51 protein-coding genes and 3 pseudogenes (2 of these 54 cut by a window edge) are annotated in these 55,895 nt (G+C 70.9%); 31 read left to right on the forward strand and 23 right to left on the reverse strand.

Annotated features, from left to right (window positions below):
• Together AC5P1C_RS30565 and AC5P1C_RS30570 are read left to right on the forward strand one after the other, a co-directional pair.
• On the forward strand, positions 1 to 136 hold the 3' end of the coding sequence (locus AC5P1C_RS30565; protein WP_493869180.1) for an MBL fold metallo-hydrolase. It extends 800 nt beyond the left edge of the window; 136 of the gene's 936 nt are visible here — the last part of the coding sequence; its start codon lies off the left edge, out of view; the stop codon is at positions 134 to 136.
• A 324-nt stretch (positions 137 to 460) separates the two neighbouring features.
• A complete protein-coding gene (locus AC5P1C_RS30570; protein WP_493869181.1) occupies positions 461 to 1,570 on the forward strand; it encodes a sugar ABC transporter substrate-binding protein in 1,110 nt (369 codons plus the stop codon).
• 21 nt (positions 1,571 to 1,591) lie between these two features.
• Here the strand turns inward: AC5P1C_RS30570 and AC5P1C_RS30575 are convergent, their stop codons facing one another.
• Both AC5P1C_RS30575 and AC5P1C_RS30580 read right to left on the reverse strand, forming a co-directional pair.
• Positions 1,592 to 2,554 (reverse strand): ankyrin repeat domain-containing protein, encoded by a 963-nt coding sequence (locus AC5P1C_RS30575; protein ID WP_493869182.1) that lies wholly within the window; start codon positions 2,552 to 2,554, stop codon positions 1,592 to 1,594.
• Positions 2,555 to 2,618: 64 nt separating this feature from the next.
• On the reverse strand, positions 2,619 to 3,554 hold the full coding sequence (locus AC5P1C_RS30580) for a LysR family transcriptional regulator (protein WP_493869183.1): 936 nt from the start codon (positions 3,552 to 3,554) through the stop codon (positions 2,619 to 2,621).
• Between the two features lie 264 nt (positions 3,555 to 3,818).
• Here AC5P1C_RS30580 and AC5P1C_RS30585 point away from each other — a divergent pair, with 264 nt between their 5' ends.
• Positions 3,819 to 4,571 (forward strand): sulfite exporter TauE/SafE family protein, encoded by a 753-nt coding sequence (locus AC5P1C_RS30585; protein WP_493869184.1) that lies wholly within the window; start codon positions 3,819 to 3,821, stop codon positions 4,569 to 4,571.
• 127 nt (positions 4,572 to 4,698) lie between these two features.
• Positions 4,699 to 5,175, forward strand: a complete 477-nt coding sequence (locus AC5P1C_RS30590) for a carboxymuconolactone decarboxylase family protein (RefSeq protein ID WP_493869185.1) — start codon at positions 4,699 to 4,701, stop codon at positions 5,173 to 5,175.
• Between the two features lie 15 nt (positions 5,176 to 5,190).
• On the opposite strand, the gene AC5P1C_RS30595 is transcribed toward AC5P1C_RS30590, so the two are convergent.
• Positions 5,191 to 6,129, reverse strand: a complete 939-nt coding sequence (locus AC5P1C_RS30595; RefSeq protein WP_493869186.1) for an AraC family transcriptional regulator — start codon at positions 6,127 to 6,129, stop codon at positions 5,191 to 5,193.
• A gap of 71 nt (positions 6,130 to 6,200) precedes the next feature.
• Positions 6,201 to 7,124: an NADP-dependent oxidoreductase gene (locus AC5P1C_RS30600; protein WP_493869187.1), complete on the reverse strand. Its 924-nt coding sequence runs from the start codon at positions 7,122 to 7,124 to the stop codon at positions 6,201 to 6,203.
• 288 nt (positions 7,125 to 7,412) lie between these two features.
• Between AC5P1C_RS30600 and AC5P1C_RS30605 the strand changes: the two genes are divergently transcribed.
• From AC5P1C_RS30605 to AC5P1C_RS30615, 3 genes are all read left to right on the forward strand, one after another.
• The gene (locus tag AC5P1C_RS30605) at positions 7,413 to 7,760 is read left to right on the forward strand and encodes a DoxX family protein (RefSeq protein ID WP_493869188.1); all 348 of its coding nucleotides are present in this window, start codon (positions 7,413 to 7,415) and stop codon (positions 7,758 to 7,760) included.
• Positions 7,761 to 7,932: 172 nt separating this feature from the next.
• Entirely contained in the window at positions 7,933 to 8,448 is a 516-nt protein-coding gene (locus AC5P1C_RS30610; RefSeq protein ID WP_493869189.1) for a lytic polysaccharide monooxygenase auxiliary activity family 9 protein, read from the forward strand.
• A gap of 174 nt (positions 8,449 to 8,622) precedes the next feature.
• Positions 8,623 to 9,798, forward strand: a complete 1,176-nt coding sequence (locus tag AC5P1C_RS30615; RefSeq protein WP_493869190.1) for a serine hydrolase domain-containing protein — start codon at positions 8,623 to 8,625, stop codon at positions 9,796 to 9,798.
• Positions 9,799 to 9,941: 143 nt separating this feature from the next.
• Here AC5P1C_RS30615 and AC5P1C_RS30620 read toward each other — a convergent pair whose 3' ends face one another.
• From AC5P1C_RS30620 to AC5P1C_RS30640, 5 genes and pseudogenes are all read right to left on the reverse strand, one after another.
• Positions 9,942 to 12,800, reverse strand: coding sequence for an NHLP bacteriocin export ABC transporter permease/ATPase subunit (locus AC5P1C_RS30620; protein ID WP_493869191.1), 2,859 nt, complete (start codon positions 12,798 to 12,800; stop codon positions 9,942 to 9,944).
• Between the two features lies 1 nt (position 12,801).
• Complete coding sequence (locus tag AC5P1C_RS30625; RefSeq protein ID WP_493869232.1) at positions 12,802 to 15,048, reverse strand: NHLP family bacteriocin export ABC transporter peptidase/permease/ATPase subunit; 2,247 nt, start codon at positions 15,046 to 15,048, stop codon at positions 12,802 to 12,804.
• A gap of 35 nt (positions 15,049 to 15,083) precedes the next feature.
• A complete protein-coding gene (locus tag AC5P1C_RS30630; protein ID WP_493869192.1) occupies positions 15,084 to 15,890 on the reverse strand; it encodes a biotin/lipoyl-containing protein in 807 nt (268 codons plus the stop codon).
• A 95-nt stretch (positions 15,891 to 15,985) separates the two neighbouring features.
• Positions 15,986 to 16,213, reverse strand: a complete 228-nt coding sequence (locus AC5P1C_RS30635) for a type A2 lantipeptide (protein ID WP_493869193.1) — start codon at positions 16,211 to 16,213, stop codon at positions 15,986 to 15,988.
• Positions 16,214 to 16,705: 492 nt separating this feature from the next.
• Positions 16,706 to 16,912: pseudogene (locus AC5P1C_RS30640) on the reverse strand (TauD/TfdA dioxygenase family protein); the annotation flags it as partial.
• A gap of 106 nt (positions 16,913 to 17,018) precedes the next feature.
• On the opposite strand from AC5P1C_RS30640, the gene AC5P1C_RS30645 reads away from it, so the two are divergent.
• Positions 17,019 to 17,477, forward strand: coding sequence for an RrF2 family transcriptional regulator (locus AC5P1C_RS30645; RefSeq protein WP_493869194.1), 459 nt, complete (start codon positions 17,019 to 17,021; stop codon positions 17,475 to 17,477).
• 59 nt (positions 17,478 to 17,536) lie between these two features.
• Here AC5P1C_RS30645 and AC5P1C_RS30650 read toward each other — a convergent pair whose 3' ends face one another.
• Complete coding sequence (locus AC5P1C_RS30650) at positions 17,537 to 17,758, reverse strand: hypothetical protein (protein WP_493869195.1); 222 nt, start codon at positions 17,756 to 17,758, stop codon at positions 17,537 to 17,539.
• A gap of 217 nt (positions 17,759 to 17,975) precedes the next feature.
• Between AC5P1C_RS30650 and AC5P1C_RS30655 the strand changes: the two genes are divergently transcribed.
• The 3 genes from AC5P1C_RS30655 (at position 17,976) to AC5P1C_RS30665 (ending at position 21,133) form a co-directional block, all read left to right on the forward strand.
• Positions 17,976 to 19,181, forward strand: coding sequence for an acyl-CoA dehydrogenase family protein (locus tag AC5P1C_RS30655; protein WP_493869196.1), 1,206 nt, complete (start codon positions 17,976 to 17,978; stop codon positions 19,179 to 19,181).
• Positions 19,182 to 19,248: 67 nt separating this feature from the next.
• Positions 19,249 to 20,031 (forward strand): thioesterase family protein, encoded by a 783-nt coding sequence (locus AC5P1C_RS30660; protein ID WP_493869197.1) that lies wholly within the window; start codon positions 19,249 to 19,251, stop codon positions 20,029 to 20,031.
• A gap of 280 nt (positions 20,032 to 20,311) precedes the next feature.
• The gene (locus tag AC5P1C_RS30665; RefSeq protein ID WP_493869198.1) at positions 20,312 to 21,133 is read left to right on the forward strand and encodes an endonuclease I family protein; all 822 of its coding nucleotides are present in this window, start codon (positions 20,312 to 20,314) and stop codon (positions 21,131 to 21,133) included.
• 119 nt (positions 21,134 to 21,252) lie between these two features.
• On the opposite strand, the gene AC5P1C_RS30670 is transcribed toward AC5P1C_RS30665, so the two are convergent.
• Genes AC5P1C_RS30670 through AC5P1C_RS30680 form a run of 3 tightly spaced genes read right to left on the reverse strand, consistent with a single transcriptional unit; the run spans position 21,253 to position 23,828 of the window.
• On the reverse strand, positions 21,253 to 21,630 hold the full coding sequence (locus AC5P1C_RS30670) for a nuclear transport factor 2 family protein (RefSeq protein WP_493869199.1): 378 nt from the start codon (positions 21,628 to 21,630) through the stop codon (positions 21,253 to 21,255).
• Positions 21,631 to 21,678: 48 nt separating this feature from the next.
• Entirely contained in the window at positions 21,679 to 22,656 is a 978-nt protein-coding gene (locus AC5P1C_RS30675; protein ID WP_493869200.1) for a 2-hydroxyacid dehydrogenase, read from the reverse strand.
• Positions 22,653 to 23,828, reverse strand: a complete 1,176-nt coding sequence (locus tag AC5P1C_RS30680) for a lactate 2-monooxygenase (RefSeq protein ID WP_493869201.1) — start codon at positions 23,826 to 23,828, stop codon at positions 22,653 to 22,655. Before AC5P1C_RS30680 ends, AC5P1C_RS30675 begins: the two co-directional genes overlap by 4 nt.
• Before the next feature lie 134 nt (positions 23,829 to 23,962).
• On the opposite strand from AC5P1C_RS30680, the gene AC5P1C_RS30685 reads away from it, so the two are divergent.
• Positions 23,963 to 25,162 (forward strand): PucR family transcriptional regulator, encoded by a 1,200-nt coding sequence (locus AC5P1C_RS30685; protein ID WP_493869202.1) that lies wholly within the window; start codon positions 23,963 to 23,965, stop codon positions 25,160 to 25,162.
• Positions 25,163 to 25,226: 64 nt separating this feature from the next.
• On the opposite strand, the pseudogene AC5P1C_RS30690 reads toward AC5P1C_RS30685, so the two are convergent.
• Positions 25,227 to 25,532, reverse strand: a pseudogene (locus tag AC5P1C_RS30690) (LLM class flavin-dependent oxidoreductase); the annotation flags it as partial.
• Between AC5P1C_RS30690 and AC5P1C_RS30695 the strand changes: the two are divergent.
• Positions 25,522 to 25,962 carry a glutathione S-transferase C-terminal domain-containing protein gene (locus AC5P1C_RS30695; RefSeq protein ID WP_493869203.1) on the forward strand — a complete coding sequence of 147 codons (441 nt, stop codon included), beginning with the start codon at positions 25,522 to 25,524 and terminating at the stop codon, positions 25,960 to 25,962. The pseudogene AC5P1C_RS30690 and the gene AC5P1C_RS30695 sit on opposite strands and share 11 nt — an antisense overlap.
• A 42-nt stretch (positions 25,963 to 26,004) precedes the next feature.
• On the opposite strand, the gene AC5P1C_RS30700 is transcribed toward AC5P1C_RS30695, so the two are convergent.
• Both AC5P1C_RS30700 and AC5P1C_RS30705 read right to left on the reverse strand, forming a co-directional pair.
• On the reverse strand, positions 26,005 to 27,966 hold the full coding sequence (locus AC5P1C_RS30700) for a M13 family metallopeptidase (protein ID WP_493869204.1): 1,962 nt from the start codon (positions 27,964 to 27,966) through the stop codon (positions 26,005 to 26,007).
• A 60-nt stretch (positions 27,967 to 28,026) separates the two neighbouring features.
• On the reverse strand, positions 28,027 to 28,167 hold the full coding sequence (locus AC5P1C_RS30705) for a hypothetical protein (protein WP_493869205.1): 141 nt from the start codon (positions 28,165 to 28,167) through the stop codon (positions 28,027 to 28,029).
• Positions 28,168 to 28,324: 157 nt separating this feature from the next.
• On the opposite strand from AC5P1C_RS30705, the gene AC5P1C_RS30710 reads away from it, so the two are divergent.
• Entirely contained in the window at positions 28,325 to 29,470 is a 1,146-nt protein-coding gene (locus AC5P1C_RS30710; protein ID WP_493869206.1) for a S1 family peptidase, read from the forward strand.
• Positions 29,471 to 29,651: 181 nt separating this feature from the next.
• A complete protein-coding gene (locus tag AC5P1C_RS30715; RefSeq protein ID WP_493869207.1) occupies positions 29,652 to 30,632 on the forward strand; it encodes a DUF3048 domain-containing protein in 981 nt (326 codons plus the stop codon).
• A gap of 84 nt (positions 30,633 to 30,716) precedes the next feature.
• Here the strand turns inward: AC5P1C_RS30715 and AC5P1C_RS30720 are convergent, their stop codons facing one another.
• Entirely contained in the window at positions 30,717 to 32,945 is a 2,229-nt protein-coding gene (locus AC5P1C_RS30720) for an MMPL family transporter (protein ID WP_493869208.1), read from the reverse strand.
• Positions 32,946 to 33,314: 369 nt separating this feature from the next.
• Between AC5P1C_RS30720 and AC5P1C_RS30725 the strand changes: the two genes are divergently transcribed.
• Together AC5P1C_RS30725 and AC5P1C_RS30730 are read left to right on the forward strand one after the other, a co-directional pair.
• Positions 33,315 to 34,454, forward strand: a complete 1,140-nt coding sequence (locus AC5P1C_RS30725; protein WP_493869209.1) for a hypothetical protein — start codon at positions 33,315 to 33,317, stop codon at positions 34,452 to 34,454.
• Positions 34,455 to 34,664: 210 nt separating this feature from the next.
• Positions 34,665 to 35,693: a tetratricopeptide repeat protein gene (locus AC5P1C_RS30730; RefSeq protein WP_493869210.1), complete on the forward strand. Its 1,029-nt coding sequence runs from the start codon at positions 34,665 to 34,667 to the stop codon at positions 35,691 to 35,693.
• 9 nt (positions 35,694 to 35,702) lie between these two features.
• On the opposite strand, the gene AC5P1C_RS30735 is transcribed toward AC5P1C_RS30730, so the two are convergent.
• From AC5P1C_RS30735 to AC5P1C_RS30745, 3 genes are all read right to left on the reverse strand, one after another.
• Positions 35,703 to 36,098, reverse strand: coding sequence for a PPOX class F420-dependent oxidoreductase (locus AC5P1C_RS30735; protein WP_493869211.1), 396 nt, complete (start codon positions 36,096 to 36,098; stop codon positions 35,703 to 35,705).
• A gap of 67 nt (positions 36,099 to 36,165) precedes the next feature.
• A complete protein-coding gene (locus AC5P1C_RS30740; protein WP_493869212.1) occupies positions 36,166 to 36,531 on the reverse strand; it encodes an iron chaperone in 366 nt (121 codons plus the stop codon).
• 55 nt (positions 36,532 to 36,586) lie between these two features.
• On the reverse strand, positions 36,587 to 37,987 hold the full coding sequence (locus tag AC5P1C_RS30745) for a helix-turn-helix domain-containing protein (protein WP_493869213.1): 1,401 nt from the start codon (positions 37,985 to 37,987) through the stop codon (positions 36,587 to 36,589).
• A gap of 220 nt (positions 37,988 to 38,207) precedes the next feature.
• On the opposite strand from AC5P1C_RS30745, the gene AC5P1C_RS30750 reads away from it, so the two are divergent.
• The 4 genes and pseudogenes from AC5P1C_RS30750 (at position 38,208) to AC5P1C_RS30765 (ending at position 42,059) form a co-directional block, all read left to right on the forward strand.
• A complete protein-coding gene (locus AC5P1C_RS30750) occupies positions 38,208 to 39,560 on the forward strand; it encodes a M64 family metallopeptidase (protein WP_493869214.1) in 1,353 nt (450 codons plus the stop codon).
• Positions 39,561 to 39,807: 247 nt separating this feature from the next.
• Positions 39,808 to 40,062 (forward strand): annotated as a pseudogene (locus tag AC5P1C_RS30755) (transcriptional repressor); the annotation flags it as partial.
• A gap of 195 nt (positions 40,063 to 40,257) precedes the next feature.
• Positions 40,258 to 40,746: a GNAT family N-acetyltransferase gene (locus tag AC5P1C_RS30760; protein WP_493869233.1), complete on the forward strand. Its 489-nt coding sequence runs from the start codon at positions 40,258 to 40,260 to the stop codon at positions 40,744 to 40,746.
• A 29-nt stretch (positions 40,747 to 40,775) separates the two neighbouring features.
• Entirely contained in the window at positions 40,776 to 42,059 is a 1,284-nt protein-coding gene (locus AC5P1C_RS30765; protein ID WP_493869215.1) for an MFS transporter, read from the forward strand.
• A gap of 49 nt (positions 42,060 to 42,108) precedes the next feature.
• Here the strand turns inward: AC5P1C_RS30765 and AC5P1C_RS30770 are convergent, their stop codons facing one another.
• Positions 42,109 to 43,092, reverse strand: coding sequence for a GlxA family transcriptional regulator (locus AC5P1C_RS30770; RefSeq protein WP_493869216.1), 984 nt, complete (start codon positions 43,090 to 43,092; stop codon positions 42,109 to 42,111).
• A 144-nt stretch (positions 43,093 to 43,236) separates the two neighbouring features.
• Here AC5P1C_RS30770 and AC5P1C_RS30775 point away from each other — a divergent pair, with 144 nt between their 5' ends.
• Positions 43,237 to 43,884, forward strand: a complete 648-nt coding sequence (locus AC5P1C_RS30775; RefSeq protein WP_493869217.1) for an HD domain-containing protein — start codon at positions 43,237 to 43,239, stop codon at positions 43,882 to 43,884.
• A gap of 56 nt (positions 43,885 to 43,940) precedes the next feature.
• A complete protein-coding gene (locus AC5P1C_RS30780) occupies positions 43,941 to 44,693 on the forward strand; it encodes a Clp protease N-terminal domain-containing protein (RefSeq protein WP_493869218.1) in 753 nt (250 codons plus the stop codon).
• Here the strand turns inward: AC5P1C_RS30780 and AC5P1C_RS30785 are convergent.
• Complete coding sequence (locus AC5P1C_RS30785; RefSeq protein ID WP_493869219.1) at positions 44,668 to 44,850, reverse strand: hypothetical protein; 183 nt, start codon at positions 44,848 to 44,850, stop codon at positions 44,668 to 44,670. The two genes, AC5P1C_RS30780 and AC5P1C_RS30785, sit on opposite strands and share 26 nt — an antisense overlap.
• Before the next feature lie 144 nt (positions 44,851 to 44,994).
• The gene (locus AC5P1C_RS30790; protein WP_493869234.1) at positions 44,995 to 45,846 is read right to left on the reverse strand and encodes a (2Fe-2S)-binding protein; all 852 of its coding nucleotides are present in this window, start codon (positions 45,844 to 45,846) and stop codon (positions 44,995 to 44,997) included.
• A 199-nt stretch (positions 45,847 to 46,045) separates the two neighbouring features.
• Between AC5P1C_RS30790 and AC5P1C_RS30795 the strand changes: the two genes are divergently transcribed.
• The 8 genes from AC5P1C_RS30795 to AC5P1C_RS30830 form a co-directional block, all read left to right on the forward strand.
• Positions 46,046 to 47,065: a FecCD family ABC transporter permease gene (locus AC5P1C_RS30795; RefSeq protein WP_493869220.1), complete on the forward strand. Its 1,020-nt coding sequence runs from the start codon at positions 46,046 to 46,048 to the stop codon at positions 47,063 to 47,065.
• Positions 47,062 to 48,120, forward strand: a complete 1,059-nt coding sequence (locus tag AC5P1C_RS30800) for a FecCD family ABC transporter permease (protein ID WP_493869221.1) — start codon at positions 47,062 to 47,064, stop codon at positions 48,118 to 48,120. Before AC5P1C_RS30795 ends, AC5P1C_RS30800 begins: the two co-directional genes overlap by 4 nt.
• Positions 48,117 to 48,983: an ABC transporter ATP-binding protein gene (locus tag AC5P1C_RS30805; RefSeq protein ID WP_493869222.1), complete on the forward strand. Its 867-nt coding sequence runs from the start codon at positions 48,117 to 48,119 to the stop codon at positions 48,981 to 48,983. The genes AC5P1C_RS30800 and AC5P1C_RS30805 overlap by 4 nt, the downstream gene beginning before the upstream one ends.
• Positions 48,984 to 49,049: 66 nt before the next feature.
• Positions 49,050 to 50,057 carry an ABC transporter substrate-binding protein gene (locus tag AC5P1C_RS30810; protein WP_493869223.1) on the forward strand — a complete coding sequence of 336 codons (1,008 nt, stop codon included), beginning with the start codon at positions 49,050 to 49,052 and terminating at the stop codon, positions 50,055 to 50,057.
• 96 nt (positions 50,058 to 50,153) lie between these two features.
• Positions 50,154 to 51,368, forward strand: coding sequence for an ATP-grasp domain-containing protein (locus tag AC5P1C_RS30815; protein WP_493869235.1), 1,215 nt, complete (start codon positions 50,154 to 50,156; stop codon positions 51,366 to 51,368).
• A 56-nt stretch (positions 51,369 to 51,424) separates the two neighbouring features.
• Entirely contained in the window at positions 51,425 to 53,425 is a 2,001-nt protein-coding gene (locus AC5P1C_RS30820; RefSeq protein ID WP_493869236.1) for an IucA/IucC family protein, read from the forward strand.
• Positions 53,425 to 54,657: an MFS transporter gene (locus AC5P1C_RS30825; protein ID WP_493869237.1), complete on the forward strand. Its 1,233-nt coding sequence runs from the start codon at positions 53,425 to 53,427 to the stop codon at positions 54,655 to 54,657. The genes AC5P1C_RS30820 and AC5P1C_RS30825 overlap by 1 nt, the downstream gene beginning before the upstream one ends.
• Positions 54,657 to 55,895 carry the 5' portion of an IucA/IucC family protein gene (locus AC5P1C_RS30830; protein WP_493869224.1) on the forward strand. It continues 582 nt past the right edge of the window, so 1,239 of the gene's 1,821 nt are visible here — the first part of the coding sequence; the start codon lies at positions 54,657 to 54,659; its stop codon lies beyond the right edge, outside the window. The genes AC5P1C_RS30825 and AC5P1C_RS30830 overlap by 1 nt, the downstream gene beginning before the upstream one ends.

Genomic DNA, 55,895 nt, shown 5'->3' on the forward strand with positions numbered 1-55,895 from the left:
CCGCCGCCTCGTCGACGAACTCCAGGAGCCCGGCACGATCGGCTTCGGCATCCACTTCGCCGATGTGGTCTTCGGGCGCGTCCGCGCGGACGGGGGCCGCGCCGTGTGGCACCCCATCGACGACGACGGCGCGTAAGGAATCGGCCCCTCCTCCTCGGAGCTACGCCCCCTGGGTCCTCCGGAAGCCCGGACACTCCAACAGGAGTTGACGGGTGGTCAGCAGGGCGGAGCCCGCGTCATGTCGGCAGGTGGCGGCCACTTCCGCAGCTCCCGCCGCCACAAGCGGACTCCACCGCTGGCACGTGTAAATACAGGACGGTTCAACACTGAAACACACATTCCATTGCAATCTCGTTATGTATTGACTCCTTGACGCCGGGAACACTCCGGGGTTGGCTTTCAGCCACCTCGGATCACAACGAAGCGGTCCGATCGAGGAAGTGGGCGAATGAGAACCCGTATGCGTGAAGCCACCGTCGCCGTATCTGTGAGCGCCCTGGCACTCTCGCTCGCCGCATGCGGCAGCCTCCTGGACTCCGGTGACGACGGAGAATCACAGGCCGAGAGGAAGGGTGACGATGTCACCGTCGGTCTGCTCCTGCCAGAGGCGGAGACGGCTCGCTACGAGAAGTTCGACCACCCCATCATCGAGAAGCAGGTCAAGAAGCTCACCAACGGCAAGGGCAAGCTCGTCTACGCCAACGCCGACGGGGACGCCGCCAAGCAGAACGGCCAGCTCGACCAGATGGTCACCGACAAGGTCGACGTGATCCTGGTCAGCTCCGTGGACGCGAAGAAGATCGCGCCGTCGGTCAAGAAGGCGAAGGAAGCGGACATTCCCGTCATCGCCTACGACCGTCTCGCGGAGGGCCCCGTCTCCGGGTACGTCGCCTTCGACAACGAGCTGGTCGGCCAGGTGCAGGGTCAGGCGATCCTCAAGGCGCTCGGCAGCAGCCGCAAGAACAGCAAGATCGTCATGATCAACGGCTCGCCCACCGACCCGAACGCCGCCGTCTTCAAGGAAGGCGCGCTCTCCCAGCTCCAGAACCAGGTGGACATCGCCAAGTCGTACGACACCGACGGCTGGAAGCCGCAGACCGCGGGCGCCCACATGACCGACGCGATCACCGCGATCGGCAAGGACGACATCGCCGCCGTCTACTCCGCCAACGACGGCATGGCGGGCGGCGCCATCAAGGCCCTCAAGGCCGCAGGACTCACCGACCTGCCGCCGGTCACCGGCCAGGACGCGGAGCTTTCGGCCGTGCAGCGCATCGTCACGGGCGAGCAGTACATGACCGTCTACAAGCCCTACCCCGAAGAGGCCGTCGGCGCCGCGCAGATGGCGGTCCGGATCGCCCAGGGCCGCATGGTCGAGTACGACGCCCTGGCCGGGGACAAGTCCGACAACGCCACCACGAAGAACATCCCCTCCCTCCTGGTCTCGGTGCGCCCCCTGACGCGGGACACGATCAAGTCCACGGTCATCGAGGACGGCATCTACAAGACCCAGGAGATCTGCACGGCCGAGTTCAAGGCGGCGTGCGCGACCGTCGGCCTCAAGGGCTAGGCACCGGGGCGTGCCCGGCGCTCAGTGCCAGTAGTCGCGCTGCGGCAGCTTCAGCCATATGTCGGGCGGGCCGGTGACGGCGCGGGCGTCGGTCAGGCGCAGGCCTACGTAGGCACAGGAGTAGGCCACGGCGCTGTGGCGGTAGAGGTACGAGGCGAGGACTTCCTGTGCTGAGTCGTCCTCGTCGGGTTCGCCTCCCGGGTGCAGGTCCGAGGCCTCCATCGTGCCGTCACGGGCGATGCTGCCCTGGTTTCCGCTCTTGGGGTTGGCATAGAGGCCGTAGCAGACGGTGCCCGTGGAGAGCAGGGTCTGCACGCCGGGCATCTGCGGTGCGTAGCCCCAGGGTTGGGTGATGACGCAGCCGCCCGGTACGTCCGTGGCGCCGATGATCTGCAGGGACTCGTCCGTGTCGTACGACCACGGGTCCTCTGCGAAAGCATCCAACTCCGGGTCTTCATAGGGCTCGGCGCCCAGTCGGCGTGCGGCCTCGGCCGCGTCGATTCCGGCCACGCACGCCAGGCCCATGCCGTCGTAGTCCAGGTCGCCCAGGGCCGCTGTCAGCCGTCTGCCCTCTGTCGCGGCGGCGGCCTCGGCCGGGGTGAGTCCGTGCTCCCCGGCCGGAACCCGGAAGAGGTCCGGCGTCGGTCCCGCCATGCTGAGCCTGCCCGGGGACCAGCCCGCGAGCACGGGCCGCCACGGGTCGGCCCCGGCGGCGACCAGCACCCGCGCGTTGTCCGCGCGATCGGACAGGACCGCGGACCAGAGGGCGGTGCAGCCCCACTCCGCCGCGTCGATGTCGTCCACACGGCGGGCCAGTTCGGCGACGACCTCCGGTGAACCGGACACCGCCGCCCGGTGCAAGGGGCTGCCACCGCCCCACACATTCGGGTCGGCCCCGCGCTCGAGACACTCACGCACCCGCGCGCGGTCCCGCCAGCCGTCCCAGCCGAGACCCGCCCAGGCGTCGACCTCTCCAACAGCCATGACACTCCCCCTCGTGGTGATCCCAGCACCTGTCATCGTGTCGTCGTCCGCCACTCACCGAACGCTACATACGCCCACTGACAATCTCCCCCGACGCCTGCTCGGGGACGCGTGCGCCCGCGCAGTTGTGGCTGACCGTGTCCGCGAAGGCCTTGGCCAGAGGAGACAGCGCGTCCCAGCGGCGTACCGCCCATCCGGTCCACAGCGTGGGCAGTTCCGGGATGGGGATCAGGCGCAGGTCGGGGTGGCCTGGTCCGCGCCAGCCCGGCAGGTCGGGGACGATGGCGTGGCCCAGGCCGAGTTCGGCGAGCAGGAGTGCGGTGTCCCAGTCGGCGACGCTGGTGTCGGAGGCCGGGCTGATGCCGCGCTCGGTGAACCACGCGTCCAGGCGCGCACGGGAGGTCGTGCTCTCCGGGAGCCCGATGAGCTGGATGCCGGCCAGGTCCGCTGTGGTGATCAACCGGCGGGTGGCGAGGGGGTCTTCGCGGTGGACGGCAAGCACCCAGGGAAGCTCGATGACGGGGCGCTGCTCGATGCCCTTCACCGGTGCGCCGAGGGAGATCCAGGCCAGGTCGAGGCCGCCCGCGATGAGGGCGTCGAAGCAGCTGCGGCTGGAGTGGGCGGTCTCGAACTCAAGGCTTACCTGGGGATGGCGGCGGCGGAAGGCCACGATCGCCTCGGACATGAAGTGCCGCACCGTGGTGGCACCGGTGGTGATCCGCACCGACCCCGCCTCACCGCGCACCAGGTCGCTCAGGCGGCGCAGCGCGTGGTCGATGTCGCCCAGGCCACCGGCCGCCGCGTTCTGCAGGAGCAGTCCGGCCGGGGTGGGGACGACCCCGCGCGGGTGGCGTTCGAGCAGGCTGAGCCCCAGCTCCCGCTCCAGGCGTCTGATGTGCTGGCTGACCGCGGGCTGCGTGCAGGAAAGGTCGCGGGCGACGGCGCTGAGGCTGCCCGTTCGGCAGACGGCGACGAAGACACGCAGGTCATCGAGAGTCATGAAGGGTGAAGCTACAGCTTGGGGGTCTGCAAGGAAATCCGAGGATTGACTTGGGTGTTGGGCCAGCGGGACGATCTTCCCGGGCCCAGGGCGGCAACCCGGCCCGGTCCGTACGTCTTCCGGAGGACATGCGGGACGGGACGGGTGCCGACCCGTCGGCTCCCGCAGCAGACGCCGCCGCAGACTCTGCGCCGACTCCGCACCAGACTTCCGTCCCGGGCTGCCCGCGCTCCGGTACGCCGACCGTCCCGGGAAGGGCGCTCCATGCACGTACTCGAGACAGTGGCCATCGCGGCCGCGGCCGTCGCGGCAGGCGGCATCAACGCGGTGGTCGGCTCCGGCACCCTGATCACCTTCCCCACGCTGCTCGCCTTCGGCTACCCGCCCGTCCTCGCCAACGTCTCCAACACCATCGGGCTCGTCCCGGGCGTGATCAGCGCGGCGTACGGATACCGCGCCGAGCTCAAGGGCCAACTGCCCCGCCTCATCAAGCTCGGCATCGCGGCGTTCGTGGGCGGCGTCGTGGGAGCGGTGCTGCTCCTGAAGCTGTCCGCCGACACGTTCCGCGCCGCGATACCGGTGCTGATCCTGCTCGCCTGTGTCCTGGTGCTGTTGCAGCCCCGCCTCCAGAAATGGCTCGCACGCAGCGACGGCCGCGGCCGGGATGACGGTGGGATCCCCCTGGTGGCGGGCGTCGTGGGCGCCGGCATCTACGGCGGCTACTTCGGCGCGGCTCTCGGCGTGCTGTTGATGGGCCTGTTCGGGTCGTTCCTCCGGGATGACCTGCAGCGCCTGAACGCTGTCAAGAACGTCCTCGCGTCGCTCGTGAACGGTGTCGCCGCGGTCATCTTCATCGCGGTGGCGACCGTCGACTGGACGGTGGTCGGCGTCATCGCCGTCGGCTCGACCCTGGGCGGCCTGATCGGCGCGCGGGTGGGCCGCCGTCTCTCACCGGCCGTACTGCGCGGGCTCATTGTCGCCGTCGGTGTGACGGCAGCCGTCGCCGTGGTGGTGTGAGCACGCCCGACCGACAGGTGTGAGCACGCCGACCAAGAGGAGACGCACGTCACACTCGTCCCTGTCGAATCAGGCCGGGCCGCTCCGTGTAGGAGGTGTAACCGCCACCGACACCAAGGAGTGCGTCATGGAAGCCCGCTTGAACCTCTTCGGCAGCCCGCTCGCGGCCAAGGCCCTGAAGCACATCGCCTCGGCGAGCAGGGTGATCATCTCGGAGTCGACGCTGCCGTCCACGACCCAGGACCTGGTGATGCTCCGGGCGAGTCAGATCAACGGCTGTGGTTTCTGCACCGACATGCACACCAAGGACGCCGTGCACGCCGGGGAGAGCCCGGTGCGCCTCCATCTGGTCGCCGCCTGGCGGGAGGCCAAGGTCTTCACCGAAGCCGAGCGCGCCGCACTGGAGTTGACGGAACAGGGCACCCGTATCGCCGACTCGGCGGGCGGTGTCGCCGACGACGTCTGGGCGAACGCGGCCAAGCACTACGACGAGGAGCAGCTCGCCGCACTGGTGTCGCTCATCGCCCTGATCAACACCGCCAACCGCCTCAATGTGATCGTCCAGCAGCCCGCGGGCGACTACCGTCCCGGCCAGTTCGGGTGACCCGAAAGCGAAGGGCTAGGCCGCTCTGTTCTGGCGCCGGTAGCCGCCCGGCGCCAGGCCGTACTCCCGTTTGAAGGCCTTGGCGAAGGCGAACTCCGAGCCGTATCCGGTGCGGGCGGCGACCGTGGTCAGCGGTGCGTCGGACTCGCGCAGCATGCGGGCGGCGGTCGTCATGCGCCAGCGGGTCAGATAGGACATCGGCGGTTCGCCGACCAGCGCGGCGAACCGCCGGGCGAACGCGGCGCGGGAAAGGCCGACCCGCTCCGCCAGGGACTCCACCGTCCACGGGGCCGCGGGGTTGTCGTGCATGGCCGTCAGGGCGGGCGCGACCGCCGCGTCGCCCAGGGCCGCCGCCCAGCCCTGCGTGGCGGCCGGAGGCTGGTCGTCGAGCCAGGCCCGCAGGATGTAGAGCAGCAGCGAGTCGATCAGCGTGGGCACGATGCCGTCCGAGCCGATGCGCGGGTTCTCCAGCTCGGACCCGAGGAGTTGGACCGCCGCGCTCAGTTCCGGGTGGCGTCCGTGCCGCGTCGGCAGATGGATCACCTCGGGCAACTGGCGCACCAGGGGGTGCGCGCGCCCTTGGTCCAGGTGGTAGCTGCCGCACAGCAGCCTCGTCTCGGCACCCTCGCCGCCGAGTGTGATCGAGCCGATCGGTGAACTCTCCTGGAACTGCGCGCTCTTGCACTCCTCTGCCGGGGTGGAGGGGTGGTCGGCGAGGATGTGTCCCCGTCCGCCGCGCAGGAAGATCACATCTCCGGGGTTCAGCGGAATCGGCTCCACGTGCGGCGGCGCGTCGGGCAGAGGTACCAGCCAGCAGGTGCCGTACAGGACCACGTGGAACCCGGCGCCCTCGACCGACGGCAGGCGCAGGCCCCAGGGGGCGCGGCCGTTGGTCCGTACGGACGCCGGGTGCCCGGTGCGCATCGAGGCCAGCGCCTCGGTGAGGATGTCCATCCGGCCTCGCCCTTCCTGGTGCCGCGTGCGGCTCGTCGTGAGCCGCCTGCCACGCATCGCGGTCGGCCCGTTCAGACCGTCAGGACAATCTTGCCCTGTACGTGTCCCGCGGCGACCAGTTCGTGTGCCTTGCCGGCCTCGGCCAGCGGGAACGTCTCCTGGACGTGGGGACGGATCCGGCCCGCGTCGATCAGCTCGGCGACCGCGTCGAGCCCGGCGGAGTCCGGTTCGACCATGACTCCGGCGAAGCGCCGTCCGGTAGCCTCGACACGGGTGGCGAGCTCCCGGTCGCCGTGTTCCAGGATGCTGATGAGTACGCCGCCGGGGCGCACCACACCGAGCGAGAGATCGCCCTGGGCCGTGGAGTCGAGGAACACGTCGACGTCCTTGACGACCTCGGTGAAGTCGGTGGTCCGGTAGTCGATGATCTCGTCGGCGCCGAGGCCGCGCAGGAAGTCGTGGCGGCTCGCTCCGGCGATGGCGATCACATGGGCACCGCGTGCCTTCGCGATCTGCACCGCGAAGTGGCCGACCCCACCGGCCGCCCGCTGGATCAGCACCCGGTCGCCCTCCTTGACCTCCGCGGCCCGCACCAACCCCTGCCAGGCGGTGAGCGCAGCGAGAGGGACGGCGGCGGCGTGCACGTGGTCGAGCGAGGCGGGCTTGCGGGCCAGGTGGCGGGACGGCACGGTGACGTACTCGGCGTACCCGGTGGCGGCGCGGGGGAAGAGCGGCATCCCGTACACCTCGTCGCCCACCGCGAACACGGCGCCGGGAGCCGCCTCTTCGACCACTCCGGAGATGTCCCAGCCCACACCGAACGGCGGCTCGCCGATGAGCGGGAAAGCGCCCGACCTGACGGCCACGTCCGCCGGGTTGACGGCACTGGCGTGGACCTTGACGACGACTTCGCCGACCAGCGGCTTCGGCCGATCGGTCGTCACGACCTCGAGGACCTCGGGGCCGCCGAAGGACTTCTGGATCACTGCGCGCACGGTAACGCTCCCTGGGTTTCATGACCTGCTCGGCGGCCGGGATGGGCTGCTTCGCTTGATGTCCTCAACCGTAGGGAGATCGAATGAGTCGAAGAATGGCCTTCTGTCTCCTCCACATGTCCCATCGTCTTGCCGACCGGCACCCTCGGCCATAAGTGCCCCAGGTCACACCGGGAGCGGCGTTCGCCGGTCACATTCCCGCGTCGCGGCCCGTCAGAGCAGTGACGCACTCAAGACGCCCGGCCGGAGCAGATCCGCCGAGGCATCCACCCGATGGGAGCACTTCTGATGTCCACCGCCCATGTTGTCGTCACTGTCCTGGCCGCCGTCATGGTGGGCTTCTCGGCTGTCTCCGTCTTTCTGCGCGCCAAGTGGGTCGTGGAGCCCATGGCCGACTACGGCGTCCCCTTCGCGTGGCTGCCCTGGCTCGGCGCGGCCAAGGCGGCGGGGGCGGCGGGCCTGCTGGTCGGCCTGGCCGTGCTGGCCGTCGGTGTCGCGGCCGGGATCTGCCTGACGCTGTACTTCACCGGCGCCGTCGTCACCGTGATCCGAGCCAGCTGGTACGCGCACATCCCGTTCCCGCTGCTGTACGCGGCCCCGGTGGTCGGGGCCCTGGCCCTGGGCCTTGCCGCCTAGCTCCGGGCGCGACTTCCGCACCATGAGTACCAGCTCAGGGGCAACTTCCGTACCACGGGGAGTACTTGAAGGCTTGACTGAGCCCTGACAACCAGTATGGTCTAGGCCAATGAGTCGACCGAGGCGCCCGGTTGTCTCTCGCCCCTCATCCCCCCACCCAGAGGGAACAGAGATGAACAAGAAGCAGAAGCTGGCAGCCGCCCTTGGCGCGGGATTCGCACCCGTGCTCGTCCTGGCCTCCGTCACCCCGGCCAGTGCGCACGGGTATGTCTCCTCACCCCCGAGCCGTCAGGCACAGTGCGCGGCCGGCACCGTGACCTGCGGCGAGATCACCCACGAACCGCAGAGCGTCGAAGGCCCCAAGGGGCAGACGACGTGCAGCGGCGGCAACTCGCGGTTCTCCGAGCTGGACGACGACGGCAAGGGCTGGAAGGTCACGAATGTCGGCAAGTCACAGGAGTTCAGCTGGAAGCTGACGGCACGTCACAGCACCAGTACGTGGCAGTACTTCGTCGGCGGCAACAAGATCGCCGAAGTCGACGACGGGGGCGCCCAGCCGGGTGAGACCGTCACCCACAAGGTCGACTTCGGCGGGCTCAGCGGCAAGCAGAAGGTGCTCGCGGTGTGGAACATCGCCGACACCGCCAACGCCTTCTACGCCTGTATCGATGTGAACATCGGGGGCTGAGCCCCCGCGCGGGTGGCTCCCCCACACCACCCCACCCGGTCTGCGGAACCGCGGCGCACTCGCGCCGACGGCCCCGCAGGCCGGGCCTCTTTCTGCGCGCGCTTTGCGCGCGTTTCTGCGCGCGCCATGGCGAAATGACGCCCAGCACCGGGGCCGCGCTGGGATCGTGTGCACATGGCCGATTTGCGCAACACACTTGAGTTCCACGTCGACAACGGCTCAGTGGCGGGAGCGGTGGGCCTCGTGGCCCGCGGTGACCGGGTCCAGGAGGTCGCGGCCGTCGGGTCCGTCGACGTCGAGGGCACCTCACCGATGACCAGGGACACCATCTTCCGCATCGCGTCGATCACCAAACCCCTCGTCGCGGCGGCCGTCATGATGCTGGTCGAGGAGGGCCGCATCGCACTGGACGACCCGGTCGGACCGTGGCTCCCGGAACTCGCGTCGCCGAGCGTCGTCCGTACTCCGGACGCACCGGTGGACGACGTGGTCCCGGCAGTCCGGCCCATCACCGTGCACCACCTCCTCGCCTCGCGTGCCGGACACGGATTCCCGTCCGACTTCTCACTGCCCGCGCTCGCGCCGCTGTTCAGCGAACTGAAGCAGGGGCCGCCGCAGCCGCTGGCCGTCCCGCCCCCGGATGCCTGGATGGCCGCGCTGTCCCGGATCCCGCTGCTGCACCAGCCCGGTGACGGCTGGCTCTACAACCTCAGCTCAGACCTCCAGGGCATGCTGATCTCCCGGGTGACGGGAGCGCCGCTGCCCGAGTTCCTCGCCGAGCGGATCTTCGAGCCGCTCGGGATGACCGACACCGCCTTCTCGGTGCCGCCCGGCAAGATCGACCGGTTCACCAGCTACTACGCGGCCGGGGCCGAGGCCGGACCCGAACGTGATCCCGAGAGCGGTCTCGAACTTCTCGACGCCGCCGACGGACAGTGGAGCACCCCGCCGCCGTTCCCGTCCGGCGCCGGCGGTCTCGTGTCGACGGTCGACGACTGGCTCGCCTTCGGGCGCATGCTGCTCGCCGAGGGCACGGCGGGCGGGCACCGGCTGCTCACGCCCGATTCGGTGCGGCGGATGACCACCAATCACCTCACCGAATCCGAGCGGAAGTCCGCCGGGCTGTTCCTCGAAGGAATGGGCTGGGGCTTCGGCGGGGCGGTGGACATCGAGACCGTCGAACCGTGGAGCGTGCCGGGACGCTACGGCTGGGTCGGCGGCACGGGCACGACGGCACACATCACGCCGTCCACCGGCGCGGTCACCCTCATGTTCAGCCAGCTGCAGATGGGCGGGTCCGGCTTCCCGGAACTGATGCGGGACTTCTGGCGGTACGCGGCCCGGATCTGAGGCGCCAGGGGGCAGGGGCAGGCCCGGACGAGGCGCCTGCCCCAACGGCTGAGCGGGGCTACGCCGGGTTCAGCTCCAGCCGGGGGTTGATTCCCGCGTTCTTCCCGGAGGGAGAGAGCCGCACAGCAGCGGCCCGAGCCGCCTCACTGCATCTGCCGCCGCACCAACTCATGCAGATGCCCGCCGGTGTCCGCCAACAGCTGTGCGGGCGGCCCCTGTTGGACGATCCGGCCCTCCGACATGACGATGACGCGGTCGGCGTCCATCACCGTCGAGAGGCGGTGGGCGATGACGACGCGGGTGGCGTTCAGGGCGCGGGTGCTGTCGATGACCGTGCGTTGCGTCTCGTTGTCCAGGGCGCTCGTCGCCTCGTCGAAGAAGAGGACGCGGGGGCGGCGGATCAACGCCTGGGCGATCATCAGGCGTTGGCGCTGGCCGCCGGAGACCGCGCCGCCGCCGGAGATGATCGTGTGCAGGCCCATCGGCATGCGCTTGATGTCCTCGGCGAGGCCCGCCATCGCCGCCGCCTCCCACGCCTCCTCCTGCGTGAACGTCTCGGCGCCGCAGATGCAGTCCAGGATCGAGCCCGTGAGCGGCTGCGCGTTCTGCAGGACGACACCGCACTGGCGGCGGACGGCCGTCTGGTCCAGGGCGGAGAGGTCCTGGCCGTCGTACAGGACGCTGCCGGAGACCGGCTTGTCGAAGCCGATCAGGAGACGAAGGAGCGTCGACTTGCCGCAGCCGCTCGGGCCGACGACCGCCACGAACTCCCCCGGGCGGATGGCCAGGGAGACGTCGTCCAGGACCAGGGGGCCGTCGTCCGCGTAGCGGAAGGACAGCGCGCGGGCCTCGATCTCGCCCTGTAGTTCGCCCGGTTGCGTACTCTCTCCCCGCACCTCCGGTGCCTCGTCGAGCACCGGTTTGATCTGCTCGAACATCGGAAGCACCGAGGCCGCCGAGAGCAGCGCCCCGGTCAGCTGCGTGACGGCTGTCAGGAGCATCGTCACCGCCGTGCTGAAGGTGAGGAACTCGCCCGCCGTGAGACTCCCGCGGGCCGGGCCCGCGAGGAGGATGAACATGATGAGCGTGCAGAGCGGGAGGTAGACCGAGTTGAGGACCGTCGTCACGTTCTTGATGCGGCCCGCGCGCTGCTGCAGCTCCCGGCTGCGTGCGAACTCCCCCGCCCACGCCGCGTACGCGAAGCTCTCCGCGCCGGCGACGCGCAGTTTGGGCAGGCCGCGCAGCGTCTGGAACGCCTGGTTGTTCAGTTTGTTGCTGAGCTCCACCAGGCGGCGCTGCCAGCGCAGTTCCCACAGGCCGAGCGTCAGGAAGATCGCCGCGATCAGCACCAGCATCCCCAGCGCGGCCAGGGCCAGCGGGACGCTGTAGAGCAGCAGCAGGACCAGGTTCATCGCGCCGACCGTGCCCGACTGCAGCGCGACGGGGCCGATGCCCGAGAGGACCCGGCGGATCGCGCTGACGCCCATCGCCGCGCTCGCGAGTTCCCCCGTCGAGCGGGAGGCGAAGAACCGCGTGGGCAGGCGCAACAGCCGGTCCCAGACCGCTGGTTGGAGCGTGCTCTCCATGCGGCCCTCCATCCGCAGGATGGTGAGGTTCTGGAGCAGCATGAAGGCCGCCGAGACGATGCTCGTGATCATCACCGCCAGGGACACCTGGACGATGAGACTCTTCTCGCCGTTCGGGACGAACACGCCGAGGACTTGCCCTGTCGCGATCGGCACAAGCGCCCCGAAAGCGACCGTCACCAGGCCGGCGATCGCCAGGTTGCGTACGTCGCCGCCGGTGCCCCGCAGGCTGAAGCGGAAGAGACGCCACGGCGTCAACGCCCGGTCCGGCAGCGGGCGGTAGAACATGACGCCCTGCGGTTCGAACTCCTCCGCGTTGGTCTTGTCGACGCGGGTGCGCCGCCCGGACGTGGGGTGCACGGACTCGTAGCCGCCGCGCCGCCACAGCAGCGCGACCGGTGCGCCGCTGGCCGCGCGGTGGCCCACCAGCGGGCCGGCGTTCTCGCGCCACCAGCTTCCGTCGAGCCGGACGGCGCGGGTGCGGATCCGCGAGGCCACCGCGACCTGCTCCACCGGGTCGATCCGGTCGCTGACCGCGCCGCCCTCCGCCGCGCCGGACAGCGTGATGCCCGCCGCCTCGGCGACCAGGCGGCAGGCCGCGTACGTCGCGTCGTCACCGCCCCGTGCTTCGCTGCGGCGCGCTCCGCCCCTGCCTGAGCGGCCGATGGAGGCGATCAGGGTGCGGTCGGCCTGCTCACGGACCGTCTCGCCCGCCTTGATGCCGGCGGCCGTGCGGTCCTCGTGGGCCCGCTCCAGGCGTTCGATCCAGCGGTCGAGGGTCGAGAGCAGCCGGTACTGCTGGTTGACCATGCGCTGCCACATCGCAGCGTCGACGAGCAGATCACCCATGGCCTCCGCGCTGTAGGCGGAGCCGTACTGCACACTGCCCGGCGCGACCGGCATCCAGAGGATGTCGTCGTCGGTCACCATGTCGTCGCCCATGGTGCGGCCGTCGAGCGGTGCCTCGAAGAGCACCCGGTGGCTGCGTCCGATGCCGAGCGCGAAGGCGTGCTCCAGCAGGCTGAGGGACTGGTCCTGGGTGTCGTACTGACTGGGGTACTGCTGCTCGTAGGCCCAGGTGTCGCCGTAGTCGGGGCGGTACAGCTCCCGCAGCGGGATCCGGCGCAGCTCGCAGCCCTGGAGGGGGCGTCCGACGAGGGTGTGCTGGGGGCCTTCGACGGGGCCGAGCAGCAGGGTGCCCGGTTCGAGGCGGCCCAGGAAGTGCCAGTGGCCCTGCTGCACGGCGTCGACCGCGAACAGGTCGAGCGCGCCGGCCAGGACGAGCCACAGCACCTGCGGGCCCTCGAGGTGCACGCTGCGCAGGCCCGTGCAGTCGGCCGGTGTGCCGAGCGCGCCGAACGCGGCGGCGACTGCGTCTTGTGCATACGGGGTGTACTGCTCCGGTACCGAGGTCACCTCAGTGCTCCTTGACCAGGTCGGCGTAGGGTCCGCCGGCGGCGACGAGGTGTTCGTGGCGTCCGCGTTCCACGACCTGGCCGTGGTCGAGGACGACGATCTCGTCGCTGTCGCGCACGGTGCTCAGGCGGTGCGCGATGACGACGCAGGCGCAGCCGCGGCGGCGCAGGTTGTCGATGATGACCTGCTCGGTCTGGGCGTCCAGGGCGCTGGTCACCTCGTCGAGCACGAGGATGCTGGGGCGGCGGACCAGGGCCCGCGCGATCTCCAGACGCTGGCGCTGCCCGCCGGAGAAGTTCCGGCCGTCCTGCTCGACGCGGCCGTGGATGCCGCCGGGCCTGCGGGCCACGATGTCGAACAGGCAGGCGTCCTTGAGCGCGGTGACGACGGCGTCGTCCGGGATGGAGGGATCCCACAGCGCGACGTTGTCACGAATGGTGCCCTCGAAGAGGAAGACGTCCTGGTCGACGAAGGACACGGACGCGGCGAGCGCACCGCGCGGGATGTCCTCCAGGCGCTGCCCGTCGATGCGGATCGTGCCCTCCCAGGGGCTGTAGAGCCCTGATATCAGCCGGGAGACGGTCGACTTGCCGCTGCCGGAGCCACCGACGAGCGCGACCTGCTGGCCGGGGCCGACCGAGAGGGAGAAACCCGTCAGGAGCGGCTTGTCCAGAGGGCTGTAGCCGAAGGTGATGTCGTCGAGCGTGACGTGACCCTTGAGCCGGCGGGTACTCGCGGCCGGTTCGGGGCGCGAGTAGAGGGTGTCGACGGGGAAGTTCTCGACGTCCTTGAGACGGGCGACGTCGGCGCCGAAGTCCTGGATGCGGCCCGCGACGCCGTTCAGACGGGTGATCGGCGCGGTGAAGCGGGTGACCAGGGCCTGGAACGCGACGAGCAGACCGATCGACAGGTGCCCCTCCACCGCGCGTAGGCCGCCGATCCACAGGATCAGTGCGCTGTTGAGGGTCGCGAGGGTCGGTGCGACGACTCCCAGCCAGGCGCTGGGCACACCGAGGCGCTGCTGCTCCTCCAGAGTGGTGGCGTGCTGCCCGGCCCACCGCCGGAAGTAGCCGTTCTCGCCGCCGGTCGCCTTCATCGTCTCGATCAACTGCAGGCCGGTGTACGAGGTGTTGGTGAGCTTGGCGCTGTCGGCGCGCAGCTTCTGGGTGCCGGTGGCCCGCAGCCGGATGACGATGCGCATCGCGACGATGTTCAGGAGCGCGATACCGACACCGACGAGGGTGAGTTGGGGATCGTACGTCCACAGCAGGGCCGCGTAGAGGAGCACGACGATGCCGTCGACGCCTGCGGCCGTGAGGTCGCGGGCCAGCGTCTCGGCGACGGCGTCGTTCGACGCGAGCCGCTGGACGAGGTCGGCGGGGCTGCGCTGCGCGTAGAACGTGACGGGCAGACGCAGCAGATGGCGCAGGAAGCGCGCGCTGCTGAGGGTGGAGGAGATGATGCGGCCGCGCAGCAGGTTGGCCTGTTGCAGCCAGGTGAGGACCACCGTGAGCGCCACCATCGCGCCCATGGAGGCGAACAGGGCGCCCAGCAGGGAGGTCTGATCACCTATCAGGAACAGGTCGATGTACGTGCGGCTGAGCGCGGGAAGCGCCGCGCCGACCGCGACGAGCAGCAGGCTGGCGAAGAGCGCGGCGAGCATGGTGCCCGTGGTGCCGCGCAGCCGGGCGGGCATCGCTCGCATGATGCCGGGCTTGCGGCCTCCGGGCCGGAAGTTCTCGCCCGGTTCGAGCACGAGGACGACGCCGGTGAAGCTGGTGTCGAAGTCTTCCGAGGGGACGAAGCGACGGCCCTTGTCCGGGTCGTTGATGTAGATGCCGCGGCGGCCGAAGCGTCGCCCCATGCCGTCGTAGACGACGTAGTGGTTGAACTCCCAGAAGAGGATCGCGGGCGCCTTCACCTCGGCGAGCGCGGCCGGCTCCATCTGCATGCCCTTGGCGGTGAGGCCGTAACTGCGCGCCGCCTTCAGGAGGTTGCTGGCCCGGGAGCCGTCGCGCGAGACGCCGCAGGCGATGCGCAGCTCCTCCAGCGGGACGTGCCGTCCGTAGTGGGCGAGGACCATGGCGAGGGCGGCGGCACCGCACTCCACGGCTTCCATCTGCAGGACGGTGGGTGTACGGACGGTCTTCTGCCGCTTGCCCTTGGACGCGGGGCGCGGCGCTGATCGGCGGCGGCTGCGCTGCGGGGGCTCGGGGCGGTGCCTGCGTCGGCCGCCGGGGGGCGGCAGTTGCTGCTGGTGTTCCGGGGAGGGGTGCGGTGCGGTCACGGAAGCAGCCAATCGATCGGGCGCTGCTCGGCGAGGTGGAAGGCGCCGGTGGCCAAGGTCATGGAGTGGAGCGCGAAGGGCGGTCCGCCCGCGGTCGACCACTTGTAGCCGGACTTGGTGCTCGGCGAGGCTTCCAGGCGCACGAGGACGGCCACGGGCGGCCCGTCCTTGGTGAACTGCCCGGCCAGTTCCTTGTCGCCGAGGAACCCGCTGATCTTCTGTTCGCTCTGGGCGGCTCGCCCGATCGCCTTCACACGGCCCCGCAGCATCCCGTACTCCTGCGTGGGAACGGACTGGACGGTGAGGTCGACCGAGGAGCCGACGGGAACGGTGGCCGCGCTGTCCGCGGGTACGTAGAGCATGGCGAGGAGGGGGTCGTCGGCGCCCGAGACGCGCTCGACGGTCGCGACGTCGGCGCCGGTGGTGACGACGGTGCCGATCCTGGCGACCAGCGTGGTCACCCGGCCCGCGGCGATGGAGCGTACGACCCGGTCGCCTTTGTCCGTACGGACTTTGAGCACGGGAGCGCCGGCGGCGAGCTGCTTGCCCTCTTCGGCCACGACGCTGGTCACCTGTCCGGTGACGGGGCTCTGCAGGACGTAACTGCCCTGGCCGTGGGTGAGGATGCCGGGTGCCTTGAGTGTGGAGGCGATCGAGCCGGTCACGGCCCAGACGCTCGCTGCGGCCATGACCACGACGGTGACGGCGAGTACGAGCAGGCCCTGGGGTCGGGCGTAGCGCACCGGCAGGTCGAGTTCCTCGGGCGACTGCAGCTTGGACAGGGCCTGTTGGCGGAACTGCACGGGGCTCTTCCCTTACCTTGCCTACGGCGTCCGTGAGCCCCGGAACTGGATGTTCCGGGGCTCACGGATCAATGGTGTCTCAGTGAGTTCGAGACTCAGAGACCGGCGACCGTGCTGGTGGCCAGGCCCGCGATGGGGGCCGTGTTCAGGCCGGTGGTGCCCTCGACGATGCCGACGGCCGTGCCGACGGTGGAGGAGACGGGGGCGATCGAGTCGACGGCGCCGGTCACGGTGCCGACGGCGTTGGCGGAGAGGCCACCCGAGACGTTGTCGAGGTCGGCGTCGGAAATCTCGAGGGTCTCGACCTGGGGGGTGTAGTTCATGGTGTGAGCTGCCCTTCTCATGAATGTTGCAAAGGTGTTTCCAACACTGCGGAACTTGATGTGCGAATTCCGCGGTGGCCAGGATCAAAGCACGTTCGCACGTCGTACATCCAATCGACGAGGCGCCGACCGGCGACGCTTGTGGCATCGAATCACCGCTGCGTGCAGGCATGTTCACCGCGCAGGGGCAGCTCCTTCACAAGATTCACAGAAGGGAATCCGGCGAGCGGAAGGACTCCCTCCAACAAAGCGGACACACGCGCACGAAAACGCAAGTTCTGTGGTCAATACACAGGAGCTTTCCGTGCGCCGGGCACCGAATGGCGTGACTGGACTGCGCATTCGATGTGCAGGTTCATTGAAGGCGTGCCGAATCGTCGCCGAAGGGGACACCGGGACGTTCCGCGACCGCGCCGTCGGTGGACGCACCGGAAGCGATCCCGTGGCCGGGCTCCAGCACCGACTCCGGGGCGAGCAGCACGGATCCGTGACCGCGGTGAACACTTTGCGGCGCTGTTCGAGCGCCGCGGAGGGGGCGGCGGGTGGCCGCTTACTCGTAGCCGTTGGTGTGCACGCCGCGCACGCCGCCGGCGAGAATCCGCAGCGGCTCGGGCAACTCCTGGTACGCACGGCGGTGTTGGACCACAGGGTGTTGCCGCCGTACGGCGGGATGACCTCGGCGCGGAGGATGGAGAACGCCGCCCGCTTCACGACCCTGCGATGAGCCCGGCGCCCGGCTGTTGATGCCGACGCCCGTGACCAGGGGCGATACGTTCCGTTCCGGGCGGTGCAGCATAATGCGGCCATGCGGATCTCAGCCAGGGCGGACTACGCGGTACGTGCCGCGCTGCAACTCGCCGCGCGCCAGGACGACGGGCCGCTGAAGGCCGAGGCCATCGCGGACGCCCAGGAGATCCCGCACAAGTTCCTCGAAGGCATCCTCAACGACATGCGGCGCGGCGGGCTCGTCCTCAGTCAGCGCGGCGGCAACGGCGGCTACCGCCTGGCCAGGCCCGCCGACAGCATCAGCATCGCCGACGTCATCCGCGTGGTGGAGGGGCCCCTGGTGTCGGTGCGCGGCGTACGCCCTCCGGAGCTGGCCTACAGCGGGCCCGCCGAATCGCTGCTGCCGCTGTGGATCGCCCTGCGGGCGAATGTCCGCCAGATCCTCGAAGGTGTGTCCCTGGCCGATGTCGCGGGCGCCGAACTGCCCGCCACTGTCACGGCACTCGCGGCGGATCCCGCGGCGTGGACGAATCCTTAGTGTGCGCATCCGCCCCAAGAGTCCGCCCCAAGTGCCCGCCCCAAGTGCGCGAATCCGCCCTAGCGCCGGTTGCGCGGGTGATTGCGCGCCACGCGCTCGTTGCCGTGCTTGTACGCACCCGTCCAGCGGGCCATCACCAGTTGGGCGTCGCCCGACTCGACCTCGGCGATGAACTTCTCGGCGCGCCCACCCCGCAGCGTGCCGGCCGCGCGGCCGTGGTGGGTGATCGTCACGGTGCCGTCGGGATGCCGCTCGTAGGTGAATCCTGAAGGTCTTGGCATGTTCGGATGCTAGGCAGCCGGACTGTCGTTCCGTAATTGAATTTCGGTGCGTCCTGGGGGTCATCGGCCGGAAGGACCCATGGTGGAGCAGCCTCTGCCATTCCACTGTGCGAGATGCTGCGGTCCACTCCTTGAACACGCCCTTGCTGCTACAGGAGTTCACACCCAGTATTCCTATGAATCAGGTAGGGAAACTAGGAATCTGTGAGGCGTCCCCGTGACAACGCTGATCTCATCCGCCTCGCCGCGCGTCGTCCGGGAACTCGCCGACGACCTCGCCGTCGACGCGGACCTGCGCGACCGGGCGGGCAAGCCTCCGCTCGACGAAGTCTCACGGCTGCGTGAGGCGGGACTGCCCGCGCTGCTGACGCCGACCGGCCAGGACGGCTCGGGCGGGCGGGGCAGCGACTGGCGTACGGCGTGTACGGCGGTACGAGACATCGCGGCGGCGGACAGCTCCATCGCCGAACTCCTCGCGCACCACCACGCCCTGTCATGGAGTCCGCGCCTCTTCGGGACGCCCGACGAAGCCGCCGCGCTCGAACTGCGCGCCGTACACGAGCAGTGGCTCTGGGGCGGTGACATCGATCTGCCCGACGCGCAGACCGGCACGAGCCTCACGCTCACCCCGGCCGCCGACGGCTACGTCCTGCACGGCAGGCGGCCCCTGACCGCGGGCGTCACCGTCGCGGACCGGCTCGTCCACACGGCGCGGCGCACGGACAACGGCGAGTGGGTGGTCGTGCACGTGGACCCGGCCCACCCCGGCGTCGGTGCCGAACCCGCGCACGACCTGCTCGGCCAGCGCCTCAGCGGCGCGGGCGCCGTCAGTTACGACGACGTACCGGTGGCCGCGCACCAGGTGCTCGGCGCTGTCCCCGTCGATGAGCACGAGATCTCCCCCTTCACCGCACTCGCACCGCTGACCCGCCGCCTTCTCCTGGTCCAGGTCGGCCTGGGCAACGCGGAAGGCGCCCTGGCCGAGGCGCGGGACATCAGCCGCGCCCTGCCGCGCCCCGGCCCGTTGACCGCTCTCGACACCGGCGGGGACTGCGGGCCGCCGCCCACCGACCCCTATCTGCTGCTCGCCTACGGCGAGTTGGCGACGGCCGCGCACAGCGCCTCGGCGGTGGTGGAACGCGCGACGCAGGCCCTGGCCCTGGGCCTGGAGGCGGGACGCGCCCTGGGCGCCGACGAGCGTGCCGACATCGCGTTCCTCGTGGGTGCGGCCGAAGCGGTCACCGCGCAGTCCGCGCTGCACATCACCACCCGCGTCCTCGAACTCACCGCCGACGCGCCCTCCCCGTCGACCGATCCGGGCCTCGACCGCTTCTGGCGCAACGCCCGCGCCCTGACGGCCCACAGCTCCGCCGCGCACCGCCTGCGCGACATCGGGGAGCACTACCTGAACGGGCTTCACTGACCACAAGTACGATCATTGCTTACCGGCGAGCCGTACCGCGCCCGCAAGGCCGAGAGGTAAGCACCCGTTGAAGACCGGCAGCTACTACGAACCCATCGACGAGTTCCGCTACAAGCCCACGCCCCACGTCGGCGGTGCCTGGGCCACGGACGAGCAGCACTTCAGCCCGCTCGGCGGACTCATCATCCACGCCATCGACCGGTATCTGGCCGCCCAGCCGGACAACGGCCTGGTCCTTTCCCGGATCAGCTTCGACATCCTCGGGCGCCTCGCCCTCGACGAGTGCGAGATCCGGGTGGAGACCGTCCGGCCCGGCCGCACCATCGAACTGGTCGAAGCCGTCGTGCTCATGGCCGGTCGTCCGGTGGTACGAGCCCGGGGCTGGCTCCTCGGCTCCTTCGACACCAGCGCCGTCGCCGGCGGCGGCGCGGACCCACTCACCCCTCCCGAGGCGCTCTCGCCCTGGCCGATGGCCTCCGTGTGGCCCGGCGGGTACATCGCGTCCCTGGACGTCCGCCCGCTCGCACCCCCGCAGCCGGGCCGCACGACGGCGTGGATCTCCACGGACCTCGACCTCGTCGCGGGGCAGATCGCGAGCCCGCTGGCGTCCTACGTCGCGCTCGTCGACACCGCGAACGGCATCGCCGTACGCCAGTCGCCGACCGCCTGGATGTTCCCGAACGTCGACCTCACCGTCCACCTGCACCGTCAGCCCGAGGGGAACTGGACGGGACTCGACACCACGGTGACATTCGGACCCACCGGCCAGGGCATCACCAGCACTGTCCTGCACGACGTCTCCGGTCCCGTCGGACACGCACAGCAGATGCTCACGGTCCGCCCCCTGTAGACGACCGCCTGGGCAGTTGGGGCAGGGGTACGGCCGGGTCGACGTCGGTGAGCACGCGGCGGCCACCCGCCGTGCTCGACGGCGTACGCACGTCCTGATTCAGCACGTTCGCGCCGCATGTCGCGTCCATGACATCGTCACACAGTCGACCCACAACGTTCATACAGTGATGCGCCCACCCGTGCCACTCTCCCGTTGGCCCACTTGTCAACTCGCGTAGAACGCAGGACCTGTTGAAGGGTTTTGCGGTGCGCGAGACTCCGGGAGAGGACACCCCCACATGCCCGTCCCTCACATACGTCGCTGGAAACCGCTGGCCATGACGGCCGCCGCGCTTCTCGTCGGGATCACCGTCCCGGCCGCCGCCGACGCCACGACCACGGCCCCCACGCCGACCGCGGCATCCGTCGGCGCCTATGACGACACGTACTACAAGGACGCGCTCGGCAAGACCGGTCCGGAACTGAAGAGCGCCCTGCACACGATCATCAGCGACCAGACCAAGCTGTCGTACGACCAGGTCTGGGACGCCCTGAAGGTCACCGACGAGGACCCGGCCAACGGCAGCAACGTGATCCTCCTCTACACCGGCCGCTCGCAGAGCAAGGACAGCAACGGCGGCGACCCCGACCAGTGGAACCGTGAGCACGTGTGGGCCAAGTCGCACGGCGACTTCGGCACCGCGACCGGTCCCGGAACCGACATCCACCACCTGCGCCCGACCGACGTCTCGGTCAACAGCACCCGCGGCAACAAGGACTTCGACAACGGCGGCAGCGAGGTCGGTGAGGCGCCGGGCAACTACACCGACTCCGACTCCTTCGAGCCGCGTGACGCCGTCAAGGGCGACGTGGCCCGGATGATCCTCTACATGGCCGTGCGCTACGACGGCGAGGACGGCTTCGCCGACCTCGAGCCCAACGACAAGGTCTCCAACGGCAGCGCCCCCGCCATCGGGCGGCTCTCCGTCCTGAAGCAGTGGAGCGACGAGGACCCGCCGGACACGTTCGAGAAGAACCGCAACCAGGCGATCTACGACGAGTTCCAGCACAACCGCAACCCGTTCGTCGACCACCCCGAGTGGGTCGGAGCGATCTGGTAGAGCGTTCACTCGCCACGGCACCACGGCGACGGCCTGTGGTGGCAGCGGCCCGACTCGGGCCGCTGCCACCACGCGTGGCTGACGGGCCGACCGCGGTCACGCCCGCGCGGACCGCCCGGTCACACCCGCCGCACGTACGCGGCGCGCCACTCGGGGGACGGGTCCGATCCCGGCTCGGTCCAGTACTCGCGACCATCGACGATCTTCCCGGCCCGAACCGTCCAGAACGACACCACGCGGTGGATGCCCGTGGCGTCGTGCGGGACTTCCACCTCGGACACCACCACTTCGCCGTCCGCCACGATCCGCAGCACCCGGATCGACCAGCCTTCCGGATACTCCGCGTTGACCGCCACGAAGTTCGCCGGGCCCTCGATCCGCTCGCCGCTGACCGGCCACTCGACCACCAGGTCCTCGGCGAGCAACTCGCCGAGCCCCTCCCAGTCCCGCGCCTCCATGCGCGCCCACAGCCCCTCGACAACCTTCGCTGATTCCATGGGCGCGCATTCTGGCAGGCACCACTGACAACACCCGTGACCCTTGGGTCAGTTGACGACGTCCCCCAGCGGCTTGCCCTCCAGGTGGCCCGCTACGTTCTGGATCGCCGCGAGGCCGATGCGGACCAGGGTCTCGCGGGTGACGCCCGCTACGTGCGGGGACAGGACGACGTTCGGTGCCTTCAGGAGGCGCAGTGCCGCCGTGGGCGGTTCGGGGTCGAAGACGTCAATGCCCGCACCGGCCAGCGCGCCCGCCGTGAGCGCGTCGGCGAGGGCGTCCTGGTCGATGAGCGCGCCCCGCGCCGTGTTGATGACGAACGCCGTCGGCTTCAGGAGGGCGAGGCGCTCGGCGTCCAGGAGGTTGCGGGTCCGGTCGGTGAGCGGGGCGTGCAGGGTGACGTAGTCGGATGTGCGGAGCAGCTCGTCGAGTTCGACGTGGCGGGCGCCGCCGAGGCGGGCCTCCGTCTCCGCTCCCAGCGAACGCGGTCCCGCGTAGACGATGCTCATGTCGAACACCACCGCGCGGCGCGCGACTTCCTCGCCGATGTGGCCGAGGCCCACGATGCCCAGCGTCTTGCCGGAGAGCTCCGTGATGGACTGCTGGAGGCGCGGCAGCGCCCAGTCGGCCTCGGTGAGGGCGGTGTGCGCGGGGATCAGCTGCTTGGCGAGGGCGAGCATGAGGGCGAAGGTCTGCTCGGCCACGTTCTGCTTCTCGGCGCCGCTCGAACCGATCGAGCAGACGGAGACGGAGCGAGCGCGGGCCGCGTCCACGTCGACGTAGTCGAAGCCGTGGCTGGCGCACTGGACGACTTCCAGATCCGGGGCCACCGCGAGGTGTTCGGCGGTGACGGGCGCGAGGCCGGTGATGATGACGTGCGCCTCGCGGAGGGCGGCCGGGTCCTCGTCGGCCGATTCCACGACGGTCACGTGCGCCGTCCCCGGAAGCAGCCCGGCGAGGGCGCCTCCCGCCGCGCGGCCGCCCACGTGGGGCGAGACAATGGCGAGGACGTTCTTCACGGCGGTCATGCGGTCTCCTCGATCAGGTCGTCGGGGGTAAGGGTGGCTGGCCCCGCGTGCCCGGACAAGGCCAGGGTGAGGTCGAGTTCGGCCAGCAGACAGCGGATGACGTGGTCGACGCCCGCCTGTCCGTCGAGGCCGAGCCCATAGGCGTACGGCCGTCCCACGAGCACGGCATCGGCGCCGAGCGCGAGCGCCTTGAAGATGTCGTCGCCGGTGCGGATGCCGCTGTCGAACAGGACGGAGAGCCGGTCACCGACCGCCTCCACGACGCGGGGCAGGGCATCGGCCGCCGCGACGGACCCTGCGACCTGGCGGCCGCCGTGGTTGGAGACCACGACCCCGTCCATGCCCGCGTCGGCGGCGCGGCGCGCGTCGTCCGGGTGCAGGATGCCCTTGAGCACGATCGGGCCGTCCCAGTTCTCACGCAGGAACGCCAGGTCGGGCCAGGTCTTCGCGGGGTCGGCGAACATGCCGACGAAGTGCATCACCGCCGCGTTCGGGTCCTCGTGCACCGGCTTGGCAAGTCCCGCCTGGAACGCGGGGTCACTGAAGTAGTTGGCGGTGCCCACGCCGTGCAGGAAGGGCAAGTACGCCTGGTCGAGGTCGCGCGGACGCCAGGCGAGGAGCGGTGTGTCGAGCGTGACGACCAGCGCCGTGAAGCCCGAGGCCTTCGCCCGGTCCAGGAAACTCTTCGTGACGTCACGGTCCTTGGCCCAGTACAGCTGGAACCACCGCTGCGCGTCCCCCATCTCCTTGGCGACCTGCTCCATGGGGGTGCTGGACGCCGAGGACAGGATGTACGGGACCCCGCGGGCCGCGGCGGCGCGCGCCGCGGCGGATTCGCCCTCCGGGTGCATGATCGACAGGACGCCGACGGGTGCCAGGGCGAGCGGCGCGGGCAGCCGGTGCCCGAGCACCTCCACGGAAAGGTCCCGTTCGTGGACGTCACGCAGCATGCGCGGCACGATCCGGCGCCGTTCCAGTGCCTCGCGGTTGGCGCGGGCCGTGCTCCCCTTGCCCGCGCTGCCGGAGACGTACCCGACGGGGCCTGGACCGAGCCGCTGCTCGGTCAGCTCCTCGAGGCGGGTCAGGTCGGTGGGCAGGCGGGGTACGGCGCCCGTCATGCCGTTGAGATAGATCTCGTACTGGAAGTCCGCCCAGTTCGGCGTCGTCGTCATGTGGTGGGTCCCGTCCGGTGGCCGTGAGACTGCGTGAGACAAGCACACAGGCACTGTCTACCCGACGATCCTTGCCACTGTGACAAGCCCCGTCCATGGCCGTACGCACCCTTTTCCGATGGCACTATCACCCTGTGACAAACAAGCGGGATCGCGTCCGGCAGGAACTCCTGGCCGATCCCCGCCTCGTCGAGGCGGTCGTCGACGCGGTGCACGAGCAGGTTCCGGCGTACAAGGCACTCGACGGCAACAGGTTTCCCGAGGTTCGGGCCATCGCGGCCTGGGCGACGGACCGCCTTCTCGCACACTGGGTCACGGACGGCACGATCGCCGACGCCGATCTGCGGCGCTTCCGGGGGATCGCGGCGGCGCGCGCGGCGGACGGCCGCCCCCTGCAGGCCGTGCTGCGCGCCTACCGCGTCGCGGCGGCGGTGCTCGCGGACGAGGTCGCCGCCCGCGCGCCGCTCCTGTCCGCGAAGGACGCCTTCGCCCTCGCACAGCTGCTCCTCACGGCCATGGACACCATCTCCGAGGAGATGACGACCGCGTACGCGGCCACCAGTGAGCGCCTCACGGGCGACCGCGACAGGTCACTCCAGCTGCTGCTCGACGATCTGATCGCGGGCCGCCACGCCTCGTTGGGCGCACTCAGCGCGAGGGCGTCGCGCCTGGGCGTGCAACTCCCTGAACGGTACTGCCTGTTGGTCGCGGAGCCGGTGGACTCCAGCGCCCTGGACGGCGGTTCCTCCGACATCTCCCTCACCACGTCGACCGGCCTGCTCGCGGCCCTCGGTGGCGGCGGGGGCGCCCGGGGAACGTCCCTGGCGACGACACACGGTTCACGCGCCGTGCTGCTCCTTCCGGCCGCGTCCGCCGACGCCGTCCCGGAAGTCCTGCACCGGCACATCTGGCGCGGCTGCGTGATCGCGGGTGAGAGCCTGGACCGCGTGGCGGTCGCCCACCGGCTCGCCGCGGGCGCCCTGGACACCGCTCCCCCGCACGCGCATCGCACCGACCGGGTACTCACCGACGCCGACGCGCACGTCCTCGCGCTGCTCGCGGGCCACCCCGTGGTGAGCCCCGACCAGGTCGGCCGCATCGTCCTCGGCCCGCTCGTGGACCGCGCCCAGCGCCACCTCCTGGAAGCCCTCACCGCGTACATCGACACCGGCTCCGCCAATGCCGCGGCCCGCGAACTGCACCTCCACCCCCAGTCCGTGCGCTACCGCCTGCGCCGCGTCCGTGAGCTCACATCGCGCGACCCCCAGGACCCCTGGCAGCGCCTCACGCTGGACATCGCCCGCACGATCGTGCTCGGCGGGCGGAACGGGTAGCCGTCCGCCGGGCGCGTGGAGACGCCCGGCGGACCGCGGGGGTCATCTGCGCCGCCACTCCTCCGTGGTAGTTCGCGGCGAACGGCAGGCCGCGCCGGCCCCCGACGTCCGCGCTCTCGCCCCCGCTGCTGCCCAGGACCCACACCTGGATGTCGGCGCCCTCACCGGGGGCGACGTGCGCTTCGATGCCGTCCGCCGAGCGTGTACCGGCCACGCCCGGGTTGAGGTGATGCTCGGCGAACCAGTAGCGGGCGTACCCGAATCGCTCGGTCTGCCGGGCCAGGTCGATGGAGTTGTGCAGCGCCCCGGCCGCGGTGGAGCCCGACGAGATCGGGACCAGGTCGAGGACACCGAGAGGGATGGCTGACATGTTCGGGGTCCTCCTCAGTGGTCGGCGGAGAGAACGGGCTCAGGGAAGCGGGCCTCGGGGGACTTGGGCGCCCCGGCGTCACACCCCCGACATCCTGCGCGACCTCACCGGCCGACTCGCCGCGCACGGCGGCGGCCCGCTCCCCCTCCTGCGCCCACCGGCCCTGGCGGCACGGATCGACGCCTGGCACGCACTGCTCGCAGGACCGCTCACCTCCGCCACGCTGACTCGGCTCGACCAGCGCCTCGCCTCTCACCCGTACCTCGTGGGCGACGAACTCACCGCGGCGGACGTGGACTTGTGGGCTCGGCTCGTCCACCTCACCCCGGACACGACCGCGGGCACTGCCACTGACGCCTACCCCGGTGTGCACGCCTACGCACCCCGCCTGCGCGACGACCACCCGGCCTTCGGCACCAACCACCCATAACCGCAGGTGGCCGCGGCGAGGACGCCGCGGCCACCCCTGACATCACCAGATCCTGACGCGCTCCGCACGGTCCAGCCAGAGCCCGTCGCCGGCCACCGTCCCGAACGCCTCGTGGAACTCGTCGAGGTTGCGCACGATGTTCGCCCGGAACTCGGGCGGCGAGTGCGGGTCGATGGTGAGGTACTGCTGCTCCTGCTCCTTGCGGCGCTTGGTGCGCCAGCAGTAGGCCCAGTTCATGAAGAGCCGCTGGGAACCGGTCGGCCCTTCATCCTCCGGCACCGGTTCGCCGTCGAGCGCGATCTTGTACGCCGTGTGCCCGATGGTCAGGCCGCCCAGGTCGCCGATGTTCTCGCCCACCGTGAGCGAGCCGTTGACGGACTCGCCGGGGAGGTTGCGGGGCGAGAAGGCGTCGTACTGCTTGACCAGCGCCTTCGACTTCGCCTCGAACGCGGTCTTGTCGGCCGCGGTCCACCAGTCGTTGAGGTTGCCCGCTCCGTCGTACTGCGCGCCCTGGTCGTCGAAGCCGTGGCCGATCTCGTGGCCGATGACCGAGCCGATGCCGCCGTAGTTCTCGGCGGGGTCGGCGTCGGGCGAGAAGAACGGCTTCTGCAGGATGCCCGCGGGGAAGCAGATCTCGTTCGTGCCCGGGTTGTAGTACGCGTTGACCGTCTGCGGCAGCATGAACCACTCGTCGCGGTCGACCGGGGAGCCGATCTTGGCGAGCTGCCGGTCGGACTCGAAGGCGTCGGCCGCCTGCGCGTTGCCCAGGAGATCGTCGGTGGAGACTTCGAGCGCCGAGTAGTCGCGGAAGGTGTCCGGGTAGCCGATCTTGGGACGGAACGTGGCGAGCTTCTCGTACGCCCGCTCCTTCGTCTCGTCCGTCATCCAGTCCAGGCGGGCGATCGACTGACGGTAGGCCTCAAGAAGGTTCGCGACGAGGTCGTCCATCATCGCCTTGGAGCTCGGCGGGAAGTGCCGCGCCACGTACTCCTTGCCGACGGCCTCGCCGATGGAACCCTCGACGAAGGCGACCGCACGCTTCCAGCGGGCGCGCAGTTCGGGAGTGCCGTTCAGGGTGCGGCCGTAGAACTCGAAATTGTTCCGGACGAACGCGTCCGTGAGGTAGGGCGCGCACGTGCGAAGGACCCGGACCATCGCCCAGTCACGCCACTGCTCGATCGGCACCTCGTCAAGGACCGCGGACAGGTGACGGAAGTAGGACGGCTGGCGGACGCACGTCTCGGCGATGGTGGCGTCCGAGCCGCCGAGCCCCTCGGCATAGCCGCGCCAGTCGAAGTGCGGCGCCAGGGTGAGCAGTTCGTGCAGCGTGAGGAGGTTGTAGGTCTTCTGTACGTCACGGGTCTCGGCCCGCTCCCAGTGGCCCGCGGCGAGGCGGGTCTCCAGGGCGAGCACCGCCTGCGCGGCATCGGCGGGCGATGCGTGCTGCCCGAGCGTGAGGAGCTCGGTGAGGTAGCCGACGTACTTCTCGCGGATCTCGGCGAACTTCTCTTCGCGGTAGTACGACTCGTCGGGCAGGCCGATGCCGCCCTGGAGGACGTTGAAGAGGTAGCGGTCGGAGTTGCGGTCGTCCGAGTCGATGTAACTGCCGAAGAGACCGGAGCCGCCGATCCGCTCGAAGCGGCCGAGGAACGCCGCGAGCGCCCGGGTGTCCCGCAGCCCCGCGACCTCGTCGATCAAGGGCTGTGCCGGGGCGAGCCCTCGGGCGGCGATCGTCTCCTCGTTCATGAAGGAGGCGTACAGCGTGGCGATCTTGCGCGCGTCATCCGGGACGGCGCCGGACGAAGCGGCCGACGCCAGGTCCTGGATGATCACCTTCACTTGTTCCTCGGCCGTGTCGACCAACTGCACAAAGGGGCCCCAGCTCGAACGATCCTCGGGGATTCGCTCGGTCTCCAGCCAGTGACCGTTGACGTGGCCGAACAGGTCGTCCTGCGGCCGGATCTCAGGGTTCATGCCCGCGCGGGCGTCATCCAGCATGCTCATTCACGCACCCTACGCGGACACCGCGCCCGAGCACGATCCGCTGCGACCGCCGACCTCGCCTCAGCCCGCGCCGGACTCCCGCAGATGCCGCGCCGTCACCGTCCCACCCTCGGCCACCAGGGACGCGGGCGTGCTCGTGAACACCACTTGACCGCTGTCGTGACCGTCTCCGAGGCCGATGAGCCAGTCGGCGTGCGCCACCACCGCCAGGTTCCGGCATCAATTGCCGCCCGGGAGCGCCCGGTTGGTATGGACATGACCGCCAGGGCACTTCTATGCTCCGCCTGAACTCATCGTGAGAGCGCTCTCATCACCCTGTTCCTCCCCACCCCGATGGAACGACAGAAAGGGCACTGCCATGAGACGCAGAACCGGAGTGCGCATCGCCTTCTCCTCCTTACTCCTGGCCGGCACCTGGGCCAGCGCCTCGCTCGCCCCCACCGCGAGCGCCGCCCCCGCCCCCACCGCTCCCCCGGCCTCCACCGGCATGCTCACCGCAATGCAGGACGACCTCGGGCTCACCGCGAGCCAGGCGCGCGCCCGCCTCGCCGCCGAGAAGACCGCGATCCGCGTCGACCGCGCCGCGCAGCGCACGGCCGGGGCCACCTACGCCGGCTCCTGGTACGACGCCGACACCGGCAAGCTGACCGTCGCCACCACCAGCGCGCGCAAGACCGACGCCCTGCGCGAGACCGGCGCCACCGTCCGCGTGGTCCGCCACAGCGCGAAGGAACTGGATGCCGCCAAGGAACGCATCGACTCCCTGCCCGCGCCCAAGGGCATCAGCAGCTGGCACGTGGCACCGCGCAGCAACAAGGTCGTCGTGAACGTCGTCGCCGCTCAGAAGGACGACAACGATGTCCGGCGCTTCGTCGACCGCGCCCGGAAGGCGGGCCCCGTCGAGGTCGACACGGTCGGCGAGGCGCCGAGCACCTTCGCCGCCGGGACCGTCGGCGGCGACCCCTACTACACCGGCAACGTCCGCTGTTCCATCGGCTTCTCGGTGCACGGCGGGTTCGTCACCGCGGGCCACTGCGGGCAGGCGGGAGCCGGGGTGCGCGGCTGGGACGGTTCGAACATCGGCAGCTTCCAGGGCTCCTCGTTCCCCGGCGACGACTACGCGTACGTCAGCGTGGGCAACGGCTGGTGGACCGTCCCGGTGGTGCTCGGCTGGGGCACCGTCCCCGACCAGCTCGTCCGCGGTTCGGCCGAGGCCCCGGTGGGCGCGTCGGTCTGCCGCTCCGGCTCCACCACGCACTGGCACTGCGGCACCGTGCTCGCCAAGAACGAGACCGTCAACTACAGCCAGGGCGCCGTCCATCAGATGACCAAGACCAGCGTCTGCGCCGAACCGGGTGACTCCGGCGGCTCGTTCATCAGCGGCGACCAGGCCCAGGGCGTCACGTCGGGCGGCTGGGGCAACTGCAGCGGCGGTGGCGAGACCTGGCACCAGCCGGTCAACGAGATCCTCGGGCGCTACGGCCTGACCCTGCACACCGCCTGACGGCGGCGGACCGCGCCGGGCCCGCGGGAGGGCCCGGCGCGTACGCCGCCGTGGTGAGTCCTGGCGGCTGGATGGCCCTAACCGGGTTCGGCGCGGGCGCCCCTGAGGAAGGACTGCCGCTGCCACTGCCAGGAACGACTGGTCCCGGAACCGCGTGTTCGGGGACGAACGGAGAACCGCGATGACAGCATCCGCCGGGGCCCGGCGCCGCACCCGCATCGGCACGAGGCTCATCGCCACGGTCGCCGTCGGCGCGCTCACCATGGGAGCCGCGTACGAGGGCGCACCGGCGGACGCCGCCGCACCGCCGCGCGACCGGTCGCCCTTCACCGGCAAGGCGGCGGATCAAGGCCCGGTCCTCGCGGTGAAGTTCGACAACGCGCGCCTGGCACGCCCGCACACCGGTCTCGCTCAGGCGGACATCGTCTACGTGGAGAAGGTCGAGGGCGGCATGAGCCGCCTGATGGGGGTGTACTCAAGCCGCCTGCCGAAGCACATCGGCCCGGTGCGCAGCGCCCGCGAGTCCGACGTCGAACTGCTGCGGCAGTTCGGCCGTCCGGCCCTCGCCTACTCGGGGGTGCGCAGCTCGCTCAGCAAGATGCTCAGGGAGTCACCGCTCTACGCCCGCTCGCACGACCGCGTCCCGAGCGCCTACTTCCGCAACGGCGACCGTCCCGCCCCGCACAACCTCTTCGTCCGCCCCAAGTCCCTGCTCCGCTCGGCCCCGAAGGCCGATCACGCCACCGACATCGGCTTCCGGTTCGGCCCTGCCCCGGCGGGCGGCTCCCCCGCCACGGCACGGACCGTGCGTTACACGTCGGCCAGCCACACCTTCCGCTGGTCGCCGCGGCAGCGCCGCTGGCTCGCGTCCTTCGACGGGGCCCCGGCCCGCAGCACGTCGGGGGCGCGCCTCGGCGCCAAGACGATCGTGATCCAGCACGTGGACATGCCGCCGTCGCGCTACAAGGACGTCAACGGCGCCGCGACCCCGTACATCGAGACGATCGGCAGCGGCAGGGCGACCGTCCTGCGCGGCGGCAAGGCGTACAAGACCCACTGGAAGAGGTCGAGCGCCACGGGCGGCACGACCTTCACCCGCCCCAACGGAGAGCGGATGCCGTTCGCGCCCGGCCAGGTGTGGATGGTCTTCGCCGACCGCTGAGCGGGCGGGCCGGGACAGGCGTCAGCCCGGTGACCGAGATCGGTCACCGGGCTGACGGCGCGGCTCCTCACGGAGCCTCGGTGCTCAACCGCGTACGGACTCGAGCTCCCGCTCCTGGTCGTCGTGGCGCGCCGTCGGGACGTCGCCGAGCTGCTTGTGCAGCTTCTCGCCCTCCACGTCGACGTTCGGCAGCAGCCAGTCGAGCCACTTCGGGAGCCACCAGGCCGACTTGCCGAGGAGGGCGAGTACGGCGGGGACTATCGCCATGCGAACGACGAAGGCGTCGAAGAGGACGGCGATGGCCAGGCCGAAGCCCATCATCTTGATCATGTCGTCGTTCTCCATGATGAAGCCGGAGAAGACGCTGATCATGATGACCGCCGCAGCCGCGACGACCCGCCCGCCGTGTGTGAAGCCGGTGACGACGGCCTCGCCGGGGCGCGCCCCGTGGACGTACGCCTCACGCATGCGCGTCACGAGGAACACTTCGTAGTCCATCGCGAGGCCGAAGACCACGCCGATCATGAAGATCGGCATCATGCTCATGATCGGGCCCGGCTGGTCCACGCCGACGATGTCGGCGAGCCACCCCCACTGGAAGACCGCGACGACGGCGCCGAGCGCGGCGGCCACCGAGAGCAGGAAGCCGAGCGCCGCCTTGAGCGGCACGAGGACCGAGCGGAAGACCAGCATCAGGAGCAGGAAGGCCAGGCCGACGACGAGCCCGAGGTAGGGCAGCAGCGCGTCGTCCAGGGTCTGCGAGAAGTCGATGGTCATGGCGGTCGCGCCGGTGACCAGGACCTCGGAGTTCGTCTTGTCCCCGAGACCGTCGACGGTCGAGCGGATCTCCTTGACGACGCCCTCGGTCTTGTGGTCGCTCGGACCGGTCTTCGGTACGACATTGAAGATCGCGGTGTCATCGGCCTTGTTGCCGTTCGCCGGCGCGACGGCGGCGACACCGTCGATCTTGGCGATCTCCTTGCCGACGGTGTCGGCAGCGGCGGCTGCGCCCTTGTCCTTGTCGGTGTCGACCGTGACCATCAGCGGGCCGTTGAACCCGGCGCCGAAGGACTCGGACAGCATGTCGTACGCCTTGCGCTGCGTGGTGTCCGGCGCCGACGTGCCCTCGTCCGGCAGTCCGAGCTCCAGGCTGGTGGCCGGTACGGCGACCACACCGAGGCCCACCACGGCGAGCAGCAGGACCGGGACCGGGCGGCGCAGCACGAAGCGTGCCCAGCGCGTGCCCAGCTTGGGCTTGGCGTTCGGATCCTGCAGCTCGCTCACGGGCTTCTTGCGGTCCTTGCGGCGCAGCACCTTCTTGCCCGCGAAGCCGAGCAGCGCGGGAATCATGGTGAGCGCGATGAGGACGGCGATCGCGACCGTGCCGGCCGCGGCAAGGCCCATCTTGGTGAGGATCGGGATGTTGACGATCGCCAGGCCGGAGAGCGCGACGATGACGGTGAGTCCGGCGAACACCACGGCGGAACCCGCGGTGCCGGTGGCTCGGCCCGCCGCCTCCTCCGGTTCACGGCCGTCGGCGATCTCCGCTCGATAGCGGGAGACGATGAACAGCGCGTAGTCGATGCCGACGGCGAGGCCGATCATCATCGCGAGCGTCGAGGTCGTGGCGGAGAGCTCGAGGACACTGCCGAGCGCCGCGATGCCCGAGATGCCGATGCCCACGCCGATGATGGCGGTCAGGAGCGGCATGCCCGCGGCGACCATCGAGCCGAAGGTGATGATCAGGACGACCGCGGAGACCGCGATACCGATGAGTTCAGCGGTGCCGCCCATCTCCTGCTCGGCCATGACGGCGTCACCGCCGGTCTCGACGGTGAAGCCCGTCTTGCGGCTGTCGTCGGTGGCCTTGGTCAGCGCGTCGCGCGACTTGTCGGTCAGCTCGGTGGCGGGCACCTTGTACGTGACGGACGCGTACGCGGTGGTGCCGTCCTTGCTGACGGCGTTGGCCTTGTAGGGGTCGGCTACCTCGGCGACCTGCGGGCCTGTGCCCAGGGTCTTGACCAGCTTCTCGACGTCGGCCTTGGGCGTGGAGTCGGTCAGCTTCTCGCCCTCGGGGGCGCGGATGACGACTCGGGCGGTGGCTCCCTCGGCGCTGGCCGCGGGGAACTTCTCGTCGAGGAGGTCGAAGGCCTTCTGGGACTCCGTCCCCGGCATGGAGAAGGAGTCTTCGGGCGGTGCGGGTGCGGCGGACGCGGAGAAGCCGACACCGACGAGCAGCACCACCCACATCAGTGCTACATAGCGGCGTCGCCGAAAGGCGAGGCGGCCCAGTTTGTAAAGGAACGTAGCCACGGCGAAAGGGACTCCCGTCGGGAAAGGCAGGCAGGGACGACTCCCCCGGCGTCGCATCGGTGCACGTCAGGGCGGTCAGCAGGTTTCCCCTCAATAGTCCAGGCCCTCGACGGCCCGGAAGTCAGACTCAGAGCCGGACTCTGCGCCCACGGGCGCTGTAGTGCCGTGCACGCCAGGTCATCCTCGGGGAGGAGATGTGGTCAGGATGTGTAGACCCCACATCACGGACCCGAGCACCGGAGGCTTCACCTCCGTACCTTTGGACACCTGTTCACCCGAGAACAACTCGCCCTCATACCACCGCAATAGGAGGGATAAGGTGTCGAGTCAGCTCTCAGATACTTGTCATCACCATCCAGGAGAACCTTCGTGACCCTTGCCATCGCGCCGTCTGAAGCCGCCGACCCGTCCGACGACACCTCGGCCGACGTGCCCATGGTCGACACCTCGGCCGACGTGCCCACGGTCGACGACCCCTCGGCGGTCCCGTCGGCCGATGTGCCCGAGCCGGTGGCCCGGGACGCCCGCGACTTCGGTGCCTACGCGCGCACCGGCGGCTGGGCCTTCGCCCTGAAGGTGGCGCGCAGTGTGCGCCCCGGCGGCCAGGGCGCCGACGAGACACCGAAGGTCTCGGCGAAGGAGTTCAGCGAGCTCGCCGGCTGCTCGGCCGAGCGCGTCATGCGCTACTACAAAGCCTGGGACAAGGCCGCTGACGATGGCCTCGTACCCCACTTCGAGGCGCTCACGCCCGGCGAGGACATCGAACTTCCGGATTCCGACGTCTGGTTGACGTACTACGCGTCCCGCTCCAGCGCCCTCACCCCGCGCGGCAACGCGATCACGGAGGCCGCCGAGGCCGAGGGCATCCGTCCCACCAAGGCCCTGGAGGTCGCCGAGAACCCCACCGCACTGCGGGCCGCGATCCTCGCCGACCCCGGGACCGCCGAGGCGGCGCGGCGCGCGCTGATGGACCGGCTCGACGAGGACCCGGCGCTGCGCACCGAGCTGGTGCGCGACATCGTGCGGACGGACGACCTCAAGAAGGCGGTCGCGGCCGAGGCCAAGGCGGGCGACCGCGTCGACTACGTCCGCCAGATCGTCGACAAGGGCCAGGTGAAGACGCCCGCGGGCCAGCTGATCGACGCGCCCGCCGAGTTGAAGGAGGAGGCCGAGCGGCACCTGTCCCTCATCGACGAGCTCGACGAGGGCGAGGACTCCGGCGAGTGGGCCCGCGAGGCGTACGACACCGTCAAGGACCTGGTCGCCCAGACCGTCCAGAGCGACCCGCAGCTGCGGGTGCAGGAGCGTCGCGCGAAGTTCTACAGCAGCCTGCAGAAGGCGACGAAGGTCTTCGAGGAGCTGACGTTCGACGACGCCGAGGTCGACGACATCTACGAGGACGACATGCTGCTGCGCCTGGAGGAGCTGCAGCAGTCGATCGCCGCGTGCATCACGGCGCTGCAGACGGCGACCGCGGGCGCGGCAGAACCCGCAGGGGACGGCGGCTGACAGCAGGTGCCGTCGGCTGCCCGGCGGCTGCCGACGGCGGAGCCCCACCCTCCGCGTACATCCCGATGATGACCATGGCTCCTCCCGTAGCCCTGGAGTCGTACGGAACGACCCATACGCGGAGGGATTCGCCGCACCCCGCCCTGCTCGTAGCTTCTTGATCAACGTACGGAGACCGACGTACGGAATTGATCGAGAGGTCATGGATCTATGCACGGCAAGGCATTTGCGCCTGAATACCAAGGCGAGTTGGGCTCGGCACTCGGGGTGAACTCCTCCTACGAGGACGTGCTGACGGCGGCGGACCGCGCTTTCTCCCAGGCGGGCACCTCCCTGGAGAGGGCGCGCGCCGCGCTCGCCCTGGCCGAGGCCAACCGGCGGCTCGGCCAGGTGGACGACGCGGGAGCCGCCTGGCGGCAGAGCTACCGCAGCGCACGCGTCGCGGGGGACGCGGGAGCCATGGCCTGGGCCCTGTGGAGCGGCGGCACGCTCGCCCGCCAGTGCGGCCAACTGCGGCTCGCCCGGCGGCTTCTGACCTGGGGGGTCGCGCTGGCCGCCGACAGCGGTGAGCGCCTCGCGCACGGCTACGCGCTCGCCGGGCTCGCCGAGACCGGCCGCATCCAGGGGGACTACGCGGCGGTGGCCGCTCTGCACGAGCAGCTGCTCGAACAGGGCCGGAAGCACGGCGAGGCGCGGCACATGGTCTGGGCGATGTCCGGCATCGCCCAGATGCGGCGGAACACCGGCGACTACGCACAGGCCCTCGAACTCTTCGAGGAGTGCGTCAGGATCGCGGCCGACGCCCAGGACGCACGGGGGCGCGCCTGGTCGCTGCGCGGGGTCGCCGATGTCCTCTCACTGCGGGGCGAGACCGAGCGGGCCCTCGCGCTGCTCTCGGAGGCGGAGGTCATCTGCCGCTCCATGGATCTGGCGAGCGCGCTCGCGTACAACCACAAGATGCGCGGCAACGTCCTTTATCGGCAAGGGAGTTACGACGCGGCGCGCGAGATGTACGCCATAGCCCTGGAGGAGTTCCGCGCCATGCGGGAGCCGCGTGGCGTGGCCCTGTCCCGGCTCGGCCTGGTCAAGTCGCGCGCCCGTCTCGGCCGTGACCGGAGCCGGACGCTGGCCGAACTCACCGAGCTGGAAGAGGACTTCGCGCGCATCGGCCTGCGGCACGCGCGGGAGACGGCCGTCGCCTTCCGGGAGGAGATGAGCGCGGAGCTGAGGGCGGCGTGACGCGGGGCGTCACACGGCGGGCGGGGTGGGCGTGATGCGGATGCCCACCGTCCCGCTCGTGCCGCGCCGGAGCTTGCTGCCGAGCAGGGTGAGGCGGCCGACCACGCCGTACTTGCGGGCGAGGAGCTTGCGGTAGCGCGCGGTCGTCTCCGGGTCGCAGATCTCGGCGGTGGCGGGGATCTGCTCGCCGGTCGGATTGCCCCGCAGGTCGCAGGGGCCGATCAGGACGTCGGCGCGGTTGCGGATCCGCTTGACCTTCCAGGAGTCCGTGGGCGTCCAGACACCGAGCGCGTCGCCGTCCTCGACGACCCAGACGGGGCTCGGCACTGGAGTGCCGCTCTTGCGGTAGCTGGTGACCAGCACGTACTTGCCGGCACCCAGCGCCGCCTGCGCCGCATCGTCCACTTGACCGCTCCAGACCTCTTGTTGACTCAGATTCGAACAACCCGTGGTGCGGATGTTACTCGCGGCCTCAGCAGACCGTGCCCCGCCGAGCTGCGGTGGCCCTCAGCAGATCGCGTACGAGGTCGAAGTCGATGTGCTCCGGCTTGCGGAAGCGCAGGCAGCCCTTGCCCATGTCGTGCGCGGCAAGGCGGTCCGCGAAGGCATCTCGGACGTCGCCGCGCATCAGGTAGAACGAGATGTACTGCTTCTGGGCGGCGAAGGCGATCTCTGCGGTGCCGTCGCGTTCGTACGCGGGCATGCCGTACGCCATGACCTCGTCGAAGCCCTTCAGCTCCGCGCGGCACAGCTCCCGCAGCCTGGTCAGGGCGTCCCTGCGTTCCCCGGTCGCCTCGGCCAGATACCCGGCCACGTCTTTCGCCTCGCTCCGCGCCATCCCCCGAGGCTACCGAGGGTCGAGGGCTTCCGGCGGGCCGGCCGGCCCCGCGGCCTCACATCGGCGGTGGCGCGGGCGCGGGACCCAGTGTCGTCGTGCCCGGCGTGGCCCGGTGGGCGAGGCCGGTGCGGTAGGCGTCCAGGGCGGCCTCCGTGCGTCCCGTGCGCCGGAGCAGATCGCCGAGGAGGCAGCACAGGCCGGCCACGTCCCCGGCCGCGCCCGCGCGTTCGAGCAGCGGCAGGGCGGCACGGTAGTGCTCCTCGGCGGCGTCCGCGTCACCGCACTCCTCCGCGATGAGGCCGAGCAGCCGGTGTGCGGCTCCCCCGTGCACCGCGCCACGCCCGGCCCGGAGTGCCGGGATGTCCGTGGCATCGGAGGACTCCGTTCCGGTGACCAGGAGCGGCCTCAGCAGCGCCTCGGCCTCCCGGATCTTGCCGCGCCGGCGCAGCACGTCCGCGAGTTCCACCTCGACCTGTTCGGCGTAGAGCGCGGCCCTCTTGGCGGTGAGCATGTCGTGTGCGGTGCGCAGTTCGCTCTCGGCGCGTTCCAGGTCGCCGTCCTGGGCGTGCACATAGCCGCGCATCCAGTGACAGTGGGCGAGCTCGGTGCGGATGTGCAGCTGCTGATAGAGGTCCTGGGCCTTGGCCAGCGAGGCGTCGGCCTCGGCGATGCGGCCCTGGGCGATGAGCGTACGGGCCACTCCGCGGTGCATCCCGGCGAGCAGCGCCGGATCGTCCACGCGCGGCGCGAGGGCGAGAGCCAGCTCGGCGGCGTGCGCGGCACGCTCGTGCGCGCCCATGTCCATGTACGGCGCGATGGAGGCCGAATAGAGGAGGAGCAGCGCGTCGGGGTCGTGCAGCCCGGAGGCGTTGAGCTGATCGAGGGCGGTCTCCAACAGGTGGCAGGCATAGCGGAGTTCGCCCGTGAGGCGGTGGGCGTTGGCGCGCCCGCGGACGGCGGGGACGCGGCGGGGCAGCGGCTCGTCGGCGAGCAGCCGCTCCACCGAGGCGAAGCACGCGTGCGCGTCGTCGAGGTCGCCGGACTCCAGGAGACAGTCACCGAGCCCGAGAAGCGCGGCGGCCTGTTCCTCCGGCAGCTCGTGCTCGACGGCTTCGGCGCACAGGGCGCGGAAGAGGGCGGCGGCGCCCTCGGGTGAGCCGGTGGCCAAGGCGCGCCGGGCGTCGGTCAGGCGCAGGCGCAGCTCCGCGGCGAGGCGGGCCGGGCGCCCGGTCGCGAGCTCCTCGGGAGTGACACCTAGGCGCTCGGCCAGGTGCCGCAGGGCCGCCTCGGAGGGCTTCACCTTGCCCGACTCCAGAGTGGAGACGTAGGCGGGCGTGTAGGCGGGTTCGGCCAACTGCCGCTGAGTGAGCCCGAGTTCCGTACGAAGGCGCAGGACGCGACGTCCGATCACCGCGGGCCCGTCGAGCCGCACGCCCCCAGATCCACTCTCCGCCATCTCTCCTCCTCCAGGTCCGAGCAGAGTCCATCAAGGCCTGATGCGGCGGGACTTGGCAGTGAGCGGCGTGAACTCACCTCTACCACCGTCCCCTTGCGTCCCGGGCATTGCCTGACGTCACCGCAGCCCCTACATTGAGCCGCGCCTTAAGCTCCCTTAACCCCCCACTTATATCGCGGACTTGCCCATCCCGAGCCCGCGCAGACCCGGGAGATCTCCCATGCGTAGACACTCATCCCGCATATCCCGCATATCCCGCATATCCCGCATATCCCGCAAGCGTCTCGCCGCGGCCACCGCCGTCGCCCTGGCCGCGGCTCTCGCCGTCACCGCGCCGGTCGCCGCGGACCAGAGCCCGGACGACAGCCCGGCCGCCGCCCGCGACACCGACCCCGTCGAGGTCGAGTACTTCACCGGCCCCGACGGCCACCCCCTCCACACAGAGGTCCCCGCCTCCGCCCCGCTCACCAAGAAGGAGAAGTCCGCGGTCCAGGACGACGGCGACGTCGTGCCGATCGTGGAGGCCGGAGCCAGCGACGCCAAGGTCGACGTGGTCTTCATCGGCGACGGCTACACCGCGGCCCAGCAGGAGGACTTCCACACCGACGTGCGCACGAAGTGGAAGGAGATGGCCGCCGTCGAGCCGTACGCCGAGTACGAGGATCTCTTCAACGTCTGGGCCGTCGACGCGCACTCGCAGGACTCCGGCATCTCGGGCGACCCGACGAGCGACGTCCGCAAGAACACCGCCCTGGACTCGGCGTTCTTCTGCGACGGCATCGAGCGACTGCTGTGCGTCGACACCAACAAGGTCGAGGCGTACGCCGGCAAGGCCGCCGACCCCGACCTCGTCATCGTGCTCGGCAACTCCACCAAGTACGGCGGCGCGGGCTACAACGCCATCACCTCACCGTCCGGGTACGACGGCATCGGCACCGCCTCGTCCGATCACCCCGACTCCGACCAGGTCGCCGTCCACGAGACCGGGCACTCGTTCGGCAAGCTCGCCGACGAGTACTGGTACGACGAGAGCACCTACACCGGCCCCGAGCCCGGCGAGTCCAACCTCAGCAAGCTCAGCGCCGACGAGATGGCCGCACAGAAGGTGAAGTGGCACAGCTGGCTCGGCCAGGAGTCACCCGACGGCGGCACCGTCGGCGCGTACGAGGGCGGCGGCTACCACGGCCACGGCCTGAACCGCCCCACCGCGGACTCGATCATGCGCACGCTGGGCCGCGAGTTCAATCTGCCCGGACGCGAGGCGATGATCGCGGGCTTCCACCAGCACGCGCCCACCCTCACCTCCGCCACTCCCACCGACCAACAGGTGCGCGGCACCGAGCGGATGCGCGTCAAGGCGTCCTCCCACGCGAAGGTGCGCTGGTACGTCGACGGCCGCGAGGCCCGTCAGGCCCGCGGCGCGAGCAGCGTGACCCCCGGCGCGCTCGGGGTGCCCGCCGATGGCCGCCCGCACACCGTCACGGCACGCGCCACCGACCCCACCAAGGCGGTCCGCACCCCGGAGCTGCGCAAGCTCCTGACCGGCGCGCACAGCTGGCAGGTCACACGCTGACGCGTGTCGCCGCGGCCTCTGTGCGCTCGGCGGCCGCGGCGTGTCGGCAGCTTCGTCGACTTGAAAACCGTGTTCATTTACTATGGGATCCCTACGCCGCGATCCGTACGGCACGATCCGTACGGCACCGCTCGACCGAGGAGTCCCCATGGGCGACCCGCAGACGGCGGCCCCTCCGGTCCCACCGGAGCGCCGGGCCGCCGAGCGCGGGCTGCGCAGGACGCGGCAGCGCACCGCCGTGCTCGACATGCTGGGCCGCTGCCCGGACTTCGTCTCCGCACAGGAGCTGCACGCGCTGATGGCCGCCTCCGGCAGCACGGTCGGGCTGACCACCGTCTACCGCACCCTGCGTGAGCTGGGGCGCGCCGGTCTGGTCGACGTCGTACGCGACGAAGGCGGCGAGCGGCTGTACTTGCAGCGGCCCACCGACGAGCACAGCCACTATCTGATCTGCCGCTGCTGCGGACGCAGCCAGGCGGTCGACGCGGACGTCGTCGAACGCTGGGCCGATCGCCTCGGCAGGACCACCGGTTTCGCCGCGCTCCAGCACACCCTCGAACTGAGCGGCGTCTGCGGCCGATGCCAGGCCGCCGAAGGACCCACCCCGTGCCGCCAGGCGGTGACCAGGGACAATTCCGCGGTGACCACACATGCGGAACAGCGACGGGCTACGGCGGCTCCCGGCCCGGAGTGGGTGCTGCGGGCAGCCGAGCCCACCGACGTCGAGCCCATCGCCGAGCTGCGCGCGACGGTGATGCGCCCGGACTTGGAGCGGCTCGGCCGCTTCGACGAGCATCGGGTGCGCCAGAGACTGCGGGACGCCCTCTCTCCCCACACCTCCGTCATCGTCGCCGACGGGGCCTTCGCGGGCTGCGTCACCCTGCGACCGGCCGAGGACGGGCAGTGGCTCGAGCACTTCTACCTGGACCCGGCCCTCCAGGGGCGTGGCCTCGGCTCGGCCGTGCTGCGACGGCTGCTCCACCGGACCGACGCCGACGGCGACCTCGTCCGCCTGAACGTCCTGCAGGGCAGCGCGGCCCGACGGCTCTACGAGCGCCACGGCTTCACCGTCGAGAACGAGGACCCGATCGACGTCTACATGGTGCGACGGCCGGATGGGGCCAGAAAATTGGCCCATGCCCAGGACCCGGAAATGGTCCACAGACGGAACCATTCGGCTGACTAGCCTCCTCCCATCAGCGAAGAAGCGGCCCGATGGCCGCCTACTCAGGGGGCGTTGTGCCGATCCAGATCCTGCCGCCGGCCGGAGCGCCACGCGTGCTCGCCGCCGCCCAGCTCAGCAACTCGCTCGGCGACGGCGCCTATTACGTGACGTCGGCCCTCTACTTCACTCGCGTCGTCGGCCTCTCCCCCACGCAGATCGGGCTCGCGCTCACGGTCGCCTGGGCCATCGGTTCCGTCACGGGCGTGCCGCTCGGCGCGCTCGCCGACCGGCAGGGGCCGCGTGGCACCGCCGTGCTGCTGGCCCTGGCCACCAGCGCGTCGGTCGCCTCCTTCCTCTTCATCCGCTCCTTCGTCCCCTTCCTCCTCGCGGCCTGCCTGTACGCCGTCGCCCAGTGCGGGCTCGCCGCCGCACGGCAGGCCCTGCTCGCCGGGCTCGTGACGCCCGGGGCGCGCACGGGCGTCCTCGCCCATCTGCAGTCCACGCTCAACGCCGGTCTCGCGGTCGGCGCCGCGCTCGGCGGCCTCGCCCTGCACCACGACACACGCGGGGCCTACCTGGCGGTCTTCGCGCTGGACGCGGTCAGTTTCCTGCTCTGCGCGCTGGTGCTGCTGCGGGTGCCCGCGGTACCGCGCGCGGCGGCACGCGAGAAGGGGGAGCCGCGCCTGGCCGTGCTCCGCGACCGGCCGTACGCCGTCATCACCGCGCTCAACGCCATCCTGCTGCTGCGCATGCCGCTGCTGAGCCTCGCGATTCCGCTGTGGGTGGTGGACCGGACGAACGCGCCGAGCTGGCTGGTCTCGGCGCTCTTCGTCCTCAACACCCTTGCGGTGATGGCCTTCCAGGTCCGCATGGCCCGTGACGTCGACGGACCGCGCACGGCAACCCGTGCGGTGCGGCACTCCGGCCTCACCATGCTCGCCTCGTGCGCGGTCTTCGCCTTGTCGGCCGCCGGACTTCCGGTGTGGGTGACGGCGGGAGTCCTGGTGGCGGGGGCGGTCCTCCAGGTCATCGCGGAGATGCAGCAGTCCGCAGGCTCCTGGCAGATCGGCTTCGACCTGGCACCTGCCCATCAAGTGGGCCAGTACCAGGGCTTCTTCGGCACCGGGGTCCCCGTCGCCCGCACCCTCGGCCCGCTCCTGCTCACCTCACTCCTCGTGGTCTGGGGCGTACCGGGCTGGCTGCTCCTCGGCGGGATCTTCCTCGTGGCGGGCCTCGCGATGGACCCCGCGGTGCGGTGGGCGGAGTCCGCGCGGGGCGGGACGGAGGGAACGGGGGTCAGGATCGAGTCACCCGGGCCGCTGGGCACCGCTTGATCGCGTGCCGGGGGAGGCGGCTGACACCTCGCCCACGAGGCCGCCGTACTCACTCGACCCTTGTCGTGCGGAAGCGCGCGGCGTAAGCGGACGGAGTCGTCCCGAGGTGTCGGGCGAAGGCCCTGCGCAGCGTTTCGTCACTGCCCAGGCCGCTGCGCTCGGCGGCGTCGGTGACGCTCGCGCCGCGTTCGAGGAGCATGCGGGCGGCTTCGAGCCTGAGGGACTCCACGTACGCGGCCGGTGTGGTGCCGACCTGTCGCGTGAAGAGACGGGTCAGATGCCGGGGGCTCACGGCGGCCCGCCCGGCCAGGGCCGCGAGGCGGTGGTCGGCCGCCGGGTCGGCGGCGATGGCGTCAAGGACCGGGCGCAGCACCGGATGGCTGGTCGCCGGGGTGCGTGAGGCCGCGGAGAACTGGGACTGTCCGCCGGGCCGCTGCAGGAAGACCACGAGGTCACGGGCGACCCGCCGGGCCATGTCCGGGCCGTGGTCGTGCTCCACGAGGGCCAGGCAGACGTCGATGCCCGCGGTGACCCCGGCCGAGGTGAGGACGTGTCCGTCCTGGACGTAAATGGCGTCCGCGGTGACGGTGACGTCGGGGTGCAGCCTGGCCAGCTTCGCCGCGTGCTCCCAGTGCGTGGTCGCCCTGCGTCCGCGCAGGAGACCCGCCGCGGCGAGGGCGAAGGCCCCGGTACAGACGGCGGCCACCCGCCTTGCCCCGCCCGCCAGTTGAGCCACGAACTCGACGAGGTCGGGCCGCTCGGCGAAGGTGACGAGCTCCGCGTGGCCCGGAACGACGAGGGTGTCCGCGTCCTCCACGTCGGCCGCCGGCAGATCGGCCGCGATCCGCAGCCCGGTGGAGGTCCTGACGTCCTGCCCGTCGGGGGTGCAGACCCGCACGGTGTAACCGCCCCCGGTATAGCGGGCCGCGGTGGCGAAGACCTCCAGGGGGGCCGCGACGTCGAGGAGGCGCACGCCGTCGAAGGCGAGGACGTAGACGTGGTGGGGGCGGGGTCCGTCCGGTTGTTCTGGCACGGGACCACGGTAGCTCCAGAGCGTGTCCAGATGTGTGGGACACCTGTCCATCGGGACATGGCCGTGGGACACGTACGTCGAGCAGGCTGACGCCAAGAAGCCGAAGGGGCCCGACAGACCCTCCTTCACGACAGGAGTCACGCCATGACCGACCACACGTCATCCGCCGCCGGAGTGTCCGTGCCGGACACCACGTTGGCCGCCGCGGCCACCGAACTGGTGCGGGACACGGCAAGCGAACTGATCTACCACCACTCCCGCCGCGTCTACTGGTTCGGCAGCCTCCAGGGCCGCGGGCGCGGGCTGAGCTTCGATCCCGAACTGCTCTACATCGGGGCGATGTTCCACGACCTGGGCCTGGGCGAGCGGTTCCGGGACAGCGGCCGCCGCTTCGAGGTGGACAGTGCGGAGGAGGCGCGCACGTTCCTGCACGCGCACGGCGTACCGGAGGACAGCGTGCGCCGGGTGTGGACCGCCATCGCCCTGCACACGACCCCGGGCATCCCCGAGTTCATGGAGCCGGAGGTCGCACTGGTCACGGCCGGAGTGGAGTACGACGTCCTGGGCATCGGCTACGACGACCTGACCGCCGACGACCGCGCCGAGATCACCGCGCTGCACCCTCGCCCCGACTTCAAGCGGCGGATCCTGGAGGCGTTCACCGAAGGGATCGCCCCCAAGCCGGAGACCACCTTCGGCAACGTCAAGGCCGACGTCCTGGAGCACTTCGTCCCCGGCTATACCCGCGGAGACTTCGTCGAGGTCATCCAGACGTCCCCCTGGACGGAGTAGAACCAGGCGTCAACTCAGGGTTGACACCCTCTTCACTGTCAACCTAACGTTGACGCATGACGCAACCCACACAGCCGACCCAGCCCATCCGTCTCGACGACCTGATCCAGGCCATCAAGAAGGCCCACCCCGAAGCCCTCCACCAGCTCTCCGACGCCGTGATCGCCGCCGATCACCTCGGCGACGTCGCCGACCACCTGATCGGCCACTTCGTGGACCAGGCGCGCCGCTCGGGCGCCTCCTGGACGGACATCGGCAAGAGCATGGGGGTCACCCGGCAGGCGGCCCAGAAGCGGTTCGTACCCAAGGACCCCGGCGAGATGTCGGATCTCGACCCCCGGCAGGGCTTCAGCCGGTTCACACCCCGCGCGAAGAACGTGGTCATGGCCTCGCAGGAGGAGGCACGCGCGGCGGGCAACGACGAGATCGGCCCCGGCCATCTCACGCTCGCCCTCCTGACGGATCCGGACGCCCTCGCCGCGAAGGCCCTTGTCGCGCAGGGGAGTTCACTCGACGCGATCCGCGAGCGCGTCACCGAAGCGCTGCCGCCCGCCGTCGGCGATGTGCCCGACCTCATTCCGTACGACGCCGGGGCGAAGAAGGTTCTGGAGCTGACCTATCGGGAAGCGCTCCGGCTCGGTCACAACTACATCGGGACGGAGCACATCCTGCTCTCGCTCCTGGAGGCGGAGGGCGGCGCGGGCACGCTCGCCGGGCTCGGCATCGACAAGGCGGCGGCCGAAGCGAACATCACCGAGGCCCTCGAAGCGATCCGCGCCTCCATCACGTCAGGTCACGGTCGAGGATGACGGTCCCTTCCGGCAGGGCGAAGTTGTTCATGCGCAGTACGTCGATGGAGTGATCGGTCAGCGACTCGAAGAAGTCGGACGGCTCCCCCAGGGCGTCCGCGAAGACGCGGGTCAGGGTGCGTGCCACCCGGCCGGCCCGCGCGAAGTAGCCGAGCACGGCCGGTTCGAAGCCGTCGACCCGCGCGGGCCAGACGTTGTGCCCGTAGTCGTCCTCGGACAGGCCGAGTCCGGGGAACGAGCGGGCCTCCGTGCCGATATGGGCTTCTCCTGGCGGGAGCGAGGGGCTGTGCCCGATTCCCTATCACGCCTCCAGCCGCCGCAGCCTCTCCGCGTCACAGACGCGCGGGCAGGTGCCGCACGCCTCGGCGGCACGGATCGTGTAGTAGAGGCAGCAGCCGAGGCGGGTGCGGGTCGGGTGCCGTTCGCCGTCGCGGGTCGTCAGGTGGCGGAAGGCGGCGCCACCGGGGAAGGGTTCGACGGGGCCCGGGAGCAGGGCGTCCACAGCTCGCAGTGCGTCGCCCTCCTGACCGAGCATGCGCCCCAGGTACCAGATCCCGGAGATGAGGTCATCCCCCGCCATGCCCCACAACGCCCTCTTCCCTCGCTTCAGTTGGGGCGCGATCGCCGTGAGCAGCGGTCGCATGTGCGCGACGACCGCGGCGCGCAGTTCGGTGCGGAGCGACTCCTCGTCGGGAAGGACCAGCGTTCCGGGGAGCCCGGCCGCCGGGTCGTCGGGGAAGCAGGCGAAGGAGCCGGGGACGATCTCGAAGGCGCCGGTCTCCAGGTGGACGCGTACGTCTTCCGGGCGGATCCGCGGCACGCGCCGCTCCAGGTACCAGGCGCCGCTCATCAGGAGGGAGACCGACCAGAGGTAGCCGTGCAGTGCGCGCGACGCGGCGACGTCCGGGCGCGGGGCGTGGTCGTGACCGGAGCGGATACGTGCGGCCTCCGCGGCGACGAAGGCCTCCAAGGCGCCTTGATGTGACGTCAGTTCGGCGCCGGTGAGCCACCCTTGACCCGCGGTCGAGCCGGGTTGCGCCACCACGACGGCGAGGCTCTCGCAGTGCGCGGTGAGCCGCTGATAGGTCGTGGCGAGCAGGGCGGCGGGGCTCAGGGCGGTGGCGGCATTCGCCAGGTCCGGGGCCACGGTCAGCGGCACGCGTAACTCCTTGAAAAGGCAGGTCCATCGATCGTCCAGCGACGAACTCCGCCGCTAACCAGGTAAGGCTTACCTTATTTCGCTTCAACTTGCCTCATCGTGCGCGGCGCGCCGCGCACTTCGCCATGGTGAGTGATCCGACCCTCACGGTGAGTTGACATCCTTAGGTATACCTAACCTAAACTCTCACCCTGTGTCCAAGATCGCTCGGGCCGTCCCGCCAGGCAGCCACCTCACGCGGCGGATCCCTCTACTCCTCGCCGGATTCGGCGCGTTGGTGCTGTGTGCCGCCCTGAGCCTGGCCCTGGGGTCGCGCCCCGTGCCGCTCTCCACCGTCGCCGAAGCGCTCTTCGGCGACGCCCACGGGCGGGACGCGCTCGTCGTCACCGGACTGCGTCTGCCGCGCACCTTCGTCGCGCTCGCCGTGGGTGCCGCCCTCGGCGTGGCCGGGGCCGTCGCCCAGGGCATCACCCGTAACCCGCTCGCATCGCCGACCACCCTCGGCATCAACGCGGGCGCCGGATTCGCGGTCGTCGTCGCCATCTACGCCCTGCATCTCACGCGGCCCGTCGAGTACTTGTGGTTCGCCTTCTTCGGAGCCGCCGCGGCCGGGATGCTCGCCCAGATGCTGGCCCGGCGCGCGGGTGACCTCGATCCGGTGCGGCTCGCGCTCGGCGGGGTCGTGCTCCAGATGGTGCTGCTCTCCTGGACCCAGGCGGTGATGCTGGCCAGCGAACGCACCCTGGACGAGGCCCGCTTCTGGCTGGCCGGTTCGCTGTCCGGGCGCACGCTCGACGTGCTCTGGCCGGTCCTGCCCACCCTCGTCATCGGCCTGGTCCTCGCGCTCGCGATCTCGCCCGCGCTCAACGCCCTGGCGCTGGGCGACGATTCGGCGCAGGCGCTCGGCGTGCCGGTGGCCAGGATCCGGCTCGCCGGAGGCGTCGCGGTCGTCTTGCTGGCGGGCTCGGCGGTGGCGGTCGCCGGGCCCGTCGCGTTCATCGGGCTCGCCGCCCCGCACCTGGTGCGGCTCGCGGTCGGCTCCGACCACCGCCTGCTCGTGCCGGGCTGTCTGATCGCAGGACCGCTGCTGCTCCTGGCCGCCGACGTACTCGGCCGCGTCGTCGTGCGCCCCTCCGAGCTGGAGGTCGGCATCGTCAGCGCGTTCCTCGGGGCACCGCTGCTCGCGGTCCTGGCCCGGAAGGTGGCGCGATGACCGTCTTCGCCGTACGTGAGGTCAAGAAGGCCGCGCACACCGGGGCATCGGTCCACCGGCGGCGTCGAATCGCGCTGCTCGCCTGCGTGGGCCTCGCCGCCCTCCTCGTGCTTGTCACGCTCGCCCTGACGACAGGACAGATGCCGCTGTCCGCATCCGTCGCGCTGCGTGGCCTCGTCGGGCTCGGCGACCCGGCGGACGTCCTTGTGGTGCAGGACTTCCGGGCGCCACGGGTGATCGCGGCCCTCGTCGCCGGGGTCGGGCTCGGGGTCGCGGGGTCGCTGTTGCAGCGAGTGTTCCGCAATCCCCTCGCCTCACCGGATGTGATGGGCGTGACGGGCGGCGCCTCCTTCGGAGCCGTCGTGCTGCTCGCCACGGGGGCGTCCCAGACACTCATTCCGCCGGCCGCGCTGGGCGGCGGTCTCCTGGCCGCGCTGCTGCTCGGGGTGTTCGGCTGGCGCTCGGGGATCACGGTCACGCGGCTCGTGCTCGTCGGGCTCGCCGTCCAGGCGGGGCTCGCCGCCGCCGTGAACCTCATGGTCGTACGCTTCCCCGCCGAACTCGCGGGCTCCGCGCTGCAGTGGACCACCGGATCGCTCTACGGGCGGACATGGACCGAGGTATGGGCCGCCGGAGGCGCGGTGGCGCTCGCGCTCGTGGCCGCGTTCGCGCTCCAGCGGCGCCTTGCCGTACTGGACCTGGGCGACGAGTCGGCGGGCGGGCTCGGCCTGAACCCGTCCGCGGCGCGGCTCCAACTCCTCGTCACCGCGATCGTGTTGGCATCACTCGCCGCCGCGCTCACCGGCCCTGTCGCGTTCGTGGCGCTCGCCGTGCCACACCTGGTGCGGTTCGTCGCGGGCCCGCCGACACCGGGGACGCTGGCGCTGACCGGCCTGGCCGGGGCGGTCCTGCTGCTCGCGTCCGACCTGGTGGTGCAGCACCTGCTTCCGGTGGAGGGCCTGCCCGTCGGCGTGGTCACCGCGACACTCGGCGCCCCCTGGCTCCTCGTACTGATGATCCGTCAGAGCAGGCCCGTCAACCGGAGTGCCGCATGAGCCCCACACAGACGTCGACGCAGACGCCCACGCCGAAGTCCCCCGCCAACCAACTCTCCACACACGGGCTCGACTTGCGGTACGGCGACAACGTCGTGGTCGGCGGCCTCGACGTGACGCTGCCCGGCGGCGCCGTCACCGCCATCGTCGGCCCGAACGCCTGCGGCAAGTCCACACTGCTGCGCGGCCTGACCCGGCTGCTCGCGCCCGCCGGCGGCAGTGTCGCCCTGGACGGCGCGGACATCCACCGCATGACGGCGCGGGCCCTGGCCCGGCGGATGGGCCTCCTGCCGCAACAGCCGGTGACGCCCGAGTCCATCACCGTCGAAGCCCTCGTACGGCTGGGCCGCTACCCCCACCAGACCTTCCTGAGCCCCTGGTCCACGTCCGACCAAGTTGCTGTGGACGAGGCCCTTGAGCGCACCGGCACCACGGAGCTGCGCGAGCGGAGCGTGGACCAGCTGTCCGGCGGCCAGCGCCAGCGTGCCTGGATCGCCCTCGCGCTCGCCCAGGACACCGAACTGCTGCTCCTCGACGAGCCGACCACCTTCCTCGACCTGCGGCACCAGCTCGACGTACTCGACCTGGTCGCCGATCTGCACGCCGAGGCGGACCGCACCGTCGTGATGGTGCTGCACGACCTCGGGCAGGCCGCCCGGTACGCGGACCACCTGGTCGTCCTCAAGGACGGGCGGCTCGCCGCGGCCGGAGCGCCCGCCGACGTACTCGACGCGGAACTCGTCAAAGACGTGTTCGACGTCGACTGCCGGGTCATCCCCGACCCGGAGACCGGCACACCACTGGTCGTGCCGAAGGGCAGAGCCGCCCGCCGCGCCACTGACGATCCGGCCGTCCCCGCCTGATCGCCCGGCTGCTCGTCCCGCCCGCATTTCCCCAACCTCCGCTCACAGCAAGGGAATCCAACCCTCATGACCATCAGAAGCCTGCCACGCAGGGTCAGTGCCGTCCTGCTCACCGTCGTCCTCGGCACCGGCGCGCTCGCCGCGTGCGGCGACTCCGACGGCGACGACAAGAGCACGGCCGACTCCGCCGCCGACACCGGTTTCCCGCGCACCATCAAGCACGCCATGGGCAGCACCGAGATCCCCGCACAGCCGCAGAAGGTCGTCGTCCTCGACACCGGCGAGCTTGACGACGTCACACTGCTCGGCGTCAAGCCGGTCGGCGCGGTCTCCCCGCACTTCAAGACCGCGGGCGGCTTCCCCTCGTACCTCAAGGACAAGATCGGCGGGGTGAAGGACGTCGGCCCGATGGAGGAGCCGAACCTGGAGCTGATCGCCTCCCTCAAGCCCGATCTGATCCTGTCGTCCAAGGTCCGGCACGAGAAGGTCTACGACAAGCTCAAGGGCATCGCGCCGACCGTCTTCACCGAGACCACGGGTTCCCCCTGGAAGGAGAACCTGAAGGTCCACGCCAAGGCCCTCGGTATGGAGAGCCAGGCCGACACGGCACTCAAGGACTACGAGACGCGCGCCAAGGCCCTCGGCGACTCCATCAAGGCGAAGTACGACGGGAAGATGCCGTCGGCCTCGGTCGTCCGCTTCATCGCGGGCCCGACCCGGCTCTACCAGAAGTCCGCCTACAGCGGCATCGTCCTGGACGACATCGGCCTCACACGCCCGGCCTCGCAGAACTCCTCCGACCCCGAGAAGTCGATGCTGGACGTCAGCCCCGAGCAGATCGACAAGGCCGACGCCGACCTGATCTTCGTGACGGTGGCCGACGCACCCGACAAGACCCAGCAGAAGGACGTCACGTCCAACCCGGTCTGGAAGGACCTGACGGCCGTCAAGAAGGACAAGGTCTTCACGGTCCCGGACGAGACATGGATGTCGGGCATCGGTGTCCAGGCCGCGGAGCACGTCCTTGAGGACGTGGCCAAGGCGACGGACGTCGAACTGCCGTCGGCGAAGTAGGCCTCTCGCCCTCGGGGCGGGCCGTCCGCCGGCCCGCCCCCTCCTCTCTCCCTCCCCCACATGCACCTCCGCTCGCACCCGGAAGTGGACTCGCCCATGCGGCTGTACGTCCTTGCCCGCAACCCCACCGATTCGGTCACCGAAGGCTTTCTGCCCGCCGCGCGCAGGCTCGGCCTCGACGTCACCCTGCTCACCGATCAGCCGGACGCCCACCGGCACGGACGCGTCCAGGAGGTGCTGCAGACACTGGAGACCGCGGAGGTCCTTGAATGCGACGTACGCGATTTCCGCGCCGTCATCAGCCGGATCTCCGCACACCACTCCCCCGGCGCGATCTTCACCAACAGCGACCACCTGCAGACCCAAGCCGCCCTGGCCGCCGAGTACTTCGAGCTGCCCGGCAAGGACTGGAGGGCGGCGCTGCGCACCAAGGACAAGGCGCAGATGCGCCGGCATCTCGCGGCTGGGGGCGGCGAAGGGGTCTGGTCGGCGGAGCTCGCGGCGGGCCGGGATCCGGCCGAACTCGCCTCCCTCGACGTGCCGTTCCCGTGCGTGGTGAAGCCGAGGGAAGGCGTGGCCAGCGAGGACGTGGTCCTTGTCGACGGGCCGGGGGACCTGGTGCGGCGGTGCGCGGAGATACAGGAGCGGCGTCCGAGGGCGGCCCTGATCGTCGAGGAGTACCTAGCCGGGGAACTGCGCACCCTGGAGACGCTCGGCGACGGCCGCGTCCGGCACGTCCTGGGCGGCTTCCGTACGGAGGTGTCGCCGCCGCCGTACTTCATCGAGGAGCGGATGGCCTTCGTCCCGGCACATCCGGAACCGGTCACGGCTCAGGTACTCGCCCAACTGGACGTGCTGGGCGTGGGGTTCGGTGCCTGCCACACGGAGTTCGTGGTGTCGCGGGGGCGGGCGCGGCTCATCGAGGTCAACTACCGCGCCATCGGCGACCAGTGCGACCTGCTCCTGGCCCAGCTCCTGGACATACCGCTGTTCGAGCACATCCTCCGTACGCACATGGGCGAGCCACTCCCCTCGGACCTGGGCGCGCGCATGGACGGCCGGGCGCGGCTCGACTACCCGTGCGCGCAGAGCGCGGGAACGCTGACTGCCGCGCCGCGCGCGACCGATGTGACGGTGGGCGGTGTGCGGCTCACGTACCGCCCGCTGCGCGAGATCGGCGAACGGCACGAACTCCACGGCACCAACCGCGACTTCCTGGGAGTGGTCCGCGCCACGGGCACCGAGCAGACGGCGGTGGACCGGGCCGTGGCGGACTTCCTCGCCGAGCACCGCTGGGAGATCACGCCGTGACGCGGTTGAAGGGCGGAACGGGGGCCGGGGCCGGGGTGCCGTCGGCCGCCGAGGGTGTGGGCGTCGAAGGCGTGGGCGTCGGGGGCGTCAAGGGGGAGCTCCTGTTACGCCTGCTGAGCGCGCTCCTGCGCGAGGACGTGACGGGGTGGCGCACCCGAAGCCGGGCGGTGGTGCGCCGTCCGGACGGCCTGTGGCTGAGGCTGCCGGTGTGGGTGCCGGTGTCGGTACGGGACGACTCCACGGGGCCGGAAGCCGCCCCAGGGGTTCCCGCGCCGAGGCCGGGCCACGACGCGGGCCGGGGCCCACGCCCGGCGGCAGGATCGCCGGACGAAGCACGACACGACCCCGCGAAGGCCCGACCCCCGAAGGGCGCCCATGCGGCGCGGGCCGGGGCGCGCCGGGTCGAGGTCGACGCCCTGCTGATGGCCGTTCGCGTGGACGGCTATCAAGGGGCGTACGCCGCCCGGCTCCCCCTGCTCCGGTGGGAGTCCGACGGGGCCGAGCTCACCGACGCGGGCAGCATCCTCTCCGCTCTGCGCGACCTCGCCGAGCCCGTCGACCGTGGTGGGTTCGATGCCCTCGCCGTGGAGTGCGGGCAGGCGCTCGACGCCATGCGGCTGCACGCCGAGACGCGAGGCGAGGTCGACGCCCTGCTCGCCGCACGGTTCGGCGGGGATCCGAGCGGTTGGACCGGGCTCTCGGGCGGGCTCGGCCACGACACCCTCGCCGCACGGACTGATCACCCTGTGTATCCGACCTCGCGCGGCCGATCCGGGCTCTCCGTCACCCAACTTCGCGCTTATGCACCTGAGTTCCTCCCCACCTTCGGCCTACGCCGGCTCGCCCTGCCCCGCGATGCCGTCACCGTCGGCGGCGGCACCGGCGGTGGCTCCGACGCCTGGCTGTCGCCCCGCGAGGCAGGTGCGCCCGAGCTCGAAGGGAGCCATCTCGTGCTCCCCGTCCACCCCTTGACCGCGGACGGCACCCTGCTCGACGCGCTGCGGGAGGCGGGGCTCGGCGGTCGGGCCCAGTTGCTCGACGGGCCCGGACCCGACGTCGTGCCGACCCTGTCGATGCGTACCGTCGCTCGCGCCGCCCACCCCACCCTGCACCTCAAACTGCCCCTCGCCACCGCCACCTTGGGCCTGCGCAACCGCCGCACCATCAAGCCGGGGACCCTCGTCGACGGAGCGGCGGGCCAGCGTCTCGTCGAAGCGGTCGTCGCCCGTGAGCCCCGGTTCCAGGGTGTCGTCCTGCACGCGGACGAGACCCGCTTCGCCCACGCCGGGCACGAACTCCTCGCCGTGCTCCAGCGCCGCTACCCCACCGGTCTCGACGGCGCCGCCGTCGTACCGATGGCCGCGCTCCTGAGCCCGGCGCCCGGTGGCGACCGGCTGGTCATCGACCACCTCGCCGAACGCTTCTACGGCGGCGACCCCCTCGCCCTCCTCGACGCCACGCTCACCCTCCTCTTCGACTGGCAGACGACTCTCTTCGCCTACGGAATCGCCCTGGAGTCGCACCAGCAGAACATCTCGCTGGTGATGGACGCCGAGCCCGCGGAGGACGATCCCGCGGAGGGCGCCGGCCGCCGGACCCGCCTGCGGCTCCTCTTCAAGGACAACGACGGGCCCCGCATCAACCTCGCCCGACTGCGGGACGCCATGGGTCAACAAGCTCCGGATCACAGCACGTTCGATGACGCGAGGATCTTCGTCGACGGAGATGGGCCCGTGCTCGACGTGTTCACCACCATCACCGTCCACCTCTGCGCGGGCTCCTACGCCTTCGGGCTCGCCCGGCACTGCCGCGCCCCGCTGGAGCGACTGCTCCGGCTCGTGCGCGACCGGCTCACCGAGGCCGTCGAGCGGCTCGACGCGGGGCCCGGGGAGCCGGGTTCGCTCCTGCGCGCGCACGTCCTGGACGCGGCGGAACTGCCCGTCAAGGCCATGGTCACCGCGGGCACCCTGCTCTCCAAAGAGCGCTCCGGAGCGGCCGACATCAACAAGCACTACACGACGGGACCCAACTACCTGCGGCAGACGGGGACTTCATGATGGCCACCGCATCGTCGGCGCACACGCTTACGGAGGGCCCGACCGTGGGCGCGGGATTCGGACGACGCCAGGTGCACGCCGTCGCCGCCTGCTACTTCGTCGCGTCTTTCGCCGCGCTCGGTCTGCCCCCGTACCTCACCCAGATCCTCCCCGAGTTGGGCGACGGGGCCGCCCGCTGGGCAGGGCTCCTGTACGTCGTCCCGACCGTCTTCGGCGCCCTCGGCGCGCCCCTGTGGGGTCGCGCCGCCGACCGCTTCGGCCGAAAACGGCTGCTGTTGCGGGCCCAACTCGGCCTCGCTGTCTCCTTCTTGCTGGCCGGTTGGGCCGATTCCCTGGGTGCGTTCGTCACGGCGCTCGTGCTGCAGGGCATCCTCGGCGGCACGTTCGCCGCGTCCAACGGCTATCTCGCCGCCGCGCTCACCGGTTCGGGGCTCTCCAAGGCGCTCACCCTCATGCAGGGTGCCGCGCGGGCGGCGCTCGTCCTCGCGCCGATCGTCGTCGGCACACTCACCCCGTGGGTCTCGCCGCACCGGCAGTACGCCCTGCTCGCCGTCCTCCCGCTGGCCGCGGCAGTGATGCTCGCCGCGCTGCCGGAACCCACGGCGCGGCAGCCTGCCGATGCCGCATCGACCGAGGTCCCGGACGGCGCCGCCGTACCGCTCGCACCGCTCCGGGCGCTCTACGCCTTCGAGTTCGCCTTCGTCTTCTCCACCGTCGTCTCCTTCCCCTATCTGATCGCGCTGATCGAGGACCGAATACCCGGGGTGTCCCCGGTCGTGTCCGGCGCGCTGTTCGCCCTGCCGCACCTGTGCTATCTCCTCTTCGCGCTGCGGGTGCACCAGGCCGTCGAGCGCCGCCCCTTGCAGGGGATCGCCGCCGGGTTCGGTCTGGTCGCGCTCGGTCTCGCCGGGCACGGCGCCGCCGACTCGCTCGCCGCGTTCACCGGCGTACGGTTGCTGCTCGGCGCCGGCCTCACGCTCGGCCTCGTCAGCCTGTCCGTGCTGGCCGCCGCGTGCGCCGACGGCAGACCGCCCGGCGGGATGTTCGGCACGCTGGAGCTCGTCTCCAAAGGAGGCGCGGTCGCCGCCGGTCTCGCCGCAGCCGCCGGCAACAGCCTCCTCGGCCTGCCCGCGCCCTTCCTGACCGGCACCGCGACCGCCCTCGCGGCCCTGGCCGCCGCCGCCCTTCCCGCCCTGTTCCGCCGCTCGCCCCGCATCCGCTGGAGCCGTTGATGTCCTTGCCGACCGGCACGTTCGCCGCACCGTCCGCGACGCCCGCACAGTCCGCCGCCCTGATCTCGGGCGCCCCCGTCGCCGGCGCCGCGCCCACCCGCCTGCCCACTGCCGACGAGGCGGTGACGCATACCCTCCTCAACTGCCTGCTGCGCGAGGTCTCGGGACCCGAGCACCAGACCGCCGTCGTCGACGGAGACCTCTTGCTCCGGCTGCCGCGCCGCGGGGTCCTCCTGCGCGTCGCGCTGCGCCGCGCGTCCCTGCTCGGCGCCCATCGCTTCACGGGACCGGTGACCGAACAGCGCGACGGTGCCTGGGTGGAGGTGGACTGGCCGCGCCTGGCCGAGTACACCCGCGCCGAGCTCTCGCTGCGTACGGGCGTGAGCAATGAGGAGTTCCTGGAGCAGATCGCCTCAAGTCACGAAGGCGTCAGCGCCGCGATCGCCGCCGATCGCCGCCCGGTGCCCGCCACGGAGAGCGCACCGAAGTGGCACGCGGACTACCTCGCCTCCGAGCAGTCCCTGCTGTTCGGCCACCGTTTCCACCCCACGCCCAAGGCCCGCGGAGGCGACCTCGCCGACTGGTCCGCGTACGCTCCCGAGACCGCGGCCGCCTTCCCGCTGCGCCACCTCGCCGTACGGGACCACCTCATCGCCGAGGAGACGGCCCTGCCCGAGGCCACCGCCCCGCTCGACCGCCTCGGCACCGTGCCGGACGGCTACCGCCTCCTTCCCGTGCACCCGTGGCAGTACGACCTGCTGCGGGAGCACCCGGGGCTGCGCGCCGCCCTTGACCGCGAGGACGTCGTCGACCTGGGTCCTGGTGGCGCCCCCTTCGCGGCCACCGCGTCCGTGCGCACGCTGTACGACGGTGACACCTTCCTGAAGTTCAGCCTGAACGTCCGCATCACCAACTGCCTGCGCAAGAACGCCAGTTACGAACTGTCGGGCGCCGTCGCGCTCACCCGCGTCCTGGCAGGCGCCCTGGACGACCTCGCCGCCCGCTTCCCGGGAAGCGCCGTGCTCCGCGAGCCCGCCTACCGCAGCCTGGCGCTCCCCGAAGCCGACGGCCGCCCCGACCTCGCCCTCCTCGAAGGCTTCGGCGTCATCGTCCGCGAAGGCCTGGCCGGACGGCTCCTTCCCGGCACGACGCCGTTGCTCGCCGCGGCCGTCGCGGACGAGTATCCGACGGGGCCGGCACACATCTCCCGCCTGCTTCGGGGCGCGGGGCCGCAGCGT

Source organism: Streptomyces sp. A18, from assembly GCF_059026065.1.

Excerpts from the sequence above, each read along its gene's own strand:
- AC5P1C_RS30570 (WP_493869181.1), top strand. The coding sequence starts at position 461 with ATGCGTGAAGCCACCGTCGCCGTATCTGTGAGCGCCCTGGCACTCTCG.
- AC5P1C_RS30745 (WP_493869213.1), bottom strand. The coding sequence starts at position 37,987 with ATGGCGGAGAGTGGATCTGGGGGCGTGCGGCTCGACGGGCCCGCGGTG.
- AC5P1C_RS30780 (WP_493869218.1), top strand. The coding sequence starts at position 43,941 with ATGACGCAACCCACACAGCCGACCCAGCCCATCCGTCTCGACGACCTG.
- AC5P1C_RS30615 (WP_493869190.1), top strand. The coding sequence starts at position 8,623 with ATGGCCGATTTGCGCAACACACTTGAGTTCCACGTCGACAACGGCTCA.
- AC5P1C_RS30595 (WP_493869186.1), bottom strand. The coding sequence starts at position 6,129 with ATGGACATCCTCACCGAGGCGCTGGCCTCGATGCGCACCGGGCACCCG.
- AC5P1C_RS30730 (WP_493869210.1), top strand. The coding sequence starts at position 34,665 with ATGCACGGCAAGGCATTTGCGCCTGAATACCAAGGCGAGTTGGGCTCG.
- AC5P1C_RS30645 (WP_493869194.1), top strand. The coding sequence starts at position 17,019 with ATGCGGATCTCAGCCAGGGCGGACTACGCGGTACGTGCCGCGCTGCAA.
- AC5P1C_RS30810 (WP_493869223.1), top strand. The coding sequence starts at position 49,050 with ATGACCATCAGAAGCCTGCCACGCAGGGTCAGTGCCGTCCTGCTCACC.
- AC5P1C_RS30665 (WP_493869198.1), top strand. The coding sequence starts at position 20,312 with ATGCCCGTCCCTCACATACGTCGCTGGAAACCGCTGGCCATGACGGCC.
- AC5P1C_RS30765 (WP_493869215.1), top strand. The coding sequence starts at position 40,776 with ATGGCCGCCTACTCAGGGGGCGTTGTGCCGATCCAGATCCTGCCGCCG.
- AC5P1C_RS30740 (WP_493869212.1), bottom strand. The coding sequence starts at position 36,531 with ATGGCGCGGAGCGAGGCGAAAGACGTGGCCGGGTATCTGGCCGAGGCG.
- AC5P1C_RS30610 (WP_493869189.1), top strand. The coding sequence starts at position 7,933 with ATGAACAAGAAGCAGAAGCTGGCAGCCGCCCTTGGCGCGGGATTCGCA.
- AC5P1C_RS30715 (WP_493869207.1), top strand. The coding sequence starts at position 29,652 with ATGACAGCATCCGCCGGGGCCCGGCGCCGCACCCGCATCGGCACGAGG.
- AC5P1C_RS30635 (WP_493869193.1), bottom strand. The coding sequence starts at position 16,213 with ATGAACTACACCCCCCAGGTCGAGACCCTCGAGATTTCCGACGCCGAC.
- AC5P1C_RS30650 (WP_493869195.1), bottom strand. The coding sequence starts at position 17,758 with ATGCCAAGACCTTCAGGATTCACCTACGAGCGGCATCCCGACGGCACC.
- AC5P1C_RS30710 (WP_493869206.1), top strand. The coding sequence starts at position 28,325 with ATGAGACGCAGAACCGGAGTGCGCATCGCCTTCTCCTCCTTACTCCTG.
- AC5P1C_RS30800 (WP_493869221.1), top strand. The coding sequence starts at position 47,062 with ATGACCGTCTTCGCCGTACGTGAGGTCAAGAAGGCCGCGCACACCGGG.
- AC5P1C_RS30815 (WP_493869235.1), top strand. The coding sequence starts at position 50,154 with ATGCGGCTGTACGTCCTTGCCCGCAACCCCACCGATTCGGTCACCGAA.
- AC5P1C_RS30590 (WP_493869185.1), top strand. The coding sequence starts at position 4,699 with ATGGAAGCCCGCTTGAACCTCTTCGGCAGCCCGCTCGCGGCCAAGGCC.
- AC5P1C_RS30575 (WP_493869182.1), bottom strand. The coding sequence starts at position 2,554 with ATGGCTGTTGGAGAGGTCGACGCCTGGGCGGGTCTCGGCTGGGACGGC.
- AC5P1C_RS30680 (WP_493869201.1), bottom strand. The coding sequence starts at position 23,828 with ATGACGACGACGCCGAACTGGGCGGACTTCCAGTACGAGATCTATCTC.
- AC5P1C_RS30700 (WP_493869204.1), bottom strand. The coding sequence starts at position 27,966 with ATGAGCATGCTGGATGACGCCCGCGCGGGCATGAACCCTGAGATCCGG.
- AC5P1C_RS30695 (WP_493869203.1), top strand. The coding sequence starts at position 25,522 with ATGGCTGACATGTTCGGGGTCCTCCTCAGTGGTCGGCGGAGAGAACGG.
- AC5P1C_RS30675 (WP_493869200.1), bottom strand. The coding sequence starts at position 22,656 with ATGACCGCCGTGAAGAACGTCCTCGCCATTGTCTCGCCCCACGTGGGC.
- AC5P1C_RS30825 (WP_493869237.1), top strand. The coding sequence starts at position 53,425 with ATGGCCACCGCATCGTCGGCGCACACGCTTACGGAGGGCCCGACCGTG.
- AC5P1C_RS30805 (WP_493869222.1), top strand. The coding sequence starts at position 48,117 with ATGAGCCCCACACAGACGTCGACGCAGACGCCCACGCCGAAGTCCCCC.
- AC5P1C_RS30750 (WP_493869214.1), top strand. The coding sequence starts at position 38,208 with ATGCGTAGACACTCATCCCGCATATCCCGCATATCCCGCATATCCCGC.
- AC5P1C_RS30585 (WP_493869184.1), top strand. The coding sequence starts at position 3,819 with ATGCACGTACTCGAGACAGTGGCCATCGCGGCCGCGGCCGTCGCGGCA.
- AC5P1C_RS30580 (WP_493869183.1), bottom strand. The coding sequence starts at position 3,554 with ATGACTCTCGATGACCTGCGTGTCTTCGTCGCCGTCTGCCGAACGGGC.
- AC5P1C_RS30670 (WP_493869199.1), bottom strand. The coding sequence starts at position 21,630 with ATGGAATCAGCGAAGGTTGTCGAGGGGCTGTGGGCGCGCATGGAGGCG.
- AC5P1C_RS30605 (WP_493869188.1), top strand. The coding sequence starts at position 7,413 with ATGTCCACCGCCCATGTTGTCGTCACTGTCCTGGCCGCCGTCATGGTG.
- AC5P1C_RS30775 (WP_493869217.1), top strand. The coding sequence starts at position 43,237 with ATGACCGACCACACGTCATCCGCCGCCGGAGTGTCCGTGCCGGACACC.